Origin of the sequence: Streptomyces sp. SID12488, from assembly GCF_010548275.1 — a bacterium.
In the GTDB taxonomy this organism is placed as follows: domain Bacteria; phylum Actinomycetota; class Actinomycetes; order Streptomycetales; family Streptomycetaceae; genus Streptomyces.
Genome location: NZ_JAAGLT010000002.1, coordinates 57,672 through 114,302, shown reverse-complemented (window position 1 = coordinate 114,302; position 56,631 = coordinate 57,672). Strand labels below are relative to the sequence as shown.

Genomic DNA, 56,631 nt, shown 5'->3' with positions numbered 1-56,631 from the left:
CATCGCGGTGATCGAGATGGCGTGCTGGGACATCAAGGGCAAGGCCCTCGGCGTGCCGGTGTGGCAGCTGCTCGGCGGCAAGGTGACCGACAAGGTCAAGGCGTACGCCAACGGCTGGTACACCACCGAGCGCACCCCGGAGGCGTACCACAAGGCGGCGAAGGGGGTCGTCGAGCGCGGTTACAAGGCGCTCAAGATCGACCCCTTCGGGACCGGCCACTTCGAGCTGGACCACGAGCAGAGCCTGTACGCGGTCTCCCTGATCGAGGCCGTGCGGGACGCCATCGGGCCGGACACCGAGCTGATGCTCGAGATGCACGGCCGCTTCTCCCCTGCCACCGCCATCCGCCTCGCCAAGGACCTGGCGCCCTTCAAGCCCGCGTGGCTGGAGGAGCCCTGCCCGCCGGAGAACCTGAAGGCGCTGGAGAAGGTCGCCGCCAAGGTCGACATCCCGGTGGCCACGGGTGAGCGCATCCACGACCGGATCGAGTTCCGGGAGCTCTTCGAGAGCCAGGCCGTGGACATCATCCAGCCCGACGTCGGTCACATCGGCGGCATCTGGGAGACCCGCAAGCTGGCCGCGACCGCCGAGACGCACTACGTGCTGGTCGCGCCGCACAACGTGGGCGGACCGGTACTGACCGCCGCCTCCCTCCAGGTCGGGTTCACCTCCCCGAACTTCAAGATCCTCGAGCACTTCAACGACTTCGCGGACGCGGAGATCAAGAAGATCGTCTCGGGCGCCCCGGAGGTCGTGGACGGCTACTTCCACCTCTCCGACAAGCCCGGCCTCGGTGTCGAGCTGGACGTGGACGCGGCGGCGGAGTTCCCGCAGCAGCAGGCCCGCTTCGACCTGTGGGCCGAGGGCTGGGAGCAGCGCAAGCCCAAGGGGACCGAGTGAGCAGCGCGGTAGTGATCGAGGCTCCGGGTGAGCACCGTCTGGTGCCGCACGAGCCTCGTCAGCCGGACGCGGGCGAAGCCCTCGTCCGGGTCCACGCCGTCGGCATCTGCGGCAGCGACCGCGAGGTGTACCAGGGCAACAGGCCGGAGGGGTACGTCCGTTACCCCCTCACCCCGGGCCACGAGTGGTCCGGGACGGTGACCGCGGTCGGGGCCGGAGTGCCTTCGACTCTCGTAGGCAGCAAGGTGGTTGGCGAGGGTTTCCGCAACTGCCAGGTGTGCGACCGCTGTCACGCGGGCGAGACCACGCTGTGCTCGGCCGGGTACGAGGAGACCGGGTTCACCGAGCCCGGCGCGATGGCCACCACGCTGACGCTGCCCGCCCGCCTGCTGCACGTTCTGCCCGCGGACGCGGACCTGACCGCGGCGGCGCTGCTGGAGCCGGCCGCGTGCATCGCCGCCGCCGCGCTCAAGGCGAACGCCGTTCCGGGTGAGCGGGTCGCCGTGGTGGGCACGGGCACGCTCGGGATGTTCGCCGTTCAGTTCCTGAAGGCGGGCTCGCCGTCCGAGCTGCTCGTCGTGGGGACGCGTCCGGACCGGGCCGAGCTGTCGAAGAAGTTCGGTGCCACGGAGTTCCGTACCAAGGACCAGGAGCTGCCGGACGACTTCGACGTCGTCATCGAGACCGCCGGGTCCGCGGACGCGGCAGTCACCGCCGCCGCCCTGCTGCGGCGCGGCGGCCGGCTGGTTCTTACCGGGATCCCGGCGTCGGGTGCGGACGGGCTGGACCCGACGGATCTCGTCGTACGGCAGCTGGAGGTGCACACCGTGTTCGGTGCGGCGCCGGACGCCTGGGCGCACACGGTGCGGGTCTTCGGGGCCGGGCTCCTCGACCCGCTGCCGCTCGTCACGCACGAGCTGCCGCTGGATGAGTTTCCGCAGGCCATCGAGTTGGTGGGATCCGGCGATCCGAAGGTCGGGAAGGTCCTGCTGCGGCCATGACACACCCCTGAGCCGTACGCCGGTACGGGGTACCTGACGACTCCGTACCGGCGTACATCCAAAGTCTTGTGCACCCAGAGCCGCGAACCTTGTCCGAAATACCGAACCAGCCGGACCTCGCGAACCAGCCGGACCTGCCGATCCTGAAGGACAGATTGTGACCGACACCACCGCCTCCGCAGCCCGCCGCCCGGGAGAGCAGGCGCTCGCCGCGCTCGGCCTGGACGCGCCCGCCCTCGACCCCGCCGACGCCTCCCCGCACACCTTCCCCGGTGGCGGACGCTGGCGTACCGAGGTTCCCTCCGTCGAGGGGCCCGAGGCGCTCGGTGTGGTCCTCAAGGAGTCATCGCGGCTCGACGTGCCGATCCACCGGGTCAGCCAGGGCAGCGGTATCTGGATGCTGACCGACGCCGAGATCACCGAGATGGTGGAGGCGACGGCCGAGCGGGACATCGAGCTCTGCCTGTTCACCGGTCCGCGCGGCACCTGGGACATCGGCGGCTCCACCCGTACCGACTCCAAGGGCGGCGGTCTGCGCGCCCGCGGTCACGACGCGGTCGCCGGGTGTGTCGAAGACGCCGTCCGGGCAACCGAGTTGGGCGTGCAGTGCCTGCTCGTCGCCGACGAGGGCGTGCTGTGGGCCCTGCACCGGGCGCGGCTCGCCGGGATCATCCCGGCGGAGACGACGCTCAAGGTGTCGGCGCTGATCGGGCCGGTGAACCCGGCCGCGTACGCCGTGTACGAGAACCTCGGCGGCGACTCGATCAACGTGCCGAGTGATCTGACGCTCGATCACCTCACGGAGATCCGGCGGGTGTCGGCCGCTCCCATGGACATGTACATCGAGGCCCCCGACGATCTCGGCGGCTACATCCGGATGTACGAGGTCGCCGAGCTGATCCGGCGCGGCGCACCGCTCTACCTGAAGTTCGGCCTGTCGAAGGCTCCCGGGATCTACCCCTACGGGAACCACATGCGTGATCTCACCCTGAGCACGGCCAAGGAGAGGGTGCGGCGCGGCCGACTCGCGCTGGACCTGCTCGCGCGACACGGAGCGGACACCGACATGGCGCCGCTCGGCTCACGACTGCCGGGCGATCTCAAGCGGTTCGAAACGCCTGCATAACGTTACGGACAACTCCCCTTCACAAAACACGACGCAGTCGAACAGACTCCGACACGACTCTCTCTCGGGTTCCTCCCGCACCGCCGAACAGGACGCCCGAACCGCCAGACCGCTCCTGGCCTCACGACATCAAGGATGATGATCATGCGTACTCGCAGAGCCGCACTCTCCGCCATAGCCACCTCGGCTGCCCTCGCCCTCTCCCTCTCCGCCTGCGGGCAGAGCGGTGAGGGTGGCAGTGACGCAAGCGGGGACAGTGCCAAGGGCGGCACCATCGGCATCGCGATGCCGACCAAGTCCTCCGAGCGCTGGATCACCGACGGCGCCAACGTCGAGAAGGACCTCAAGGCCAAGGGCTACAAGACCAAGCTGGTCTTCGGCGAGGACGACCCCGACCAGCAGGTCTCGCAGATCGAGAACCTGATCACTCAGGGCGTCAAGGCGCTGGTGATCGCCGCCATCGACAACAAGTCCCTGAACAACGTGCTCCAGCAGGCCGCCGACGCCAAGATCCCGGTGATCTCCTACGACCGCCTGATCCTCGGCACGAAGAACGTCGACTACTACGCGTCCTTCGACAACGAGAAGGTCGGCAAGCTCCAGGCCGGCTACATCGTCGACAAGCTGGGTCTGGCGAGCGGCAAGGGCCCGTTCAACATCGAGCTGTTCGCCGGCTCCAACGACGACAACAACACCAAGTACTTCTTCAACGGCGCGATGAGCGTGCTCCAGCCGTACATCGACAGCAAGAAGCTGGTGGTCAAGTCCGGCCAGACCGCGATCACCCAGGTCACGACCCTGCGCTGGGACGGCGCCACCGCCCAGAAGCGCATGGAGGACAACCTCACCTCGTCCTACAAGACCGGCCGGGTCGACGCGGTGCTCTCGCCCTACGACGGCATCTCCATCGGCATCATCGCCGCGTTGAAGTCGGACGGTTACGGCACCGCCGCGAAGCCGCTGCCGATCGTCACCGGCCAGGACGCCGAGCTGGCGTCGGTGAAGTCGATCATCGCGGGCCAGCAGTCGCAGACCGTCTACAAGGACCTCCGCAAGCTCGCCGAGGTCGCCACGAACATGGTCGACGCCTCCCTCAACGGCAAGAAGCCCGAGATCAACGACACCAAGTCGTACGACAACGGCACGAAGGTCGTCCCCGCCTACCTGCTGCAGCCTGTGAGCGTCGACAAGAGCAACTACGAGAAGGAGCTCGTCGACGACGGTTACTACACGGCGGACCAGCTCAAGTAAGCGTCGAACCTTACGGATTGGAAGGCAAGACCATGGCGGGACCCGTCCTGGAAATGCGCTCGATCGTCAAGACCTTTCCCGGCGTAAAAGCGCTGTCGGACGTATCACTGACTGTCCGTCAGGGCGAGGTCCACGCCATCTGTGGTGAGAACGGCGCCGGGAAGTCCACCTTGATGAAGGTGCTCTCCGGCGTCCATCCGCACGGGACCTACGACGGCGACATCCTCTTCGAGGGAGACGTCGTCCAGTTCAAGGACATCCGGGCGAGCGAGCAGCACGGCATCGTTATCATCCACCAGGAGCTGGCGCTGTCGCCGTACCTCTCCCTGGCGGAGAACATCTTCCTCGGCAACGAACACGCCAGGGGCGGGTTCATCGACTGGCGGGAGACCCTGCGGCACGCCACGGAGCTGCTGCGCCGGGTCGGTCTCGACGACCACCCGGAGACCCGCGTCACCGACATCGGCGTGGGCAAGCAGCAGCTCGTGGAGATCGCGAAGGCGCTGTCGAAGAAGGTGAAGCTGCTCATCCTGGATGAGCCGACGGCGGCGCTGAACGACGAGGACAGCGGCAAACTCCTGGATCTCATCCTGGAGTTGAAGACGCAGGGCATCACCTCGATCATCATCTCCCACAAGCTCAACGAGATCCGCAAGGTCGCCGACTCGGTGACGATCATCCGCGACGGTCACACGATCGAGACGCTCGACGTGAAGTCGGCGGAGACGACCGAGGACCGGATCATCAGCGGCATGGTCGGCCGCGACCTCGACCACCGCTTCCCGGAGCGCACCCCGCACGAGGCGGCGGACAAGGACGCGGCCCCGGCGCTGGAGATCCGCGACTGGACGGTGCACCACCCGATCGACCAGCAGCGCAAGGTGGTCGACGATGTGTCGATCCAGGTGCGCCGCGGGGAGATCGTCGGCATTGCCGGTCTCATGGGCGCCGGCCGCACCGAGCTCGCCATGAGCGTCTTCGGACGCACCTACGGCCGGTACGCGGGCGGGACGGTCCTCAAGGACGGCAAGGAGATCCGCACGAAGTCGGTCGCCGAGGCGATCGGCCACGGGATCGCCTACGTCACCGAGGACCGCAAGCACTACGGCCTCAACCTCATCGACACGATCAACCGCAACATCTCGATGACCGCCCTGAACAAGGTCTCGAAGCGGGGCGTGGTCGACGAGCAGGCGGAGCGGCAGGTCTCCGAGGGCTACCGCAAGTCCATGAACATCAAGGCGCCGACCGTCTTCGAACCGGTGGGCAAGCTGTCCGGCGGCAACCAGCAGAAGGTCGTCCTCAGCAAGTGGATCTTCGCCGGTCCGGACGTGCTGATCCTGGACGAGCCGACGCGCGGTATCGACGTCGGTGCCAAGTTCGAGATCTACACGGTCATCGACCAGCTGGCCGCCCAGGGCAAGGCGGTCGTCTTCATCTCCTCCGAGCTGCCGGAACTGCTCGGTATGTGCGACCGCATCTACACGATGGCCGCCGGACGGCTCACGGGTGAGTTCCCGCGGGCCGAGGCCACGCAGGAAGTGCTGATGCGTCAGATGACGAAGGACAAAGAGGTAACGCGATGAGCACGGACGTGACCGACAAGAGCCCGGCGGCCGCGCCGCCCGGGAAGAGCGGAGGCTCCGCCTCCGGCGGCGGGCTGCTGCGGCTGGTGCTGGACGGCCTGCGGCGCAACATGCGCCAGTACGGCATGCTGATCGCGCTCGGCCTGCTCGTGGTCCTGTTCCAGGTGTGGACCGGCGGGGACCTGCTGCTGCCGCGCAACGTCTCCAACCTGGTCCTGCAGAACAGCTACATCCTGATCCTCGCGATCGGCATGATGCTGGTGATCATCGCGGGTCACATCGACCTCTCGGTCGGTTCCCTGACGGCGTTCACGGGCGCCTTCGCGGCCGTACTGACCGTGCAGCACGGTGTGGCGTGGCCGCTCGCGCTGGTGCTGTGCCTGGCGATCGGCGCCGCCGCCGGCGCGGCACAGGGCTTCCTGATCGCCTATCTCGGCATACCGTCCTTCATCGTCACCCTCGCGGGCATGCTGATCTTCCGCGGTCTGACGGAGATGTTCCTGAAGGGCCAGACGCTCGGTCCGTTCCCGGACGGTCTGCAGAAGATGGGCAACGGCTTCCTGCCGGAGGTCGGTCCCGACACCAACTACCACAACCTCACGCTGCTGCTGGGCTTCGTGGTGCTGGCCTTCGTGGTGCTGCAGGAGGTCCGCGACCGCCAGCGTCAGCAGGAGTTCTCCCTGGAAGTGGCGCCCAGGAACCTCTTCCTGCTCAAGCTCGTCGCCATCTCCGCGGCGGTTCTCACCGTCACGATGCTGCTCGCCAGCTACAAGGGCGCGCCGATCATCCTGATCGTCCTCGGCGCGCTGGTCGTCGGCTACGGCTATGTCATGCGCAATGCCGTGTTCGGCCGTCACATCTACGCGATCGGCGGCAACCTGCCGGCGGCGAAGCTGTCCGGCGTCAAGGACAAGAAGGTCACCTTCCTCGTCTTCCTCAACATGGGTGCGCTCGCGGCCCTGGCGGGTCTGGTGGTCGCCGCCCGTCTGAACGCGGCCTCTCCGAAGGCGGGTCTCAGCTTCGAACTCGAGGCGATCGCCTCGTCGTTCATCGGTGGCGCGTCCATGAGCGGCGGTGTCGGCACCGTCCTCGGCGCCATCATCGGCGGTCTCGTCCTCGGTGTGCTGAACAACGGCATGAACCTCCTGAGCGTGGGCACCGACTGGCAGCAGGTCATCAAGGGCGCCGCCCTGCTGATCGCGGTCGGCTTCGACGTGTGGAACAAGCGCAGGGTCGGTTCGTAGGCACGTAGTTCGTCTGCACGTCATGTCGTGGGTCCCGCGGGCAGCCGGCCAACCGGTCCGCGGGACCCTTCGGCTTTTGTACGTCGTCATGGGAGGCAGAGCTATGGGAGGCAGGAACCCCGTGAAGGAACTCTTCGGCAAACTCGCCGACGGTACGGAGATCCACCGCTGGTCGCTGGAGAACGGCGGCACCCGTCTGAAGGTCCTGTCGTACGGCGGGATCGTGCAGTCCCTGGAGATCCCGGACCGGCTCGGCACCTACCGGAACGTCTCGCTGGGCTTCGACACCATCGAGGACTACGTCGCCTCCAGCCCCTACTTCGGCGCCCTGGTCGGCCGGTACGGCAACCGCATCGGCAAGGGCCGGTTCACGCTGGACGGCACGTCGTACCAACTGTCGGTCAACGACGGGGAGAACAGCCTGCACGGCGGCAGCGCGGGCTTCGACAAGGCCGTCTGGGCGGTCGAGCCGTTCACGCGGGGTTCGGACGTGGGCCTGGTCCTCCAACACACCAGCGCCGACGGCGAGATGGGCTTCCCCGGCACGCTGCGGACGAAGGTCACCTACACCCTCACCGAGCACGGCGACTGGCGCGTCGACTACGAGGCGACCACCGACAAGATCACCGTCGTCAACCTCACCAGTCACGTCTACTGGAACCTGGCCGGCGAGAGCGGCGGCTCGATCAACGGCCACGAGCTGGAGATCGCCGCCGCCCGCTACACCCCCGTCGACTCCGGCCTCATCCCCGCCGGTGAGCCGGCCGAGGTCGCGGGCACCCCCTTCGACTTCCGTACGCCCAAGACGGTCGGCGCCGACCTCCGGGTCGCCGACCAACAGCTGCTGTACGCCAAGGGGTTCGACCACAACTGGGTGCTCGACAAGGGCGTCACGGCCGAGCCCGAGCACGTCGCCACCCTCAGGGAACCGGAGTCGGGCCGCATGCTGCGGATCGCGACCACCGAGCCCGGCCTCCAGTTCTACTCGGGCAACTTCCTCGACGGCACCCTCGTCGGCACCGGTGGTGCTGTCCACCGCCAGGGCGACGCGCTGTGCCTGGAGACCCAGCACCACCCGGACTCCCCGAACCGGCCGGACTTCCCGTCCACGGTGCTGCACCCGGGTCGGACCTACCGCACGACGACGATCCACTCGTTCACGACAGAGGGACAGTGACCGTCCTCAAGGGACAGTGACCGGCTTCACAGGAACTTCACAATTTTCTGTCGAAACCACAGCGGTTGAACAGCACCCCACAGCCATCCGTATTCAGGGACGGCCCGTACTCCCCCGCACGGGCCACCCTGAGCCGGAGGACCCGTCCTCCCCAACGGGTCCGCCACATACGGAGGTTCCATGGCCGACAACGTCACCTCGCTCTTTCGCAGCACGGCGGCGCACAGCCCCTCGATGGCTGCGCTCGCGCGAGAGAGCGACGGGACCGGCCCGGTCGACTTCTGCATCCCGTGCAACCCCTACTTCCCCACCCCGGCCATGATGGACACCATGTCGGCGCGACTGCGTGACATCATCACGTTCTACCCGAGCAGCGCCGACACGATCACCGCCGAGCTGTGCAATCTGCTCCAACTGCCGCCGCAGGCCGTGGCGATGGGCAACGGATCGACCGAACTGATCACGTGGATCGACCACTTGCTGGTCCGCGAATCCCTCGCCGTCCCCGTCCCCACCTTCGGCCGCTGGACCGACCAGCCCATGGAGACCGGCAAGCGGGTCGACATGTTCCCGCTCCAGGAGTCCAGCGGCTTCAACCTCGACCTCGGCCAGTACGCGGAGTTCATCCGCGCGCGTGGCACCCGCGTCGCCGTCATCTGCAACCCCAACAACCCCGACGGCGGCTTCCTGCACAAGCACGCGCTCGTGCAGTTCATGGACGCGATGGCCGACCTCGACCTGATCATCATCGACGAGTCGTTCCTGGAGTTCGCCGACGCGGAGGCCGAACCGAGCGTCGTGCAGGAGGCGATGATCCGCCCCAACGTGATCGTCCTGCGCAGCCTCGGCAAGAACTTCGGTCTGCACGGCATCCGCTTCGGCTACATGGTCGCCAACCCGTCGCTCGCGGGCCGCGTCCGCTCGATGCTCCCGAAGTGGAACCTCAACGCCTTCGCCGAGTACGTGGTGTTCATGCTCAAGGAGCACGGCCAGGAGTACATGCAGAGCCTCCACCAGGTGCGCCGTGACCGCCTCGACATGGCCAGCCAGCTCTCCTCGCTGCCCGGTCTGACGGTCTACCCGTCGCAGGGCAACTTCCTCTTCGTGCGCCTTCCCGTCGGCGCCGAGGGCACCGTGGTCCGGGACCGGATGCTCACCGAGCATCGCATCCTGATCCGTGAGTGCGGCAACAAGATCGGCTCGTCCAGTCGCTTCGTGCGTCTCGTGGTGCGCCCCCAGGTGGACGTACGTCGCCTGGTGTCCGGCCTGGAACAGGTGCTCTACGGGACCAGGAAGGGAGCCGCCGTACCGGAGCTGGCCGCATCGGCCAACTACAGCTCGGGCACGGCGGCGGTGGACCGGCTGGTCAGTGCCACCAACGGGGGCGGTATGCCGGGCCTAGCCGCTCAGGCCCTCGGTACCGGTATGCCGGGGCTCGCAGCAGCCGCGGCAGCCGGTACCGGCATGCCGACACCCATGCAGGTACCGATGCAGGCTCCCGTGCCGATGCAGATGCCCGCCGCCATGCAGATGCCGGCGGCGATGACCGCGCAGAGTTACGGCGGCGCGGGCCAGAGCTATGGCGGCGGGGCGCAGAGCTACGGCGGCGCGAACATGCAGATGCAGCAGATGCCCATGCAGCAGCAACCGCAGCAGGTCCCGCAGCCCCAGATGCAGCAGCCCCAGATGCAGATGCAGCAGCCGCCGATCCCCCAGCAGCCGCAGCCCCAGCAGATGGTTCCGCCGCAGCAGCCCACCCCCTCCGGCGTCCCGGCCCGCAACGGCCTCACGGCCGCCCAGGTCCGCGGCACCACCGGCCCGGGCCTGGCCCCGGCCCCGGCGACGGGCTGGCCCGCCGCGCAGAGCTGGCCGAACCCGGCGGGCATGGGCCAGGCGGGCTGACCACTCGCCCCGGGACCGGAGTCCCGGGGTCCTGGGTCCTGGGTCCTGGGTCCTGGGTCAGTGATCGTGCTCCAGGTGGAGTTTGAGCAGGTCGACGCCGTAGTCGCCCCCGTTGGGGGTCCTGATGATGGTGTGGATGTGCTGCTGCGTGGGCGTGCCCCCGGGCCCGCCCATGCCGCCACCGCCTCCGCCTCCACTTGAGGACGATGACTTGTTGCCGTACCCGAGCGGCGACTGGGCGTCGTACTCGATGAGTACGACGGGACTGTGCACGCGGTAGTAAAAGGCGGAGGAATCCTTGGTCTCGCCGATCCAGTAGAAGTACGTGTCGTCGAGGTGTTCCTCCACCTCGGACATCCGCACCTCGGCGTGCGCGTCGGCCATGTTGCCGACGTAGACGCGCACCAGGTCGAGCAGTTTGTCCCGCGCGGTGTCGCTGAACTCGGCGGCGGCCAGGCCCTGGTAGGCGAGCTTGAGGTTGTCCTGACCGGCGCCGGCCTTGAGGTTGTCACCGGCCTTGGTCTCCGAGGAGATGACCTTCTTGCGCTGGGCGTCGGTCAGGGCGCGCAGCGCGGTCAGCCCGGCGGTGGTCTCCTTCTTGAAGGTGGTGATCTTCTCGCCGTTGTAGGTGGCCGAGGTCGGTTCGGAGCCCATGAAGGTCGGGGTCATGACGACCTGGTCGCCGAGGACGAAGTAGTTGATGGCGACGTGATGCCCCTCGTACTGGAAGCCCCAGGGCTTGCTGGTCGAGGGCGTCCCCATGAAGGTGAAGAAGTAGGCGCCCTCGGTGAGGGTCTCCCGGCCGCCGCCGCTGTAGTCGCCGAGGAACGCGTTGAGCTTCATGATGTTGCGGGTCTGGGTGAGCCCGTCGGCGGACAGCGCGGTGCCGAGGAGCGCGTACCCGAGGTCGCGCTGCTTGTCGGTGATGTCGCCCATCCGGACGCCCTGACGTTCGTACCCGTCGACGTTGCTCCACTTCAGCCACTCGTCGTCGTCCACGTCGAACACGCAGGACTTGCGCTGGGTGCTGGAAAGCCCGTCGAGGAAGGCCTGCGCGGCCTTGACGACGGAGTCGGTGGAGACGTCGGTGGAGTGGACGGAGTAGAGCCCGTCGACGATCTTCCCGTCGGTGGTGACCCCGGTGAAGTCGGCGTACTTGACCTCACTGGCCCCGGGTCCCATCCCTCCGCCACCTCCGCCGGGCCCACCGGAGGGCATGCCGCTCGGGGGGCCACCATACGAGGAGGACGAGGACGATGACGTACTCGCCGAGTCGGAGGACCCGGAGGAGCAGCCGGTCATGGTCGCCAGGGCGGCGACTCCGCCGGTGAGCAGCGCCTTGTTCATGAACCAGCGGCGACTGAGCTCGGTTTCGGGGGTGCGGGGGCGGTGTTGTGACATGGGGCCACGGTGAGGGGCGAAGCTGAGTGAAACCTGAAGGCGACGGGGAAGCGACCGGGAGGCGGTTCGGGAGGGGACGTGGCGGCGGTCAGCGGCCCCGGACAACGACTCAGCCCGGCTCGGCTCAGTCAGCGCTCAGAACAGGGTTCCGGTTATTCTTGTCCGCGATCTTCCGAATCCCCCACAGCACCGTCGAAACGGCTGAGTGCACGCTGCCTGTCCTGCTCCGACGGTCGCCGGGTCGGGGCATGCCGGCACAACCGGGCCGCAGCGGCCCAGAATTCGAGGACCCTGATGGCGGAGGTCTCGACGGGCAATCCGTGCCCGTTTCTGCGTGCTCTGGTCGCACACGACTACCTGGACGATGGTGTGGTGCCGCTGCCCACGGCAGCCGGCACGATCGTGCGGGTCGCCGCCGCAGGCGAAGGCGACTCCGACCTGCCGGACAAGGCGGTGCGGCTGATCGCACTACTCGCCAACGGGCTCAGCCCCGCCCAACTGGTCCGTAACGCTCGGCAGGGCGTACAGCTGAACGCGCTGCGGGACGGCCCCCTGGACAAACACGGGGCGGGCTCGCGCATCCTCGATGTGAAGGCCCAGGTCAACGACAGCGAACTCGACCGGCTGGACACCTTCGCCAGCGACAAGCAACGACCCGATGGCGGCACCGAGCGCGGCCTCGACCTCGCCGAGATCACCCGCTACATGGAGGCGAACTACGAACGCGCCCGGGGCCACCGCCGACGCATCGACCGCAAACTCATGAACGGGGAGTTCCCGCAACTCCTGAGGGTGATCGGCCGCGACGGCCACCAAGGGCGTTATCTGTCCCTCGACGACGTCCGCCGCCTGTGCATCGAGCAGAAACTGCCCCAACGGATGCTGGACAGCCTCGAACAGCGCTGAGACAGCGAGCGCGGCCCGCCCGGGAACACTCTTGCCGGCGCCCTGGGCCACGGCTTCGACGCCCCGGATCAGGTGCGTGAGTGAGCAAGGCGGCGGCACGGGTGGCGCTTGACGGCGTCCTCCACCATCCGCCAGTCGGCGGTGAGGATGATCCGCCCCTACACCCGGCCGAGCCGCAGCCCCTGCCGCCTCACCAGCGACCACCACCCCGGTACGTCCACCTCGGCCCGTACCGTCTTCCCCGGTGGCTCCCGGTCCAGCACCTCCCACCGGTCCGCCACCGCGTCGACGAGAACCAGCCCGTGCCCGGACTCCGCCGGGAGCGACGGGGGCCGTACGTCCCTCGGTCCGGGCGGGCGCGAGCCGCTGCGGCTGTCGGTGACCTCGACGCGCACGCTGCCCGTGACGAGCGTGAGCCGCAGCTCGAAGTCCCGCCCCGGGACCCGCCCGTGGGTCACCGCGTTCGCGGCCAGCTCGGCGACGATCAACGCTACGGCCTCGGAGACGTCCGAGTCGTACGGGATGCCCCAGTGTGACCGTTCTCGCTAGTTGGCGAGTGAAGCGGGGTGGCTTCGCTGCTCGCACGGTTTCTGTTCATGCGGGTTGGCGGGTCTTGTTCGCGATAGCTGGCGGGAGAAGGGGCCGCTGGATCTCACGCCTGCTCTATGAATCTCCCCAACTGTTTTCGGCAGGATCAATGATGTTCTGTGCGTCAGCCCCAGTTGTGATCTCCGGTGAAGCCGTCGATGGATTCGCGCTGGATGTCCGCGTGACCCGCGTGCCGAGCGACTTCCTCGAGCATGTGAATCAGTGCCCAGCGCAGTGAAACGGTGGCGCCGTCGAAGAACGCGAATGCGGTGCCGGGGGCGTCGATGTCGAGGCTCTCGATCGCTTCGTCCGCGGCGGCCCGGGCGCGGGTGTAGAAGTCCAGGATGTCCTTGGTCCGCTCGTCAGCGGCCACGTGCCAGTCGGACGCCTCGTAGCCTTCGCAGGTGGTACTGACGGTGAATCTGGGCGATCAGCTCGCCTTCTACCTCGTGCCGGCCGACACCGCCGACGGGGTGGCCGACGCCCGACGGATCACCCTCCACGGCACCACGGACGCCGCCGACGGTCTGCGGCTGATCGGGCGGACCCTGTACGTGGCCAACCCCCAGGGCGTGGCCGAGATCAAGCTCTCATGGTCACTGACCGCCGGACAGGTCCTCGGCACGACCCAGCCGGGCGCCGCATTGCCGAGCGCGGCCAAGGCGTTCGTCTGCCGCCTCTGCGTGGTCGACGCCAACTTCGGCGAGAACTTCTCCTACGTCGGCGACCCGGCCGCCGAATTCAAGGTGACGGCCATCCCCCTTCCCTGAGTTCAAGCTAAGACAGCAGAACTCAACCCCGTACTGGACGCGGAAGAGACCGAGCCAGCCGCGCCGGCAACCCGGCACCACGCACTGCCCGGCGGCCGGGTATCCATGGGCTGCGGCAGTGTTCAGAACGGGTACCGCTCGATCTTGGCCTGCGCGGTGACCCACTGCACCTCGGTGAAGGTGTCGAGGTTGGCTCGGCCTCCGAAGCGGCCACCGGCCGCGGAGGCCTTGGCGCCGCCGAAGGGGGCCACGGCCTCGTCGTCGACGGTCTGGTCGTTGATGTGGACGGCGCCGGACTCGATGCGCTCGGCGAGTTCCAGAGCGCCGAACACATCCTGGGTGAGGATGGCGACCGACAGGCCGTACTCGGAGGAGTTGATGATCTCGATGGCCTCCTCGACGGTCTCGTAAGTGGTCACGGGGGCTACGGGGCCGAAGATCTCCTCGGTGAATGCGGGTGCGTCGTGAGGAATGCCGGCGAGGACGGTGGGCCGGTAGAACAGCCCGTCGTAGGTTCCGCCCGCGGCCAGGCGCGCGCCCTGGGACACACTGCGGGTGACGATGCCGTGGACCCTGTCACGCTGGCGTTCGTCGATGAGCGGGCCCAGGGCGTTGTCCGGGTCGGCCGGGTCGCCGACGGTGATCGCCGCGGCCTTCTCCGCGAGCTTGGCCACGTACTGCTCGGCGACGGAGGCGTGCACCAGGTGCCGTCCCGTGGTCATACAGATCTGGCCCTGGTGCAGGAACGACCCCCATGCCCCGGCCGACGCGGCCGCATCGAGGTCGGCGCCGGGCAGGACGAGGAGGGCGTTGTTCCCGCCGAGTTCCAGGTGCACCTTCTTCAGCAGGGGTCCGGCCGCCGCGCCGATCGCCCGGCCGGCGGCGGTGGAGCCGGTGAAGGAGATGCACGGCACGGCCGGGTGGGTCACCAGCGCCTCACCGACATCGGCCCCGCCGGGCAGGACGTGCAGCACTCCCTCCGGCAGGCCTGCCTCGGCCAGTAGTTCGGCGAGAGCCAGTCCGCCCGAGACCGGGGTGCGCGGGTCGGGTTTGAGGACGACGGCGTTGCCGAGGGCGAGCGCGGGCGCCACCGAGCGCATGGAGAGGATGGCGGGGAAGTTGAAGGGCGAGATGACCCCGACCACCCCGAGGGGGACCCGGCGGGCGAACGACATCCGCGGCCGGGTGCTGCGCAGCAGCTCGCCGTAGGGCTCCGCGGCGAGCGCGGCGGCCTGGAAGAGCTCGGAGACCACCAGACCGGTCTCGAAGGCGGCCTTGCCCATCCCGGACCCGGCCTCGGGAACGAGCCAGCGCACCAGCCGGGCCGGGTCGGCCTCCAGCAGAGCCCCCGCCTTGCGGAACACCTCCGCCCGCCGGTCGTAGGGCAGCCGGGCCCAGTCCCGCTGGGCCTTCGCCGCGAGCTCGGCGGCCCGGTCGACATCGGCCGGGGAGGCGGCGCCGACCGTGGCGAGCACCTTGCCGGTGGCCGGTGCGGTCACGTCGACGGTCCCGCCGTGGCCCTGAGCCCAGGTGCCGTCGAAGATCTTGCCGTCCCATGGCGGACGGGCGTGGGCGGATGGCGGTTCAACCGTCGTGGTCAAGGTGGTCTCCGGGGTTCGTGTGCGGCTCATGGGTGGTCGGGCAGTCAGTGCGCGTCGCGGAGGGCGGACACGCTCTTGTCGAGTACGGTCTGGTCGGCCCAGCTGCCGTGGAAGCCGAACGGCACGCGTACGGGCAGCCCGACCCGGGCCAAGGGCTGGGCGACGAGGTCGGACGCGTCGTGGATCAGCAGCTCGCTCAGACCCGTCTCGGGGTTCCACCACAGGGCCAGCAGATAGCCGTCGTCCTCGCCGCGCGGGTCGGTCCGGGGGACGAACACCGGCTCGCTGGGGCTGGTGAGCGGGTGCGGTCCCTCGACGACGACCGTGGAGTCCTTGAGGTAGTCGTGGCGGGCCAGGCCGTCGGTCATGGTGGCGGGGGCCAGGTCACGGGTGGTCACGAAGTAGCCGTACCGGTGCTGCCGGCCGGCGTAGCCGTCGTTGATCTTCGGGAACTCGCCGGCGATACCGGAGACGCGGCCGTCGGTGACCTTCCCGGTCTCCGTGTCGATCCGCCACTGCCAGGAATATCCCGGGGGAAACCACTCGTGGGAGCTGAGCGGAGTGAGACTGTCGGCGGGGCTGCCGATGCGGGAGATCCGGTGCATGTCGATGACGACCTCGCCACCGGTCTCGTAGGCGTTGTAGAAGTGCGTGGGCGCGAACATGCCACCGGCCTCGTACCACTTCACTTCGTGGGTGCGGCGGTCCATGAGCACGATCTGTGTGCCGTGCGGCAGCGCCGCCTCGTCCCAGACCACGCCGGGCCGGCCCTGGGCGGCCAGGTCGGGGCGGAGCAGGTTGGGCGCGACGAAGAAGATCGCGTAGTTCTCGCTCACGGCGAAGTCGTGCATGAGGACCGGGATGCCGATGTCGATGGTGTGGGAGTCGATGACCTGTCCGGTCCGGACATCGGCGCGGTACCACGTGATGACGGGGCCGGTGGCGGCGAAGAAGAGCAGGTCGCCGGTGGCCGGGTCGGTCTTGTAGTGGGCGGTGCACAGGATGTCGATGCCGCCATGGAAGTCGTAGGTGCCGTACGTCTCCAGGGTCTGCGGGTGCATCGCCGTCGGCAGACCGCCCTCGAAGTAGACGAGCAGGTGGTCGTCGAAGATGCCGACGTTGGTGTTGGCCACGTTCTTGGCGGGCGGGGCGCCCTTTGGCAGCCGCCCGGGCGTGCCGCCGTTGACGAAGCCGCTGTAGACGGCCTCGCCCTGCTCGACCTCGAACTTCATCGAGTCCGTCGCCACCCAGCCGGTACGGAAGGCTGCCTTGCCCTCCCGCAGGTAGAGCGCGGCCACCATGCCGTCGCCCTCCCACCAGTGGTAGCGGTCCATGTTGCGGGGCTGGAAACGGGGGTTGGAGGAGACCCGGAACAGGGCGCCGGCGAGATCGTCCGGGATCCGGCCCTGTACCGGGAGGTCGTAGCTGTGGCTCTCCTGCGTCCACGGGGCGAACGGGCCACGCAGCCACTTGTTGTCCGTCGGCCAGTTCTGGTCGGCACCGACGCGCTGGGCCTGCGGCGCGACGGACATCGGCGTGGTCGCGATGACGGGGACGGGCGGGGTGTTCATAAAGTCCCTTTCACGGGGAACAGGCTCTGCGAAGAGGCTCGAAGGCCACGCCGCTGCGGGTACGGCAGCTGCGTCGCGACCGGGGCGAAGGACCGGTACGCGCCGGGCCCACAGCCACCGCGCTCTGGAGTGACGAGGCAGGCCCCGGGAGTCTGCGGCTCATGCATCGCTCCGTAACCCGGTGGGCACTTCCTCGTGCCCGGCCCGGTCATCTTCCGGCGCCGCACACCGGCCGTCCTCGGTGCCGGACGACAGAATCGGGGCTCGGCTTTGTCGCCACAGCGCAGTCAGCGGCGGTACGGGGTGCGACAGCCGTGGCGAGGCCCGTGCGGTCTGCGATCAGGGAGTGATGATCCGGCTGATCTCCAGCGCCAGCCGCAGCGGCAGATGGTCCTGCGGCAGGGGCCGCCCCATCAGCTCTTCGGCACGCTTGACCCGGTAGGCGACGGTGTTGGGCGCCACGAACAGTTCCTCGGCGGCGAGGGTGCGGCTGCGGCCGTGCGCCAGATACCGACGGAGTGTCTCGCGGATCTCGGCAGCCTTGGGGCCGGGGCCGGCCAGCGGCCCCAGGACGTCGCGCATGTAGCGCTCGGCGTGCTCGGTGTCGGCGGTCAGCAGCGACAGCTCGGCGACGTCGGCGTAGGCGTATGTACCCGGGGCGCCGAGGGCCTGTGCCACCCGCTGGGTCTCCCGGGCGGCGACGTGGCTGCCTCGGAACCCCTCGTCGCCCCGGGCCGGTGGTCCCAGAGCGACGTAGACCCCGCCAGGGTAGTGGGCTGTCCTCGCCCTCGTCTCTTTACGGACCAGGGAGACGAGATCCGTCGGCGGTGGGTGTGGCCAGCTCAGCCATGCCCACAGTTCGGACGTTCCCGTCGGCAGGACGAGGGAGCGCACGGCCTGCGAGACGCCGACGAGATCAGCGGCGAGCCGGTGCAGCGGCACGGAAGCGCTCTGCCCGTCCCCCCCGGCGTCCGTCCACACAACGGCGGCCATGTGGTGGTGGCCGAGGTCGAGACCCAGGGTGTTCACCACTGTCGCCGGGTCGGCGTGGAGGCCGGCGAGAAGGTCGTCCACGAGTTTGCGGCGGGCGGCCATGAGACTGCCCGCCCAGTGCTCCCGCTCCGCCGCGTACTGCGTGGCGAACGCCGCGGTCAGTTCTTCGACGTAGGCGAAGGACAGCCGGGCGACGCGCTCGCTCTCGTCGGGCCACCGTTCCGCTTCGACGAGGAGCCTCAGAGCGGACAGCAGCCGTCCGTAGGTGTGGACGTGAGAGGTCCACACGGCCCGCAGGATACGGTCCAGCGGCACGCCCCGGTGCACCAGATCGCGATTGCCGTCGACTGCCTCGGGTGGGGCGTCGATGCGGTCGGCCGGCGTGTCGTGGAGCAGCCCCCGCAGGATCGCGATGCAGCACGCCTCCACCGATCGGCGTGTCGTCCGCAGACCCACCGGTCCATCGGCGACTTCGGGAGACTGCCGGGCGCACTTCTCGGCGGCCCCGGCAGCCGTCTCCACCGCCCAGGCCACGGGACCGGGGCCCAGGTCGGCTTCGGCCTCCGCGACCGTCGCGGGGGATGAGGCCGACGCCGGGTGGTCCGCGTCGCTGTCCGGTCGCAGTCGCAGCAGCCATTCGCCGGCGCCCGTCATGACTCTCACCTCGCTCATCTGCGGCCCATCATCCTCCCGGTCACGGCACACGGGTGCGATGTCCGTGCTCACTCATGCCGGACCGGGGCCGGGCGGGGTGCTGCCGGTTTGCTCGTAGATGTGTTCGCCGATCAGGCGGCAATCCGCGTCGTACGGCCAGAACGACGCCATGTAGTGAGTGAGCTGGTAGTACGCGTCCCGGAGATCGCCCCCGCCTTGATGCAGAAACTCGCCGAAGAGGTGCGGGAGACCGTTCTGCTCACCCGCCGCACAGGGGGCCTGGTTGTGTGCGCGGACCGCGCGGAGAGCGAGACCCGGGCGGGTGCTTCGGTGGGTTCGGGATCAGAGCCTTCTCCTACCTCGTCGAAGGGGAGGGCTGCTTGGCTCACCGCGGCCTCGGCCGCGGCCGCGGTGAGTGGCGCAGGACGTCCCCCGGTGTCAGACCGCACTGGGCAGGTACAGCCAGTCCGTATGGGTGTAGTCATCCACAGCCCGGCCGGTGAAGATGTGGTCGCGCAGGGTTTTGCCGATCCCGTCCGTGTGCCAGATCTCGCCCCAGCTGCGGGCGGTGCGCTGGACGCCGGTGGCGCGGGGCACGCGCTCCTGCTCGTAGGCGGCCAGCACCCTGCCGTAGTCGCCGCAGTGACGACCGAGCAGACGGCCCAGGGCTTCGGCGTCCTCCAGGGCCTGACAGGCACCCTGACCCAGGTACTGCAGCATGGGGTGCGCGGCATCGCCGAGCAGCGCCACCCGACCGGCGGTGAAGCGGTCGGCGGGGTCGCGGTCGTACGTCTTCCAGTGCCGGCTGCGGTCGACGAGCTGGACGCCGCGACGCACCTGGTCGCAGGTGCCGGCGAACCGTGCGTCGAGTTCGTCCGGACCGCCCCAGTCGTCCTCGCCACGGGCGAAGGCGTCGCTGCGGAACACGGCGACGGTGTTGCGGAGCTCGCCGCGACGGATGGGGTACTGGATCATGTGCAGGCCGGGACCGATCCACAGCACGACGCTGCTTCCGTCGATGTGCTCGGCGTCGTCCCCCACCGGGATGGTGCCGCGGTAGGCGGCGTAGCCGGAGCACACCAGCTCGTCCTGGACGACGAGCGGCCGGACGGCGGAGTTGAGGCCGTCGGCGCCGATCAGGAACTCTGTCTCGTACGCGCTGCCGTCGGCGCAGATGACGCGGACGGCTCCGGAGGCGGGGTCGCTGACCTCGGTGACCTCCTTGCCGTTCTCCAGCGTCACCAGGTCGCTGTCGCGGCACGCCTGGAGCAGGATGTCGAGCAGGTCGCTGCGGTGCATCACCACGTACGGCGCTCCGTAACGCTCCCGGAAGCCGGAGCCCAGGTCGAGGGCTGTCAGGTGTCTCCCGGTCACGGCGTCCATGAACACCCCGCGCTCAGGGAAGACCGCGACCTTCTCGATCTGCGGGTAGAGTCCGAGACCGGCCAGGACCCGGATGGCGTTGGGCCCGACCTGGAGGCCGGCGCCGATCTCGGAGAACGCGGGGGCGCGTTCCAGCAGCCGCACCTGCTGTCCTGCGCGGGCCGCGGCGAGGGCGGCTGCCATGCCGCCGATGCCGCCGCCGACGATGAGCAGCGGGACGCGTGTCGCGTTCGTCATGATGTCGTCCTCGTGGGCTCGTCGGTCACTTGTGGCTGGGGGCGGGCGGTGGAACGGGGCCGCGGGAGGCTCCCGAGGTGGGGCAGGGCACGGCCCCCTCGGCCGACACCGCCACCCGCAGGCGGCCGATGCGGGCGACGGTCAGTTCGACGACATCGCCGTCCTCGACGGGGGCGACGCCTGCGGGGGTGCCGGTGGTGACCACGTCACCGGGCTCCAGCACGGTGACCGTGGAGGCGTAGGACAGGAAGCGGGCGGCCGACCAGATGAGTTCGCTGGTGTTGGCCTTCTGCCTCGGTTCGCCGTTGACGGTCAGTTCCAGGTCGACGTCCTCGGGGGAGCCGAGCTCATCCGGGGTGACGAGCCACGGCCCGAGCGGGGTGAAGGTGTCGAAGGACTTGCGGGTGGAGCGGTCCTCGCCGCCCCGCATGGTGATGTCCATCAGGCCCGTGTAGCCGAAGACGTGGTCCAGTGCCTGCTCGGGCGTGACATGGCTGGCCCGGCGTCCGACGACGAGCGCGAACTCGGCTTCGTGGTCGAAGCGCCGGTCGGTGTAGGGCAGGCGCACGGTGCCCTCGGGGTCGAGGATCGAGGACGGCGACTTCAGGAAGAAGCCGAGCGAGCTGATGTGGTACGCCTCGTTCATCTCCGACTGGTGGTCGCGGTAGTTGACCGGTGCCGCGACGATCTTCGCCGGGTCGGGGACGGGGGCCAGCAGCCGTACCTGGCCGAGCGGAAGGCCGTCGCCGGGTCCGGCGGCGGACGCCGTCTGTTCCAGCAGCGGCCGGACGGCGGCGAATTCGGTGATCAGGCGGCGGGCCAGGCTGTACGGGGCCGGGGAGAGGCGCTCGGTGAGCTGGTCGGTGACGTCCAGGACGCGGTTGTCACGGACGATGCCGATGCGATCCTCGTTGAAGCGGGCGATGCGCATGGGGTCTCCCAAGGGTGAACGGTCAGCTGTCGGCGACGGTTTGGGCGTCTTCCGTGACCTCTTCGGTCCGGTACAGGGCGAGGGCTTCCAGGACGGGGGCGTCGTTGACGGTGAACAGGTCGAGGGCCTCGTGCGCGAGCACGCGCACCGCCGTCCAGGACGGGACGGCGATCAGGTCGCCGGGTTCGATGTCGTGGTGCGTGCCGTCGAGGGTGACCGTGCCCGAGCCCCGGAAGACGGCGACGAGGGACGAGCCCGTGCGCCTCACGGCGGGCGCGGTGTGGCCGGGCAGATAGCGGTCCATCTCGCAGCGCATGGTCGGCATCACGTCGCGGCCGCTGGCCGGGTCGGCGTAGCGGATGTGCGCGTGGCCGGAGCGGGCGGCCTGGGAGGCGGGTTCGGAGAGTTGGCCGGCCAGGGCGCGGTCGGTGTCGGCCCATCGGTAGCGCAGCAGCGGGGAGTGCGCGGGCGGCGGGGCGGTGGTGCCGCCGGGCAGCAGGCCAGGACCGCCTCCGAAGCGGCGCTCGGACGCGGAGTGCCCGGCCGGTGAGGTGGTGGCCGCCGCCCTGCCGTCGCCGCCTTCGAAGAACACCGCGCCCAGTCCTTCCACGAGCGGCAGGTCGAGGGCGTCGAACCAGGTCATCGACGTGTCGCCAGGGTTGTGGTGCTCGTGCCAGGTCCAGCTGGGGGTGAGGATCAGGTCTCCGGCGGACATGGCCAGCGGGTCACCGTTCACCGCGGTCCATACTCCCTCGCCCTCCAGGACGAAGCGCAGAGCGGCGGGGGTGTGGCGGTGGGCCGGCGCCGTCTCGCCCGGTCCCAGGTACTGCACCGCACCCCAGAGGGTCGAGGTGGCGTACGGCAGTCCGCCCAGGCCGGGGTTGCTCAGTGACAGCACCCGCCGGTCGCCGCCGCGGTCCACGGGCACCAGACGTCCGGCCCGCTCGCCGAGGTCGCGCAGGTCCCTGCCCCGCCAGAGGTGGGGGACGGCCGTGACGGCAGGGGTGGGGGTCAGCAGCCCGTGCAGTCGCCACAGCGGCTGGAGATCCTTTTCCGCGAGGTCGCCGTAGAGAGCGTGCAGCAGCGGATCGGCAGGTGCGTCAAAGCGTTGAGTCGTCATTTCGCGTCTCCATCTCATGTCTCCCCGGCTTGCCTCGTGGTGGTCTTCTCCCGCAGATCAGTTCGTACAGTTACTAAATGCGGAAGAAAAAGCCCGCGGCTACGGCCGGGTGATCCTCCTGAGCAGTGTGAGCAGTTCCCGGCGCTCGTCCGCGGTGAGTTCCGCGGTCAGCTCCTCCTGGACGCGCAGTACCGCGGGCGTGACGTCCCGCAGAACCTGACGTCCCTGCGGGCTGAGCGTGAGCAGCCTGCGGCGGGCGTCGCCCGGGTCGACGTCGCGCAGGACTTCACCCCGTGCGACGAGCCGCTTCACGATCTCGCCGGTGGGCGCCTTGGCCAGGGCGATACGGTCGGCCAGCGTGGTCTGGTCGATGCCCGGTTCCCGCGCCAGGCGGTAGAGCACGCCGTACTGGGGGGAGGTCGGCCTTTCGCCCACGGCGGCCGTCCAGAATTGGGTGTGTCGCTGCTGGGCCACTCGGACCAGGTGGCCGGGGATACGGGACGGATCCGCGGGCAGGCCGACGATTTCGGGCAGCTCCTGCCCAACCGGCTGACCGGTCGCCACCTCGGCGACCGTCCTCAGCAGCCGCAGAATCCGCCCGGTCCCGGCATCACCCAGCGGGGCGGTCAGTCGCAGTTGCACCTGGGCCACCCAGGGCGCACAGGCCCGCAGGGCGGTGTCGCCGGCCATGGTGAGCCGAAGGCTGTTGCGGCGCGCGTCCGCCGCGGCGCGCTCTCGTCTGATCAGCCCCGACCGTTCGAGCCGGGCCACGAGCTCGGCGCCGGTGGCCCTGTCGAGGCCGGCGGCCTCGCCCAGGGTGCGCTGGTCGATGCCCGGCCGCAGCGCCAGCCGGTGGAGCACCGCGAACTGCGGCGAGGTGCAGCCGCCGGGCACCAGCTCCTGCCACAGGCGATCGTGCACCTGCTGCGCTGTGCGCAGCAGGCTGCCCGGAGCGAAGGCCTCCTCATCGGGGACGAGCGGCCAGTCCGCCATCGCCGCACGTCCTTTCCGGTGGGACCACCGCGACCGTCGCGGCGCGGAGGATTTAGTTCGTGTCGTTACTAATATTGGCATGAAGGTTCCGCGCTCTGTCAACTCGCCGGAACGGGCCACTCGTGCGGTGGGCGGAATGCCGTACGTGGCCGGTGCCGGACGTGCACCTCGCTGCGTCGTGCGCTTACCAGGAGTTCCTGGGGCACCACAGATTCAGGATTCCCGTCCGATGTGACCAGCAGGATGCCCGCCATCGTGGGTTCGAGGTCGAACAGGCTGGTCATGCCCGCGCTCAACAGATCGGCCAGGGTCGTCCCGAGCGGCGCGATCATCACGCCGGGCAGCGCTGCACGTGGATCCTGGCCCCGGCTGATGAAGACAGGCAGGTCGCTGGATCGCAACACGCTGACCAGCCCGGCGGCTCCGTCCCGGACGACCAGGTAGCCGTGCGCCGAGTCCGGCGAAAGGGACGCGGTCAGGTCGATCAGGTCGATTACCCGCAGGTCGGTCGCGGCGAGGCGGCGCAGCAGGGTCGGCGCGTCGGGGGTGTCCGGGTGTGCGATGGCGGGGGAAGCGAAGAGCGGTTCGGCGCATCCCCGGTCACAATCCTCGCCAGGAAATTGCCGTCCGCTTCTTTCGGTCCGTCGCCATCGGCCATGCATCACCGGTCCAAGGCGACGTCCAGTCAATGGATAGCTGATCACACGATCACGATGTCGAGGCGCGGGCCGGTGCACTCCGCCCAGGGCCGTTGGGACCCGGGCGGCCGTTCAGGCGACCATGGCCGTCGTCCGGAAGCCGGAGGACCGAACATAAACCGCGTCCGCCGCGTCACAGTCCCGACAGCTTCAGCTTCGGGGAGACCTCATGCGTACGCACACCACCCGCACCACGACCCGGCGCACTCTCGTCCTCGCCCTCACCACCGCCCTGTTCGCGGTCGGTTGCGGCAGCGAGAAGGCCGGGGACATCGGAACCACAAAGCCCCGCGCCCGAGACACCTCCTCGCCGTCGGCGGGCCGCGCCCAGCAGGTCGCCGACGCCTGGGACGGTTCCAAGGCCGCCAAGGCATGGCTCAAGGGCTACTTCCCCATGGGCGACGCGGCTCAGCCGCCCGCCGGGGGCTTCCACAGCAAGGACGACAAGACGGCCTACGAGGAGCGGAGTTACGTACTGCGTGGCGAACTCCCCGCCACCGCGACCGAGGAGGGGAAGGTGCAGTGGGAGGGCGGAGGCTCCCTCACCCTCCCCCTGTTGGACGCGCGGCAGACGTACAGCGCCCTGAACCGCTACGGCAACTCCGGCGACCCTCATCTCACCGTCACCGGAGCCAAGTTGGGCGGGATGACGATAGCGACGAGCCGGGGCCCGGCGACCGTACCGGCCTGGCTGTTCACGCTGGAGGGGTACGACGAGCCGCTCAGGCGCGTCGCACTGCGCCCGTCGAAGCTCCCGAAGTCTCCGATCGGGGAGTTGGGGGAGTCACCCACCGAACTGATGCCGATCCCGCGGCTGGTAGACGTGTCCGGGGACGGGCAAACCGTGACCGTGCTGGCGAACCACGGCGCCTGCGACGACGGCCCTCGCGTGAAGGCACTGGAGACGGGCGGCAGTGTGGTGCTCACGGCGACCGTCGACGACGGGAAGCAGGATCCGGATCTGCCCTGCGCCGACATCATGCTCGAAAAGAAGGTGAGGGTCGAGCTGGACCGACCGCTGGGCGACCGGATCCTCCTGGACGCCTACATGGGACGTCCGGTGCCGTACGGCGAGGGGAACTGGGCCTCACCCAGCTGGAGTTGAGCCGCCGCCCCCGCTGTCCCAACCACCTTGTCTCACAAGCGACTTGACGCATGGTCACTTTGCCAAACACCTAGCCCGCCGACAGCGGACCGACAGCAATCTCCCCTATCTTGCTGTGTTCATGACAGAGATTTCGGAAACGCCCCCCACTGCGATCGGTCGCCGCACCGTACTGATCGCGACCGGTGCCACCGCCGCCGCCCTGGCCGTGGCCGCCGCCGTGCCCGAATCCCCGGCCCCCACCGAGGACACGACCGCTCCTGTCGCCGCCGCGGCCGTCTGCACCCTCACGAAGGAGATGACCGAAGGCCCCTACTACCTCGACGGCCAGTACGTCCGCGCCGACATCCACGAGACCAAGACCGGCATCCCCCTCAAACTCGCCCTCACCGTCGTCGACGACGACACCTGCGCGACCCTCAGCAACGCGCTCGTGGAGATCTGGCACTGCGACGCCCTCGGCGAGTATTCCGGCTTCGTCGGCAACAACGGCCACACCGAACCGGACAACGGCACCTTCCTGCGCGGCGGCGTGCTGACGAACTCCAGCGGCGTCGCCAACATCACCACCGTCTACCCCGGTTGGTACCGGGGCCGCTGTGTCCACATCCACCTCAAGGTGCACACGAACGTCACGCTCACGTCCGACGGCTCGTTCACCGGCGGCCAGGAACTCCACACCGGCCAGCTGTTCTTCAACGAGACGATCACAGCGAAGGTCGCGGCACTCTCGACGTACGCGGCCAACACGGTCACTCGTACCACCCTCGCCCAGGACTCGATCTACGACGAGGGCGGCGCCGCCTCCGGTCTCCTCACCCTTACCGCGCTGGGGAGTTCGACCTCGGCGGGGTACGCGGGGACGCTGACCGTGGGCGTGGAAAGCAGCTGACGCCGAACTCACCGGCCCAACTCGGCACAAAGGGATTGGGTGGTGCGGACACGGCCGGCCGTGTCCGCACCACCCGCACACCCACCGCCCCGCCGGGCGGCACCCGCTCGCGGGTCGCCGCCCGGCGGGGCGGGCCTACAACTCCCTTACAGCTCCCGCAGAGCTCACTTCGCGGGGCAGGGCTGCCACGCCAGGTGGTAGATCGTGTCGATCTCGCCGTCCGTCGAGTCCATCGCCATGAAGCTGGTGCCCGTCGACGTGCCCTTGTTCACCCGCAGCTCCGTGTTGATGTTGAAGTTGCGCTGAACTCCACAGGGCGCCCAGACCAGTTGGGCCCACTCGGTGGAGTCCGTGGCCTGCCAGTTGTCGTTGTACGGGCCGTTGTACGAGTGGGTGCGGGCCGCCGTGTTCGACGAGCCCTGGAAGTAGTACGAGGCCCGCTGCATGCCGCTCGCGCCCCGCTGAAGAGCCGCGAAGCCCCGGTAGTCGACGCTCGCGATGGCGTAGGTGAAGCCGGCCGGCACGTGCACCAGCAGGTTGAGCTGGCAGTTCTTGCGGAACGCCGTCGGGTCGGAGTTGCCGCCGACCTGGGCGAGGTAGTCGCTGTAGGTGACGGTGAAGGCGGTGTTGTCGCCGGAGACGGCCACCGCGGCCGTACCCGCGGGACAGCCGGAGCCGTTCACCGTGGCGACCTTGATGACGATCTTGTCCGGGGGCGGGTCCTCGAAGGACGACCCGGCACCCTGTGCGGGTATCGCGGCGGCGAACAGAGCGGCAATCGCCGCGGCGCTCACTAGCAGGCCACCAGCCATGGTTCTCCCTTTCAACGCAGTGGTGCAGTGGGGGGTGAGAATCACGCACACAGCAGTCATGCGCATGCCAATGGCATGCACACGTCTGCACTCAACCTGTGATTGAGCCATGAAGTTTCTGTGAAGGCCGAGCGGTCGCAGCATAGGTGGCCCGACAGACCCCAGCCACGTCGATCCCCGGCCAATCCGCGCCCCAACGCGGCCTGATTCACCCGTCGATGTAACGCGCAGCCATCGTCACGCCACGCGGAGTGTGCCCCGACTCCGCACCAAACCAATGGAGTTGAGCGGTAGGTCCCCAGGCCATTCATAGCCACGATTTAAGGAAATCCTCAGATACGCCCCTAAGTTTCCGGGACATGACAGAGAACACGAACCCCCAGATCAGCGCGCCCCCGACCTCCCCCGAGGCCCTCTCCGACACCGCCACCTCCGCAGGCAAACATCGGCTGAGCAAGGCCGTCCAACGGCGCCGCGTCCTGATCGGCGGCGGCACCGCGGCGGTGGTCGGCGGACTCGCGGTCGCCGGCTTCGCCTCCGCCAGTCCGACCACCACGGCCACGGAGTCCGAGACGGCCACCAGCACCTCGGAGGACAGCTCCTCGTCGACCACCAGCAGCGTCTGTGTCCTCAACGCCGAGGTCACAGAGGGCCCTTACTCCCTCGACGGCGCGCTCGTCCGCGAGGACATTCGCGAGGACAAGGAAGGCTTCGAGGTCCAGCACACCTTCACCGTCGTCGACCTCGCCGACGACTGCGCCCCGCTCGCCGACGCCCTCGTCGAGCTCTGGCACTGCGACCACCTCGGCGAGTACTCCGGCTTCGTCGGCGGCAACGGCCACCAGGAGGAGGACAACGGCACCTTCCTGCGCGGCGGGCAGCTGACCGACGCGAACGGCCAGGTCACCATCGTCTCGATCTGGCCCGGCCACTACATCTCCCGCGCCGTCCACATCCACATGCGGGTGCACACGGACGTCACGCTCACGGACACCTCGTACACCGGCGGCGAGGTCATCCACACCGGTCAGCTCTTCTTCGACCCGGACATCAACGCGAAGGTCCAGGCCACCTCCCCCTACTCGGCGAACACCACCAGCGAGACCCTCCTGTCCGCCGACAGCGTCTACGACGACGGTGGCGCCTCCTCCGGCCTGCTGACGCTCACCGCACTCGGCTCCAGCGTCTCCGACGGCTACAAGGCCACCCTCACCGTGGGTGTGGACACCTCCGGCTGAGCCCGGAAACGAGAACAGCCTGAGCGCCGTACGAGGACGGCACTCAGGCTGTTCAGGCTGTTCAGGCTGTTCAGGTCGTTCACGTTGCCCCGTTCCCCCGTTGCCCACGTTGTTCACGCGGGGACGGGGAGCCGGGCGTACTACTTCAGGTAGACCAGACCGTCCGCCGTGACCGCCGGGCGGCCGCTCGTGCCGACGACCACGATCTTGACCGTGTGCTTGGCGCTCGCGCTCCAGTTCTTCGTCCAGATCGCGTCGCGGTACTTGGTCGTCGCCGACTTCAGGTCCACCGTGGCGGCCTTGACCCCGTCCACGAAGACGTTGACCTGACCGGACGTCGAGGCCCGCGACACCGCGAGGGCGGCCGAGCGGCCGGTGAACGTCCAGGTCAGCGCGGCGTTCTTGGCGGAGCTGGAGTACGACTTGCCGCCCAGGTAACTGGTGGACGACTTCGTCGTCCAGGTGCCGGTGCGAGTCGCCGAGGTCTCCTGGAGGATCACCGGGGTACCGGCGACGGAGGCCGCCCTGGTGTTGCCCGCCTGGTCGTACGCCGTCATGGACCAGGTCGTGGCCGCGCCGGACTTGGCGGCCAGGTCGGCGCTGACGATCGTCGGGCCGTACGTCTTGGCGACCGGGGCCGTCAGGCGCACCTCCTTGAGGGCGGCCGAGTCGGTGGCCTTCCACTTCAGGGTGACCGGGACGGCCGCCGTCTCCACCGTGCCGGCGCGCAGGGAGAGGTTCGGCGCGGTGGTGAAGGTGGGCGGAGTCGTCTCGGCGACGACGGTCGCGACAGAGGTGGTCGTCGTCTTCCCGGAGATGTGGGTCGCCCGTACGGACACGGAGTGCGTGCCGAGTCCCAGGTTCGCCTTCGCCGAGGTCGCCGTACCGGCGGCGGTGGCGGCGACCTTGCCGTCGACCAGCACCTCGTACTTCGTGATCAGGGCGGCCGGGGTGGTCGCCGACCAACTGACCGTCGTGGCCGACTTGGTGTACGTCCGCGTGCCCGAAGTGTTCGCGCCGGTAACCGACTTGAGGGAGAGACCGCTGACCGGGCCCGCCGCGTAGGCGCGGATGGTGGCCAGTTGGGCGTGGAGCTTGCTGCCCGGGCACTCGGTGGCGTAGCCGTCGCCGTGGCCGTGGATGGTCGGGAAGGAGAGCTGGTCGCCCGTCTTCCACGTCCTCGTGTTGTACTCGCTGGTCCCGGCGGCGCCCGCGGTGAGCGTGGTCGTACCGGCCGGGTCGACGCCGTACTGGCCGAGCTTCCAGGCGGCGAGGCGGGCGACGGAGGTCAGGACCGCCGTCGGCGGTTCGACCAGGTTGTAGTTGCCGAGGACCGAGATGCCGGTGGTCTGGCTGTTGAAGCCGTAGGCGTGCGCCCCGAAGACCGGCTTGTCGACCCCGCCCTTACGGCCCTCGAAGATCGTGCCGCACTTGTCGACCAGGAAGTTGTAGCCGATGTCCTTCCAGCCGTTCGATTTGACGTGGTACGTGTAGATGGCGCGGATCATCGCCGGGGACTGGTCGCACGTGTAGTCGTTCGTCTCGGCGGTGTGGTGGACGACCACCGCCTTGATCCCGCCCGTGAGGTAGTCCGGCGCCTCGGGGCTCAGCAACTCGTCCGCGCCCCAGCCCGCCCGCGAGGTGATCGACGGCCTGGTAGCGGTGGACGGCGGGGCCGTGGGGCCGGTGCTCGCCGAGGCGTCCGGCGAGGCAGGAGCCGAGGTCGTCGCCGGCGCGGTCGTCACGGGCGCACTGCTCGGCGAGTCGGACGTGTCGGGGGAGGCCGAGGCGGACTCGCTCGGGGAGGCGGACGCGGGGGCGGACGCCGAGTCCGTCTCCGTCGGCGAGGCGGAGTCCGTCTCGTCCGGCGTGATCGTCGCGTCCGGCGACTCGGTGCTCGCGGCCACCGCGTAACCCGCCGGCTCCAGGTCGGAGACCGAACCGGTGCCGGGGTCGATCATGTCGACGCGCAGCCCCTTGGGCAGCTCGGCGGAAGCCTTGCCGTCGACCCTGACCTCGACGCCGTCGGACGCGCCGACCCACGCGGGCTCGGTGCCGGCACGGGCCGCGCCCTCCTCGCCGGGTCCACTGTCCGTGCCCAGCTCCAGCCAGGAAGACCAGTTGTCGGTACCGGCGCCGCGGGTACGGACCTCGACCTTGCCCGCCATCCGTGCCGACGGGTCGGACCAGGTCACGCCGAGCAGACTGAACGGCTCCGTGTCCCGCTTGGCCAGCGTCGCCGAGTCACCGTCGGCGGCGACCTTCAGCGCCGCCGCGTACTCCTCGCTCGCGATCGGCCCGGAGACCGGCTTGCTGTCGTCGGCCGCGCTGTTCGCGCCCCCACCGCTCACGCTCTGCACGATCAGAACCCCGGACACACCGGCAGCCACAACGGCCCCGATGCCCCACCCTCGACGCGATCTCAGCAGACTCATCCCCGTACGCACACCCTTCACCTGGACCCCACGCATTACATGCACATGCAGGGGTCAAGGTATCGGGAGAGTGAAGAGCGTCAACAACCAACCTGCAATTTCACTCCTGGAAGTGGTTTACAAGCGCTCCGATGGAGCAAAATTAAAGACCCTCAAAGACCGGAAACTTAGAACATTTACGGGTTTTCCCAGGCAGCCGGTTCCGCCGCCAGCCCCCGCACCAGCTCGGGCAGCTCTCCAGTCGCCAGATCGGCGAAGGTCACCCCCTCCAGCACTTTGCGGACGTTGGCACGCAGGGCGACCCACAGCTGCAGCAGCGGTTCGGCGGGGCCGGTGTAGGCGAGGCCGGTCGGACGTTCGCCACGCACCGACACGATGGGCCCGTCGACGGCCCGGACGACATCCGCGACGGTGATCTCGGCGGCGGGGCGCGCCAGCCGGTATCCGCCGTTGCCACCGCGCCGGGAGTCGACGATCCCACCGCGCCGCAGATCACCGAGGATGCCCTCCAGGAACTTGTGCGGAATGGCCTGGGCCGCGGCGACGGTCTCCGCCTTCACGGCACCCTCGTCCTGCCGTACGGCGAGCTCCAGCACCGCTCGTACCGCGTAGTCCGCCCGCGCCGAGATCCTCATGGGGTCATTGTCGGTCGTCACGGTGTGGACAATGACCGCACCCGCTCATCCGCGATCACACGCACGCGGGCCCCGTACCGCCGAGGAGACCACGATGGTGTTGAGCAGACGAACGTTTACCGCATTCGCCGGCACCGCCGCCCTCGGCCTCTCCCTGAGCGCGAGCGCGGGCATGGGATCCGGTGGCCCGGGCGGGTCGGCGTACGCGGCCCACACCGTGCCCACCGGCCCGGCCCCCGACCCGCCCTCGGCGGACGGCCGCCGGCACACCGTCGGCTTCGACCGCTACTCCCTCCTCGTCGACGGCCGCCGGCTCGTCCTGTGGTCGGGCGAGATGCACCCCTTCCGCCTGCCGAGCCCGTCCCTGTGGCGGGACGTCCTGCAGAAGATGCGCGCACACGGCTACAACGCCGTCAGCATCTACGTGGCCTGGAACTTCCACTCCCCCGCCCCCGGCCGGTACGACTTCACGGGCGTCCGCGATCTGGACCTCTTCCTGCGCCAGGCCGCCGAGACCGGCCTGTACGTCATCCTGCGCCCGGGCCCGTACATCAACGCCGAGGTCGACGCCGGCGGCTTCCCCGGCTGGCTGACCGCGACGAAGGGCCGCGCCCGCACCTCCGACCCCACCTATCTCTCCTACGTCGACGAGTGGCTGACGGCGGTCAACAGGATCGTGGCCCGTCATCTCCACACCCGGGGCGACGGCACGGTCCTGCTCTACCAGATCGAGAACGAGTACGGCTCGTACGTCACCGAGCCGGCCGGCGTCGACTACATGGCCCACCTGTACGCCAAGGCCCGCGCCGACGGCATCGACGTCCCCCTCTTCCACAACGACCTGGGCAGGAACGGCTACTGGGCCCCGGCACCTTCGACACCGGCGGCGAGCGCGGGCGTTGGCTGTACGGCTTCGACGGTTATCCGGACCCTGGGCAAATCCCTCCGGACTGGGGACACTTCGGTATCGGCGGCGAGAAGGGCGGGGCCACGGCGAGTCCCGACACCCCCGGATTCATCCCCGAGTTCGGGGGCGGCTGGTTCGATCCGTGGGGCGGGGCCGAGTTCGACGGTGCGGGGTACGCGGGGTCGGCGCGGACCCGGGACGCGGCCTACGAGCGGCGCTTCTACCTCACCAACCTCGCCAACGGCATCACCGTCCACAACGTCTACATGACCTTCGGCGGCACCAGTTGGGGCTGGCTGCCATCCCCGCAGGTGTACACGTCGTACGACTACGGCGCCGCCTTCGACGAGGGGCGCCGGGCGACCCCGAAGGTCGTCCCCATGCACCAGCTCGGCCATCTGGTGCGGTGTGTACCGGAGTTGGCCAAGCTGGACCGGGCCGAGGACATCTCGGCGGGGGACGCCAGGATCAAGGTCTACCACCTCACCGACCCGGACACCCACGCCCACGTGTACGTCCTGCGCAACGACTCCCCCGAGTCGGTCACCTCGACGCTCCCGGTCGCCGGGACCTCGCTGCCGGTCACCGTCCCCGCCTCGGACGCCCGTCTCCTGGCCGCCGGAATCGCCCTGGGGCGGCGGAAGCTGGCGTACTCCAACGCCCAGCCGATGCTGTGGCTGGCGGCGGGGCGCCAGGACATCGCCGTGCTGACGGGTCGGGCGGGTGAGTCGACGGTGACTGCGGTGGAGTGCGCGAGCGAGCCGACGGTGACCGTGCTCGCGGGGGACGCGGAGTCCTCGTACGCGGACGGGCGGATGCGCGTGACCGCCCGACTCGGCGGACTCACCCGGGTGTTGGTGGAAGGCGGCGGCGTCTCCGCTCCCCTCCTTCTCCTCCTCGCCGACGACGAGACCTCGGTGCGGCTGTGGCCGCGCGAGACCCCGTCGGGGTCGGTACTGGTCTACGGGCCGCCACTGCTGCGAACCGCCGAACTGCGGGACGGCGCAGCACGGTTGACCGGGGACACCTTCGAGGCCGCCGAGCTGGAGGTGTGGGCGCCGAGCGGGATTCGTGAAGTGGTCTGGAACCAGAGGACGTTGAGGGCATCGGCCACCGACTCCGGCAGTCTGCGGGCCGAGGAGCCGTTGGCGGGGGTCCCGGCGGTCACGCTTCCCGCGCTGGGCGGCTGGCGGCGGCAGGTGGAGAACCCCGAGTCCCAGCCCGGGTTCGACGACGCCGACTGGACAGTCGCCGACCGGACTTCGACGTTCAGTACCACCGCCGTGCCCGACGGGCAGCCCGTACTGTTCGCCGACGACTACGGCTTCCACTACGGGGACGTCTGGTATCGGGGCGCCTTCACCGACGCCAAGGGGGCGGAGTCCGTGGCCCTCGCCTACAGCACGGGGACGCAGGGGCTGCTGATGGCGTGGCTCGACGGTGAGCCACTCGGCACCCACCGGATGCCGGTGCCGGACAAGAAGACCGTACGGAAAGGGAGTTGGGCGGCCACGGCGACCTTCGACGTGCCGGAGAGGTCGCGGACATCCGGCGGGCATGTGCTGTCCGTGCTGGTGCGGCGGATGCAGCACGACATGGACGGAAAGGCGCGGGACACGCACAAGGTCGCGCGCGGACTGACGGCGGTGACCTTCACGGGTGCCTCCCCCGCGGTGGGCTGGCGGTTGCAGGGTGCGGCGGCTGCCACGGCCGACCCGGTGCGGGGGCCGCTCAACACCGGCGGTCTGTACGGGGAGCGGTCGGGCTGGCATCTGCCAGGGTACGGGGACGAGGGGTGGGATGCGGTCGGCCTGCCGCGTGCCGAGCGGCGGCGCCAGGGGGTGACCTGGTACCGGACCGGGTTCCGGCTCGCCGTCGATCCGGGCGTCGACGCGTCGGTCGGGCTGGAGCTGAACGACGATCCGGGACGTGCGTACCGCGTCCAGATCTTCCTGAACGGCTGGAACATGGGCCAGTACGTCAACGACGTCGGCCCCCAGCACACCTTCGCCCTCCCGAACGGCATCCTGCGCACCCGGGGCGCCAACACCCTTGCCCTGGCGGTGCTTTCGGACGGCACGACGGAGTCGGGGCCCGGGGAGGTACGGCTGAAGCTGCTGGGGAGTGCTGCCGGGGGAGTTCCGGTGACGGTCGTTCCCTCCCCCGGCCGGTAGCGGGGCCTGCAGTCGGAGACCTAAGCGAGCCGGATCACGTTCCACGACAGCGGCTCCAGGACGGCGGTCAGCCTGCCGTCCTGGAGGGTGGTGCCGGTGGCCTGGTGCGGGGTGACACGCTCCGGGTCGTCCAGGGTGTTGCGGGCGTCCGGGTCGGCGTCGGCGATCACACTGTGCTCGACGACCGACGTCAACTCCAGGCCGTTCAGGACGACTTCGAGAGGAAGCGACTGGGTGCGGTCGCGGTTCACGGCGAAGACGGTGACCGTGCCGTCGTCGGCGCGTACGGCGGTGGCGTGCAGGAGGTCCGTCTCGCCGTACTTCTTCGTCTCGTACGTCGGCGAGTCCACGCGTACGTCGAGGACCTCGCCGCGCCCGTACCTGCTGGCCTGCGCGAACGGGAAGAACGTCGTCTGACGCCAGGCCGGGCCGCCCGGCTCGGTCATGATCGGCGCGATGACGTTGACGAGCTGGGCGAGGCAGGCGACGGTGACGCGGTCCGCGTGCCGCAGCAGGGCGATCAGGAGCGAGCCGAAGACGACGGCGTCGGTGACGGAGTAGACGTCCTCCAGGAGACGCGGGGCCTCGGCCCAGTCCCGCGCGCCGGAGTTCTCGATCGCGTGCCATCCCGACATGTACCAGACGTTCCACTCGTCGAAGGAGAGGTTGATCTTCTTCTTCGACTTGAGGCGGGCGCCGACGTGGTCACAGGTCGCGACTACGTTGTCAATGAACGACTCCATGTCCACGGCGGAGGCCAGGAAGGAGTCGATGTCGCCGTCGTGGGGCTCGTAGTAGGCGTGCAGGGAGATGTAGTCGACCAGGTCGTACGTCTCTTGGAGGACCGTCGACTCCCACTCGGCGAACGTCTCCATGCCCTGGCTGGAGGAGCCGCAGGCGACCAGTTCGAGGTCCGGCTCGATCTGGCGCATCGCGCGGGCGGTCTCGGCGGCGAGGCGGCCGTACTCCTCGGCGGTCTTGTGGCCGGTCTGCCAGGGGCCGTCCATCTCGTTGCCGAGGCACCACATCTTGATGCCGAACGGGTCCTTGTCGCCGTGCGTGACGCGCAGGTCCGAACGGGCGGTGCCGGAGGGGTGGTTGGCGTACTCCTGGAGTTCGAGGGCCTCGGCGACCCCGCGCGTGCCGAGGTTGACGGCCATCACAGGCTCGGCCTGCGGACCGATCTTCCGGAGGAAGTCGATGTACTCGGAGAGGCCGAAGCGGTTGGACTCCGTCGAGCGCCAGGCGAGGTCGAGGCGGCGGGGGCGTTCGTCCGCGGGGCCGACCGAGTCCTCCCAGTTGAAGCCGGAGACGAAGTTGCCGCCGGGGTAGCGGATGGCGGTGACGCCGAGTTCGCGGACCAGCTCCAGTACGTCCGTGCGCAGGCCCGCTTCGTCGGCGGAGGGGTGGCCCGGTTCGAAGACGCCGGTGTAGACGCAGCGGCCGAGGTGCTCGACGAAGGATCCGAAGAGACGGGGACTGACCTCGCCGACGGTGAAGGCGGGGTCGATCGTGAAGCGGGCGGTGCGGGACATGGGTTCCTCTCGACATTCGGCGTGCGGTGTTCGGTGTTCGGTGTTCGGCAGATCCGCGTTCTTGTTTCGGCGTTCGGTATATCGGTGTCCGCTCGTAACTTCGAACAGGACCGTAATTTTGGAGTGTCCGCACGTCAATGGCACCTGTGCCCAACGATCGTTCCGCGACCTCCAACGATCGTTGGATTCTCCTGGTGCGCGGCGGTCCGGACGCGTAGGGTCGGCCCGTGAGTGAGCCCCTCTCGAGTACCCTCGCCCGCCTCGAAGAGCGCATCGCCGAGGCCCGTCTCGATCGCGCCGAAATCCTCGACGTGAGAGCCTTGTCGGCCCGAACCGCTCTCACGGAGGGCGAGATCCGGGCACTGCTGGGCGAGGAAGCGCGGCCTGTGGCCGACGACATCGAGGGCCGTATCCGACGCCGGGTGCGCACACTCCACGAGACGCGCCTCGCGGCGAGCGGCAGGAAGCGCGGCGAGGTCTGCAAGGAGATCGCGGACGCCCTGTCGATCAGCCCCGAGTGGGCCCGTCAGCTACTCCTCGGCAAGAAGATGCCGAACGTTCCCGATCTCACCGCGCTCGCCGCGTTCTTCGGGGTCGAGCAGGGCACCGGCTTCTTCACCGACCCCGCGCCCATCGCCTTGAACCGTGAACTCCGCCGACTGCTGGCGGACCTCGGCGGCGCCGAGGGGGGCGCCGAGGAGGGCCCGCTGGTCCGGTTCGCGACCCGGCACGGGGTCGTCACGCTGGCCCTGCGCGGCCGGCAGCTGACCCCGCGGAAGCAGGAGGCCCTCGCGGTGATGCTCGAAGGGCTGCTGAGCGGCGGCGAGGAGACGGATCGATGACGCCGAGGGGAGTGACGAGGGGTGTGACGACGGGCGTGACAAGAGGTGTCCTGGCGGCGCTGCTGCCGACCCGGGCCGCACACCGATTCCGAACCCGGGCCGCGATGCGCGAGCTGACCGGCGCGCTCGACGCGGCACTGCGGGAGCACGCCAACAGCGCTTCAGACGGCCGGGAGTTGTGCCGGGCGCTGTGCGAGGAGATGAGTGAGCGGCGCGGGCGGCGCGTCGAGCTGCGTTTCGAGCGCTTCCCCGACGAGATCGAAGTCACCGGTCTGTGGGTGGAGTTCCACGACTTCGACCTCGTCATCGTCGAGGAGCGGGCCGAGGCGGTCCAGCAACTCGTGATTCTGGGGCACGAGTTGTGGCATCTGCACGCCGGGCACTGTCACCACCACAGCGCCGGCGCGACCGCCGCCCGGGTACTGGCCGACGAGCAGTCCTGGCAGGGCGGCGCGCTGGCCGTCGCCGCCCGCAACGGCTCCCGGGCGGCCGACGAGGCCGACGCCGAGGAGTTCGGCCACCGTCTCGCCACCGTCTTCCGACCGTGGCTGGAGGGCCGTACGGCGAGCACGGGCAGCAGCGGTGTGCAGGCCTCCCTGGGGTATCGCGGCCGGGGAAGCGGAAACGCGCGGCGATGAACCCCTCCGGCCTCCCCGGTGAGCCGTACTCCGTCCTCGTGTTCGGGACACCGGTCGCGTTCCTGGCCGCCGCCCTGGTGTTCAAGCTGCCCAGCATCGTCAGGCTGTGGCGGGACCCGCTGCGGCGCGCGGTCGGCGGGCTGCTGCTGCTCGCCTGCGGCATCTTCGTCCTCGCGGCGCCGCCGGCCATCGCCTGGACCAACCGGATCACCGGCGTGCCCAACATCGCGGCACCCCTGGTGTACAGCTTCCTCGTCGCGTTCTGCGGCGCGAGTCTCCTGCTGATGATCGCGTGGCGCGGCGGCCTCACCGGCCGCTCCCCGGGATCGGCCAGGGCGCGTCGCGCGATGCGGTGGGTCGGCGTCGGGCACGCGGGGGTGATCGTCGCGCTGTGGGTGTTGTTCGCCCTCGCGGACGTACCCGTGGAGCGGCGGCGGGACCTGGACACGTACTACGCCGGTACGCCCTTCATGCGCGAGCTGATCGTGCTCTATCTGGTCGCGCACACCGCGTCCTGTGTCCTGACGTACCGGCTGATCCGGGACTGGATCCACACCGTCGCACTCGACGTGTGGCTGCGCCGGGGCCTGCGGGCGCTGGCCGTCGGCTACGCCGCCAACCTGGTGTTCGACGCGGCGAAGGGCACGGCCGTCGTCGCCCGCTGGACGGGCGGCCATCTGGACCCGCTCTCCACGGAACTCGCCCCCATCGCCGCGTGCGTCGGCGCCGTCCTGATCGCGACGGGGTTCGTGCTGCCGCACGCCGGCCAGTATCTGCGCGACCGCTGGCGGATCCGCCGCGGCCTCCTCCGGCTCGGTCCGCTGTACGACCTGCTGCGCAACGCCACCGGCCGGGGCGTCCCCTTCTCTCTACGGGCCACCCCGGAGCTGCGGCTGACCCGCCGCGAGACGTTCATCCGCGACGCCCTGCTGCAACTCGCCCGCCACTTCGACGAGGAGCTGCGGCGACGGGCGTACGAGGCAGCCGTGGACCTGGGACACGGCCCGGGGCGGGCGGGGGCGCTGGCGGCGGCGGTGACGATCCGCGAAGCGATCGAGGCGCGCACCCGGTCCCGTACCCCTTCCCTGCCCCCTTCCCAGACTTCTCCCCAAGTCACCGGCCACGACGCGGACTTACTCACGGACCTGCTCCGGGACATCGAAGCCGTGTCCCAGGTCCTGAGTCACCCCGATGAGATCGAGGCGGTGCGCACCCTGGCGACCGCCACAGTCGCAACAGTAGAGAGCCTGCACGTATATGAGTGATCAGTCGTCTCCCGTCAGGTCCGCCGTGGTCCTCGGCGGGTCGCTCGCCGGGTTGCTCGCGGCCCGTGCCCTGGTCGGATTCGCCGACCGGGTGACCGTCGTGGAGCGTGACGTCCTGCCGGACGGACCCGAGCCGCGCAGGAACCTGCCGCAGGCCCGGCACGCGCACCTGCTGTGGTCCGGCGGTGCCCGGGCCATCGAGGAACTGGTGCCGGGCGTGGGCGAGTTGCTGCTCGACGCCGGTGCGCACCGGCTGGCGGTCACGACGGACATGGTCGCGCTGGCGCCGCAGGGCTGGTTCCGGCGGTGGGACGAGTCGCACCACGTGTTCCTGTGCGGCAGGGATCTGCTGGACGCGACGATCCGGGCCCAGATCCTGGACGACGACCGGATCAAACTGGTCGAACACGCCGAGGTGCTGGGTCTGGAGGGCACGGACGAGGCCGTCACCGGCGTGCGGGTGCGCGGCGCCGACGGCAGTCGGCGCACACTCCACGCCGACCTGGTCGTCGACGCCACCGGCCGCGCCTCGCGAACCCCGCACTGGCTGCGCGAGTTGGGGCTGCCCGAGCCGCCCCGCCGCGTCGTCGACTCCGGGCTCGCGTACGCCAGCCGGATGTACCGGGCGCCCGAACCGGCCAGACAGAGCTATCCGGTGGTCAACGTGCAGGCGGACCCGAGGGCGGGCGGTCCGGGCCGGGCGGGCGTTCTCATGCCTGTCGAGGACGGCTGCTGGCTGGTCTCCCTGTCCGGCACCCGGGGCAGCGAACCCCCCACGGACGGCGCGGAGTTCACGCGTTTCGCCCGCGAGGAGCTGCGCCACCCGGTGATCGCCGACCTGCTCGCGGGAGCGGAGGCGCTGACGGACGTCTCCGTCACCCGGACGACGTCGAACCGCCGGCACTACTACGAGCGGATGCGCGACTGGCCGGAGAACTTCACGGTGATCGGCGATGCGCTGGCCGCGTACAACCCGGTCTACGGCCACGGGATGTCGGTGGCGGCCCAAAGCGCCTTGGCCCTGCGGGATGTGATCCGGCGTCAGGGCTGGGGCACACCCGGTCTGTCGCGCCGTATCCAGAAGGCGGTGGCCGGCCCGGTCTCGGCGGCCTGGGACCTGGCGACGGGCCAGGACATCTTCTACCCCGGCGCCACTGAGCAGGGCCCCACTCTGCGGGACCGTCTGCTGGCGGCCTACGTGGGCCGCCTCATGCGCACGGCGACGGGCAACGGCCGTATCGCGCGCCGGGTGACGGACGTGACGTCGCTGGAACGCGGCGCGGAGGTACTGCTGGCGCCAAGTGTCCTGCTGGCGGCGGCGATCGGCCCGCTGAAGCCACCGCTGAGCGAGCCGCCGCTGCGGCCGGAGGAGTGGAAGGCGGCGGAGTGAGAGTGGCGGAGTGACGGTGGCGGGTCCTGAGGTGACGGCGGCCGGGCAGGCGACGGAATTCCCGTTGCCTGCCCGGCCGTTGGCGTAACCGTCCTACGGTCGTCGTCCGGTCGTCCGGTCGTCCCGTCAGCCCGCGAACGCTGGCTGGGCGACGCCCTTGCCCGCTCCCGGTACGACCAGGAGCGAGCCCGACATCGGGTGGGGGGCGGACAGGCCGACGCGGGCCGTGGTGACGTACAGGTCGGTGAGGTCCGGGCCGCCGAAGGCGCAGGCCGTGGGGCGGACCGTGGGGAGGGTGATCGTGCGGTCCAGGGCGCCGGACGGGGTGTAGCGGCGGACCGCTCCGCCGTCCCACAGGGCCACCCAGACGCAGCCGTCCGCGTCGACCGTCAGGCCGTCGGGGAAGCCCGCGCCCTCCTCGATCAGCGCCAGTTGGCGGCGGTTGGTGATGCTCAGGCCGTCGGCCGACACGTCGAAGACGTCGACGCGGCGGGTCGGGGAGTCGATGTAGTACATCAGGCGGCCGTCCGGGCTCCAGCCCGTGCCGTTGCTCACCGCCACGTCGTCCAGGACGGTCGTGACCGCGCCGTCGCCCGTCAGCCGGGACAGTGAACCGCCGCCCGGCGCCTCGTCGTAGCGCATCGTGCCGGCCCACAGGGAGCCGTCGGAGGCCACCGCCGCGTCGTTGGCCCGGCGACCGGGTGTCGGATCATGGTGCAGCCAGCGGAAGCCGGTGGCGGTCCCGGCGCCCTCGCCGTCACCGTCGTCGCCGTCGTACAGGGCGACTCCGTCGCGCAGGTTCAGGACCAGGCCGCCGGTCGCGCGCGGCTTGGCGGCGCCCACGTGCTGTTCGGTCGCCATGACCGTGCGACGGCCGGTCGACGGGTCGTAGGTGTTGACCCGGGAGCCGAGGATGTCGATCCAGATCAGCCGCGACCTCGCCGCGTCCCAGGTCGGGCCCTCGCCGAGGGTCGCCTGCGCCCGGACCGCCACTTCGAGGTTGGGCTCGTACGTCGTCATGCCACACTCCGGTGACCGAGGCGCTCGGAGAGTTCGGCGGCGCCCTTGACGGCGAGCTGCTCCAGCTCCGAACGGCGGTCCTCGCTCCAGCGGATCATCGGGACGGAGATCGACAGCGCGGCGACCACCCGGCCCGTACGGTCGTGCACCGGCGCCGCCACACAGCTGACGTCCGGGTTCGACTCGCGGTTCTCCACGGCGACGCCCCGGCGGCGGATCTCCGCGAGGGCCTCGCGCAGGGCTGCCGGGTCGGTGATGCTGTTCGGCGTCATCGCGGCCAGCGGAACCTTGTCGGGGACCCGTGCGGAGAGCTCGTGGTCGGGCAGCGAGGCCAGCAGCATCTTGCCCACGGACGTGCAGTGGGCGGGCAGGCGGCGGCCGGCCGCCGACACCATCCGTACCGCGTGGGTGGAGTCCATCTTCGCGATGTAGATGACGTCCGTGCCCTCGAGGATCGCGACATGCACCGTCTCGTCGCACGTCTCGGCGACGGAACGGGCCACCTGGAGGCCCTCCGCGGCCAGGTCCAGCTGCTCGGCGTAACGGCTGCCGAGCTGGTACGGGCGCACGCCCAGGCGGTAGCGTCCCGGCTGGCCGGGGACCTGCACGATGTACGAACGGGCGGCGAGCGTCGTCACCAGTTCGTGCACGGTGGTGCGCGGCAGCTGGAGTCGGCGCACTATGTCCGGGGCGGAGAGCGTGCCGTCTCCGTCCAGGAAGAGCTCAAGAATGTCGAGAGCCCGGGTCACGGCAGGTACGAGGCGTCCCATGACGGCCCCCTCTCTTGTGTCCAAGGTGTCGGTGGTCTCGACGCTTTTCGACGACGTTCGAGATTTCAACAGACGATCGGAATGACGAACAGAGGACAGGCTAGCCACAAGGACTCGGGCGGGCAATGGGCGTGCGACGGCTTCGTTGCCGTCCGTGACTGTCCGCACCTGCCGGCCGGTACGAGACGATGGTTCGCATGTTCACGGTTATCGACTTCCAGCTGGTACTGCTGCGCCGCATGGCCGACCACAACCCGGACCTGGTGGAGGACGCCCGGCACGAGCTGGGCGTGTCGATCGCGGACATGCGCGAGGCCAACAAGCGCTGGCAGGCGATGCTCCGCTCCCCGCGCGCCCGCGCCGCCGCCTCCCGGTACCGCTCGGTCCTCGGCACCCCGGAGTCGGTGACGCCCCGCAGGATCGGCGACCTGGAGTGCGAGGCCTGGCTGTGGCCGGTCCCCCTCTGGCCCGACCTGCGCTTCGAGGTGCTCGTGGCCCCGAACGGCGTGGCCTGGAACGAGTGGCTGGTACGGGCCCCGGGCGCCCCCTCGCCCGAACTCCGCACGCCGGACGACCTGCGCCCCTGGTCCTGCACGGTCGACGAGGTCGCCCACGCCTTCGCGCCCGTGCGCCCCCTGGAGGGCACGGCCCCGACCCGCTGGGGCCTGGCGTTCACGGTGCCGGACGGGACGGCAACGGGTACGGGTACGGGTACGGGTACGGGGCCAAAGGTACGGCGGGAGTGCGTGGCCGAATTCACGTGGGGGCTGCTGCAGCGGGTGGCGGTCAAAGGCTGACCGGCCCGACCGGGCCGACCGACAACTCCCTAGCGGCCGACAGCGGCCCGCAGGATGGCCTGCACGACCACCGGCACCGAGTCCGGATGCAGGTCGAGGAACAGATTCGGCTCGATCAACTCCAGCTCCATGACCAGAGGTTCACCGGCGTCACCGATGACAAGGTCCACACGGGCGTACAGGAGACCGGAGTTGTCCGGCACAGCGGCCAACGCCCTTTCGGCGAGGGCGAGTTCCGCCGGGGTCGGGGACCAGACCTCCAGGTCGGGATGGGCGACCTTGTCGTCGTCGTACGCCGTACCCGGAGTCAGCACGGCCCCCTTGCGGCTGGCGTGCAGAAGACTCCCGCCGAAGAACTGCAGGGCGCGTTCCCCGGTGACGTCGATGCTCCCGACGTACGGCTGCACCATCGCGGTGAACCCCTCGGCGTGCATACGCGCGAGATGCCGTACGGCCGTCTCCCGGTCCTCGGGCAGGTAGCGGGCGGCGTAACGGGCGCCGGCGCCGGAGGTGGGCTTGACGACGTACTCGCGGTCGTCGGGGAGGTCGGCGGTGTCACCGGGGGCCAGATAGCGGGTGGGGACCGTGGGGACACCAGCTGCGGCCAGCTCACCGAGGTACCGCTTGTCCATGTTCCACCGCAGGACACCGACCGGATTCGCGACCCGCGTGACCTTCCCGCACCGCTCCAGCCAGCCCGCGAACTCCTCCGCGCGCCAGGTGTAGTCCCAGGGGGACCGGACCACGGCGAGATCGAAGGAGGACCAGTCGACATCGGGGTCGTCCCAGTAGACGGCGGTCGCGTCGGCACCGGCTGCCACCAACTCCCTTACCAGGAGCGGGAAATCGCGGTCCTTGCTGGCCTCCGGCCGGGGGTCGTAGGTGACGATCGCGATGCGGACCACGGGGACTCCCTCGGTAAGGCGTGTACTGCTGGTTCACCACTGATAGTGGTATCGACAGAAGGTTAACAAGCGCCTGACCTTGACCTTGCCCTTCGGGCAAGCCGCAGCATCGGTGGCGGAACGAGGAACCCGGCGGGAATCCGGGATCACGAAGCAGGAGATGGAGAGGGAGGGACAAGGAGATGGCGATGGCGATGGAGAGGGGAAGGGAGATGCTGACCATCGGGGCGTTCGCCAAGGCGTGCCGACTGTCACCGAAGGCGCTTCGGCTCTACGACGAACTGGACCTGCTCCGCCCCGCCCGCGTCGACCCCGACACCGGATACCGCTACTACGCGGTCGAGCAGCTGGAGCAGGCCCGGCTGGTGGCCTGGCTGCGTCGGCTGGGGATGCCGTTGGCCCATATCCGGCAGGTCAGGGCCCTGGAACCGTCGGCCGCCGCCCGGGAGATCCGCGCCTTCTGGGCACGGGTCGAGGCGGATACGGCGGCCCGGCGGGATCTCGCCACGTTCCTCGTCGATCACCTCTCGACACCGCCGAGGAAGGACACCCACCCCATGGCAAGCACCAACACTCTCGAACTCCGTTACGCCGCCCGCACCGACATCGGTCGGGTCCGCGCGGCCAACCAGGACACGGCGTACGCCGGTTCACGCGTCCTGGCCGTCGCCGACGGCTTCGGCCCCGGGGGCGCCCCGGCCAGCGCGGCCGCCGTCGAGGCCCTGAAGTTCCTCGACGCCGAACCGCTCACCGCCGGCAGCGTCCTGAACCTCCTGGAGGACGCTGTCCAGGGCGCGACCGAGGCCGTCCGGGACATCGCCGGGACCAGGCACGAGAAGACAGGGGACGAGGTGACGGACGACATCGGCACGACCCTCACCGCGATGGTGTGGACCGGCTCGCGCCTCGCCCTCGTACACATCGGAGACAGCCGCGCGTACCTCCTGCGCGACGGCGAACTCTTCCTGATCACCCACGACCACACGCTCGTCCAGTCGATGATCGACGAGGGCCGGCTGACCCCCGAGGAAGCCACCGCCCACCCTCAACGCACCCTGCTCCTCAAGGCGTTGACGAGCACCCCCTCCTCCCCCGACCTACGCCTGCACGACGCCGAGCCCGGCGACCGCTACCTCCTCTGCTCCGACGGCCTGACCAGGGCCGTACCGGAGCACACCATCCAGGATCTCCTCACCACCATCCCCGACCCGGACGCGACAACCGCCGCGCTCGTCGAGGCAGCGAACGCCAACGGGGGCCCGGACAACGTGAGTTGCGTGGTGGCGGATGTGGTGCGGACGGACGGTGGTCGGATGCGGGTGCAGTAAGACGGGGTGGGGCAACGACAGGCGATCGGCGACGGGCAAGCGTACGGCAGCATCAACACCATGTCTCTCACCGGCACCAACGCCTACGCCACCGTTGCCCCCGCCGCCCTTCCTCCGCTGGTACGACGCGCGGTCGCCGCCGCCCGCGAGCACGGCTTCCCGTACTCCTGCCGCCCCGAACAGGGCCGCCTGCTGCACACCCTGGCCGGCGGCGCGGATGCCCGTATCGGGGAGACCGGCACGGGGTGCGGGGTCGGGCTGGCCTGGCTCGCGTCGGGGGCGAGGGCGGGCACGCGGATCGTGAGCGTGGAGCGGGATCCCCAACTCGCCTGTCGTACAGCCGAGTTGTTCACCGACTGCCCCGGCGTCGAGGTCATCGAGGGCGACTGGCGGAGAATCGCGGAGCAGGGACCGTACGACCTGCTGGTGCTGGACGGCGGAGGCCAGGGGAAAACACCCGGCGACCCACCGGCCGACGTCCACAACCTGCTGGCCCCCGGCGGCACGGTCGTCATCGACGACTTCACCCCGGCGACCGGCTACCCGCCATCGCACGAGGGTGTCCCGGACCGGGCCCGGCTGCACTGGCTGGAGCATCCCGCTCTCCGGGCGGTGGAACTCCGGCTCGCCCCCGACCTGAGCACGGTCGTGGGGACGCGGCGGTTGTAGGCCGCGGGACGTTCGGACGCCGGGGGTACCGCCGGGCGCCACATCTTCCTCAAAACCAAGAGGGCGTTACATCCGTTTCTGGTAGCGGCCTCGTCCGGGTTGGGCGAGGAAGCCTTGGCGGGTGAGGCGTCCGAGGCGGCTGCGGGTGACGTTCATGGTCGGGTCGTCGGTGGGCATGCCGAGGAGTTCGTGCAGTTCTCGGACCCGGAATGCCTGGTCGGAGTGCTGGTTGAAGGCGTTCACGATGGCCTGGTAGGCGGTGGCCTGTTCGGGCGGATCGAGTTCGCCTCCGTCGCCGGTCGGCGCGAGTTCGGCGATGACCTTTCGGGTGGTGGCCAGGTCCGCGAGACGCGCTTCGGTCTCGGCGAGTGCGCCGGTCAAGTCCCTTATCCGGCTGCGGAGTTCATCGGCAGGGGCAACTCGACGCCGGGCTCACCTCCATCACGATCGCCGTCCTGCTCGCCGCCTGCCGGCCCGAGGACAGTCGCCAGGCCGTGGGCCAGATCGCCTGGACGACCGTCCTGGTGATCTGCGGAGTCCTCACCTACGTCGGCGTGTTGCAGGAGATGGGCACCATCACCTGGGCCGGCGAGAGTGTCGGCGACATCGGTGTGCCGCTGCCGGCCGCGGTCCTCCTCTGCTACCGGGGTTCATTCGCAGTGCATCGGGCTTCAGTCCGGTGGTGAAGCGAATCTGATGGCTGCGACGCGGAGCGTCGCAGGTTCTTGTCCGGCGGAGCCGGAAGGCGTGTTCCGCACCCATGACGCGGAGCGCCACGATGGCCGGTCCCGGCGGAGCCGGGGGATGCTCACACCGGCCGGTTCTGCTGTTCGATGTACTGCCTGACCACGGTGAGCGGGGCGCCGCCGACAGTGCCGGCGAAGTAGGACCCGGACCAGAGTTTGTTGGCGCGCCAGTAGTGGCGTGCCAGGTCGGGGAACTCCTGGCGCAGACGGCGGGAGGAGACGCCCTTGAGGGAGTTGACCAGCTTGGTGACGGCGACCTTGGGCGGGAAGTTCACCAGGAGGTGGAAGTGGTTGTCCTCGCCGTTGAACTCCATCAGCTCGCACTCGAAGTCCGTACACACCGACCGCATGATCTCCTCCATCCGCCTCAGATGATCACCCGTGAACACCTTGTGCCGGAACTTGGTCACGAAGACCAAGTGGACATGCATCACGAAAGCACAGTGCCGGCCAGTTCTGATCTTCCGCATATCGCCCATAACCCAAGTATGTAGCGTGGCAGTCATGCAGCTCCGGTACGCCTTCAGGTTGTATCCGGACCCCGGCCAACAGAGGGCGTTGGCGAAGGCGTTCGGGTGCGCCCGCGTCGTGTACAACGACGCGGTACGCGCCCGCGAGGACGCCAGAGCGGCCAAGCAGCCGTTTCCCAAGGCCGCAGAGCTGTCGAAGAGGCTGATTACCGAGGCGAAACAGACCGCCTCACGGGCCTGGCTGGGCGAGGTCTCCGCTGTCGTGCTCCAGCAGTCCCTGCGCGACGCGGAAGCCGCCTACAAGAACTTCTTCGCCTCCCTCAAAGGAGCCCGCAAGGGTCCGAAGATGGGTGCGCCCCGGTTCAAATCCCGCAAGGACAACCGGCAGTCGATCCGGTTCACGGCCAACGCCCGCTGGTCGGTCACCGGCAGCGGGCGGCTGAACCTGCCGAAGGTCGGGGCGGTGAAGGTGAAGTGGTCCCGCACACTGCCCACCACCCCGACCTCGGTCACCGTGATCAAGGACGCGGCCGGACGGTACTTCGCGTCCTTCGCCGTCGACACCGACCCGCACGCCGACACCGGCGAGACGGTCGGCATCGACCTGGGCCTGACCCACTTCGCGGTCCTGTCCGACGGTACGAAGATCGACTCCCCGCGGTTTTTGCGCCGCGCGGAGAAGAAGTTGAAGAAGGCCCAGCGGGAGCTGTCCCGTAAGGAGAAGGGGTCGAAGAACCGGGAGAAGGCCCGCCTGAAGGTCGCTCGCGCTCACGCACAGGTGGCCGACGCGCGCAGCGAGTTCCACCACCAGCTCTCCACGAAGCTGATCCGCGACAACCAAGCGATCGGCGTGGAGGACCTGGCGGTGAACGGACTGGCGCGCGGCAGGCTGGCCAAGAGTGTCCACGATGCCGGATGGTCGGCCTTCGTGCACATGCTGGAGTACAAGGCCGCCCGGTACGGGCGGACCCTGGTGAAGATCGGCCGGTTCGAGCCGACCACCCAGACCTGCTCCACCTGCGGCGTCAAGGACGGACCCAAACCCCTCAACGTCCGTGAATGGACCTGTACCGCCTGCGGCAGCGTCCACGACCGGGACCACAATGCCGCGATCAACGTGAAGACGGCCGCCGGACTGGCGGTATCAGCCTGCGCAGCGCCGGTAAGACCAGGAGCAATCCCGGCACAGCGCGAAGAAACAGGAAGCCACGGATTCCCGACCGAACCCCGTGCCGCGTAGCGGCACACAACGGAACGGAAGGCCAGAATCCCCGGGCTTCAGCCCGAGGAGCAAGTCAAATCGGCGCGCTGATCTCGGCGTTCGCGTCCTCCGTCGGCATCATGGGGGCACTGATTCCGCTGGCGGTACCGTTCCTGGCGCAGGGGGAGATCGGGGCGGTCGGGATGGTGGCGGCGCTCGCGGTGTCGGCGACGGTGGTGGACGTCAGTCCGTTCTCGACGAACGGGGCGCTGGTGCTGGCCTCGGCACCGGATGTCGACCGTGAACGTTTCTTCCGGCAGCTGATGGTGTACGGAGGAGTCGTGGTGGCCGTGGTTCCTGCGGTGGTGTGGCTGGTGCTGGTGGTACCCGGCTGGGTGTGACCGCCGGTGCCTGGCCGCCGGTGCCTGACCGCCGGTACCACCGCACATGTACGACGATGTGACGAGCTAAGGAGTACGACGCGTGTCCTCTCTCTTCCCCGGGCTGACCGACGACCCGACCGGCCCCCCGGACGAGCGGCCCGCCCTGCTCTTCGGTACCCGCTCGCTGACGTACCCCGAGCTCGCCGCTGCGGCCGGAGCCCTCGCCGACCGGGTCTCCGGCGCGGGCGGCCCCGTCGCCGTCTGGGCGACACCGACCCTGGAGACGGCCGTCGGTGTCGTGGCCGCGCTGCTGGCCGGCGTCCCGGCGGTGCCGCTCAACCCGAAGTCGGGCGAGAGCGAGTTGGGGCACATCCTGAAGGACAGCTCACCCGCGCTCGTACTCACCGCACCCGGCGACCAACTCCCTTCCGCGTTCGGGGCGTTGGAGCACATCGAAGTCGACGTCAATGTGCGTACGTCCGCCGGGGTCCGCAGGACGGCATACGAACCGGACCCCGAAACGCCCGCCCTCATCGTCTACACCTCGGGCACCACCGGGCCGCCCAAGGGTGCCGTCATCCCGCGCCGGGCCGTCGCCGCCACCCTGGACGCGCTCGCCGACGCCTGGCAGTGGACCTCCGAGGACGTGCTGGTGCACGGGCTTCCGCTCTTCCATGTGCACGGTCTGATTCTCGGCATCCTCGGGCCACTGCGGCGCGGCGGCTCGGTACGGCACCTCGGGCGGTTCGGGACGGAGGGCGTGACCCGCGAGCTGAACGACGGGGCGACGATGCTGTTCGGCGTGCCGACGATGTACCACCGGATCGCGGAAACCCTCCCCGGCGACCCGGAACTCGCCGAGGCGCTCGGCCGGGCCCGTCTGCTCGTCTCCGGTTCCGCCGCGCTGCCCGTCCACGACCACGAGCGGATCACGGCCGCGACCGGACGACGGGTCGTGGAGCGCTACGGCATGACGGAAACCCTGATGAACACGAGCGTCCGCGCGGACGGAGAGCCTCGCGCGGGCACGGTCGGCGTGCCGCTGCCGGGCGTCGGGCTGCGGCTCGTCGAGGAGGACGGGGCACCCATCACGGCGTACGACGGTGAAACCGTGGGCGAGATCCAGGTGCGCGGGCCGAACCTGTTCACGGAGTACCTGAACCGGCCCGACGCCACCGCCGCCGCCTTCACCACCGACGGCTGGTTCCGCACCGGTGACATGGCGGTGCGCGATCCCGACGGCTACGTCCGTATCGTCGGCCGGAAGGCCACCGACCTGATCAAGAGCGGCGGCTACAAGATCGGCGCGGGCGAGATCGAGAACGCGCTCCTGGAACACGCGGGCGTGCGCGAGGCGGCCGTGACCGGGGAGCCCGACGCCGACCTGGGCGAGCGCGTCGTCGCCTGGATCGTCCCCGCCGATCCCCAGTCCCCGCCGGACGCCGAAGCGCTGGCGAACCATGTCGCTGGTCGCCTCGCCCCGCACAAACGCCCCCGGGTCGTGCGCTACCTGGACGCCCTCCCGCGCAACGACATGGGCAAGATCATGAAGCGGGCCCTGCCCAGTGACTGATCCAGCGACTGACCGAGTGGCCGACCCGGCGATTGACCCAGCGGCCGAACCAGCGACCGGCCCAGTGGCTGCCCCAGTCACTGACCGAGACACCGCCCCCGCGCCTGGCCAAGTGGCTGACCCAGCAACCGGCCCAGTGGCCGATCCAGTCACTGACCGAGTGGCCGACCCCGCGACTGGCCAAGTGGCTGATCCAGTGACCGCCCGCGCCCCCGGACGCCACTCCGCCCGCGAGCTCATCGCCCTGCTCGCCGACGACTCCCACGACGACTCCCACGACGGCTCTCACGACGGCTCTCACGACGGCTCTCACGACGAATCAAACAAGAGCTTCCGTGAACTCCCTTATCCCATGCGGGAGTTCAAGACCAACGGCCCCCTCTCCTGGCAGGGTTACGACGCCTCGCGCGCCCGCGCCGCCTCCCGTACCGGCGAGGAGGAGTCCGTCGTCTGCGGCACCGCGTACATCGGCGGCACCCCGGCCGTGCTGATCGCCTTCGAGTTCGGCTTTCTCGGCGGCTCGCTCGGTGAACGCACCGGGGACCGGCTGGAGTCGGCGTACGAGTACGCGCGCGCCCACCGTCTGCCCGTCGTCCCGCTCGTCGCGACGGGCGGCAGCCGTATGCAGGAGGGCATGCTCGCGCTGACCCAACTTCAGCGCGTGGCACGCCAGTCGGTGCTCACGCGGGAGGCGGGCCTGCCGCAGATCGCGGTTCTCCGGGATCCGACGACCGGTGGCGGCTGGGCGACCCTGGGCGCGGGTGCCGACGTCGTACTGGCGCTTCCCGGCGCTCAGGTGGGCTTCGCTGGTTCCCGGGTCCGGCCGGCCGACGCGGACCCGGCGGCGTACACGGCCGAGGCGCAGGTGGCAGCGGGCGCGGCCGACGCGGTCGTACGCCCGGAGGAGCTCCGGGAGACGCTGGCCCTGTGGCTGCGCCTGCTGAGCGCCGATACGGTCGGCACGCAGACGCGGGGCGCGGGAACAGTCACTATCGGCGACGCCCGGTCGACGGAGGCTGCCCCGCCACCCTCACCATCCTCCCCCCTCTCGCCACCCCCCGCCCTTGGTGCCGCCCCCCTCCCCACCACCGGCTGGGACGCCGTCCAGCGCGCCCGGTCACCCCGACGCCCGCGCGCCGAGACCTACTTGGACGCGTACTTCACCCGGCGCGCCGCGATCAGCGGCGACCGCTGCGGGGGCACCGACGCGGGGATGGCCTGCGGGTTCGGCGAGTGCGCGGCGGACGGGCGGATCGCCGCATACGCCGCGCAGCTCGGTACGGCCACCCGCCCCGCCGGCTATCGCACGGCCGCCCGGCTGATCCGCCTCGCGGAGCGGCTCGGCATCCCGGTGCTGACCCTGGTGGACACCCCGGGTGCAGCCAACGACGCAGACGCCGAGCGCGAGGGCGCGGGCGCCGCGATCGCGGACCTGTTCGGCGCGGTCGCAGCCGCCCGTACGCCGATCACCACGCTGCTGATCGGCGAGGGCGGCTCGGGCGGCGCCCTGGCCCTCGCCGCCCCCGGCAACACCTGGGCCACGCCGGACAGCTACTTCTCCGTCATCGCGCCAGAACTCGCGGCGGCCATCCTCAAGCGTCCGGAGGGGGAGGTGGAGGCGACGGCGGACCAGCTCCGGATCCGGCCGCAGGATCTGGTGGAGCTCGGGGTGGTGCGGGGCATCGTGAGCCCCCCGCAGCCCTCCTGAGACCCCTCGCAGCCCTCCGTAGACCTCTCGCAGCCCTCCCGGGACCTCTGACCGCCCCCTTCGGGACCTTGGTCCCGAAGAGGGCATAAAGGACAAAATACCCATACGGCGGCACCCCGCCCGGCCCCCTACAACAGGCGCCCTCTCCCCCGCCCCCCGCACGATGCCAGTGGAGGCCCGCCGACCGGCGCGGCCTTTACGGTCTGCGCTCTCGGGAGGATCTGCCATGACCGTCAGTCTGGAACAGATGCGCCGCTGCCATTTCGCCGTCGACCTCGGGGCCGCGCGGACCCGTGTCTACGTCAAGGGTGCCGGGCTCGTCGTCGATCAGCCGTCAGTCGCCGCCGTGAACACCAAGACCGGCGCGCTGATCGCGGTCGGGGAGTTCGCCGAGAAGATGACAGGACGCACGCCCCACTACATCCGGGTCGTTCGGCCCGTGTCCGGTGGGACCGTCGTCGACATCGAGATGGCGCAGCGCATGCTGCGGCACCTGATCGGCGACAAGGTGCGGCGAACCCTGCGCCGGAAGCCCTTCCTGCGGGCAGCCGCCTGCACCCCCCACGACGCCGACCCGCTCGCGCAGCGCGCGACCATCGAGACGCTCGTCGGACTCGGCGCCCGGCGCGTCGAGCTCGTCGACACGCTCGTCGCTGCCGCCGTGGGGTGCGGGCTGCCCGTTGAACGCCCCGAGGCGACCATGGTCATGGTGTGCGGTGCCGCCGCCACCCAGCTCGCCGTCCTCTCCCTCGGCTCGATCGTCACCGCCCAGCGGATCCCGGTCGGCGGCGAGGCCGTCGACCACGCGATCGTGCAGCACCTGCGGCACCAGCACGAGCTGATGCTGCCCAGCCAGTCGGTACGTCCGCTGCAGCTCGCCCTCTCCGGCAACGGGCTGACCGCTCACGGGCCGGAGTCCACCGAGATCCACGGACGGGACGTCGCCACCGGCCTCGCCCGCTCCGTCCAGGTCGACACCGCCGCCGTGCGCGACGCCATCCAGACGCCGCTGACGGCCGTACTCGACGGAATCGGGAAGGTGCTGCGGGACTGCCCGCCCGACCTGGTGGCCGACCTCGCCGACCGCGGCATCATGATGGTCGGCGGCAGCGCACTGCTCCCCGGGTTCGACCAGATGCTGCGGCAGGCCACGGGCATGCCGGTGCACATCGCCGAACGGCCGGACGTGTGCGCGGTGCAGGGCCTCGGGTACATGCTGGAGGGCAAGATCGAGCCGATGGTGCTGGACCCGCTGGCCACCTGAGGCCGGCCTCCTGAACCGGTAGCCCACCAGCCGTATGACGGACGACGCGCCCCCACCTCCCGCCCCTCCCCCTACCCCTCCCTCCTCCGCTGCCCATACCCCCCTCTCTCCCTCTCCCTCTTCTCCTCTGCCGCCCCGTCTCGAAGCCGTGCTCGGCATCGGTACCGATCTCGAACTGCGCACCACGCTCCAGCACATCGTGGACGGCGCCGCCGAGTTGACCGGTGCCAGGTACGCGGGATTCGGGATGGCCGACCCCGGGCACGACGGCCTCGTGGAGATCCGCCGGGCCGATCTGGGGCGCGCCAAGCGGGAGGGCATCACCGTCATCGACGTACCGATCGACGTCGATGGCGAGGAGTTCGGGCGGCTGTATCTCGCCGAGAAACTCGACGGCACCCAATTCGGCGACGAGGAGAGGGAGTTGCTGCGGGTGCTGGCCGCACAGGCCGGCATCGCGATCGGCAACGCCCGGCTGTACGAGGCGGCACGGCAGCGCGAGCGCTGGATCGAGGGTGCCGCCGCCGTCACCACCGCGCTGCTCACCGGTGGGGCCGACGACGACGCGCTGCTGACCGTCGCGAACCGGGCCAGGCTCCTCGCCGACGCCGCCGCGGGAGTCATCCTGCAGCCGACGGACGCCGGCGGCATGGAGATCGTGACCGCCTCCACACTGGACGATCCCGGTGACATCGTCGGGACCACCATCGCCCCGGGCAGTCCCGTTCTCGTCCAACTCCTCGGCGGGGAACCGGTGTTCGTCGACGACTCGGCGACCGACCCGCGGATGACGACCCCGGTACGGCACCGGTTCGGGCCCAGCATGCTGCTGCCGTTGCAGGCCGAGGGGCGGCTGATCGGCACGCTCGCGCTGCCGCGCCGGCGCGGGGAGCGCCCGTACACCGACGTGGAACGGCTCCTCGCGACACAGTTCGCCTCGCAGGCCGCCCTCGCGCTCGTCCTCGCCGACGCCCGCCGCCGTCGTGCCCGCCTCGCGGTGTACGAGGACCGCGACCGGATCGCCCGTGATCTGCACGATCTCGTCGTCCAACGGCTGTTCGCCACCGGCATGATGCTGGAGTCCACGCAGCGCCGGGCCGCGGACGACGACAAGGTGTGCGAGATCCTCGGGCATGCCGTCGACGAGCTTCAGGCCACCGTCCAGGAGGTCCGTACGACCATTTTCGCCCTCCAGCAACCCCCGGCCGACGCACCGACCACCTTGCGCGGCAAGGTACTTCGGGAGGCCGCAGGTGCGGCGGCGGTACTCGGCCGCCGCCCTTCCGTCCAGTTCACCGGGCCGGTCGAGCACCTCGTCCCGTCCCCCGTCGCCGCCCAGCTCCTCACCGCCCTGCGCCGCGCTCTCGCCACCGCCGTACGCCGCCCCGCTGTCAGCCGCGTCGAGATCGCGGTCGACGCGACGGCGGCCCTGCAGGACGGCCGGGACGGCGTACGGCTGACGGTGTACGACGATGGCGGCAGCGGCGATGACGCAACTGGCCCCGGCGCGGGTACGACCGTCATCTGGCAGGCCCCGCTGGGAGGCGGCACCCTGGAGTGAGGTCACGGACCGTGGACGTCGGAGGGGCAGCCAGTGACTGACATCGACAGACGGAACGGCACTCGTTTCGGCACGGCCATGGACACCCACACGGACATCGGCTTGGGCACACGCGTCGGGGCGCGCGTCCGCACGCGCGTCGGCGTGACAGGGCACCGCTCGATCCCCGCCGCCGTTCTGCCGGCCGTCCGCACGGGCATCCGCCGGCAACTGCGGGGCGACGAGGGGATGGAGGCCCTGAGTTGCCTCGCGGCCGGGGCCGACCAGTTGTTCGCCGACATGGCCCTGGACCGCGGTATCCCGGTCACGGCCGTGATTCCGGGTATGGACTACGAGGCCCACCTCGGCGACGCCGACACCCGGGCCGCGTACCGCCGCCTCCTCAACTCCTGCCATGCGCAGGTGAATCTGCCCGAGGAGGCGACCCACGAGGAGGCCTACTTCGCGGCGGGCCGCTGGATCGTCGACCACGCCGACCGGTTGGTCGCGGTGTGGGACGGGCAACCCGCGCGAGGGCTCGGGGGCACCGGGGACGTGGTGGCGTACGCCCGGCGCACGGGCGTCCCGGTGACGGTGCTGTGGCGGCCGGGGGTACTGCGCGCCTGACTTCGGGGCTTCGAGGGCCTCGGGCTCTCGGGGCCCCGAGATCTTCGGTCCGGGCCGTCCCCGTGCCTCGATCCTGACCATGGCCCGCCACGACACACACAAGGTCAACTCTCCTGCCGGAAGCGGGACATCGACGACCCGTGCGGCGCGCTGGACCACTCCACGCGGTTCCGTCCCGATCCGCCGGAGCCGGTGGGCCGGAGTCTCGTCATCGACGGCTCGGTCGCCGAACCGGACTGACCTGACCTGGCCTGCCCCCGTCGGATCATCGGATCCGTCGATCAGCCACCGAACCGGACCAGCCAGTCGGTGTGCTGCGGCGACACGATGCGCTCGGCTTCGGCCACCGCCTCCGCCGCCCCCGCCTCCGTCACCGTCCTGGACATCGAGACGCGCAGTGTCTCCAGGCTCTGTTCGATGAGGGAGTGCGCGTACGTCAACGGCCTGTGCCGCCGCACCTCCTGCCAGGCCACTCCGGCCGCCGCGCCTGCGCTGAGGAGCCCGGTGAGATCCCAGCCACCGATCACACCGACCGCCCTGAGCACGGAAGCCAGCAGAGCGAGCAGCGTCAGCGTGGCCGTGACGGAGGACCAGCGCACGGAGGCGCGATGCGACTCGGCGGCACGGTTCTTGTACCAGACGAACTGTTCCAGTAACCGGTCTCGGAGATAGATGTCCCGGCGCGCGGCGAAGGGTTTGGCGCGCACGGCCCGCATGAACGGCGTGATCTGCCCGACTCCACGAGCGTGGACCCCGTCGCGGGAGTCCTCCCACCCCACCCGCCGGAGTTCCCGAAGTCGCCCCTCCAGCCGTTCCGCGAACAGTCCGTCGGCGTCGGCGACCCGGGAGTGGAACGGGCCGCCGTGCACCATGTACTGCCAGGCCAGCGATTTCAGCAGTTCGGCCACGTCGCGGTGCGCCCGCCACTGGGCACGGGCCCGGCGGCGGGTGGTGTAGAGGCCGATGGCAATAGTGAATGCGTAAAGCAGCGCCGCCAATGCCGCTGGAATATGACTGTCAAAACGTTCCGCCAGCATTGCCATCGCCGTCGCCGACAGCAGGAGCAGCAACTGCGTGCGCACCGCGTAGAAGGACTCACTCTGACGGCTCAGCGCCCGCCGATCGCTCACGACAAACAGCGGCGGAAGATCGTTCTCACTCAGCGTGACACTGGGACCCGGAGTGCTGGCGTGCAATTGACTCACCCCCGCGGCCATTGCCCACTCAATTGCCCACTCCTGGCGATCAGAGCCTGAAATCGAATGGGTAGGTTCCATCCTCGGGGTCGCTCTCAGGTATCGTCCGCATCAAAACCAGACTTTCTTGGCGTTCGCGGGTCCCAACCGGCGACAAGGGGGCTGGACAGCGCCAGCAGAAGGAGCTACGAGCCAGTCATGAGCCTCTATCAGCCACAGGAAGCGCCCTCGACCGGCGCTCGGCCGACGCGTCACCGGCAGACCCCGCTGGCGGACCTCTCCCCCCACTCGCCCGCGGTCAACGACACGATGTGGCGGTTGCCGGGCAGCCCCGACAGGCGTCCGGACCACCCCACCTTCAACTCGGCGGTTTGAGTCCGAGGTTCACACGGACAGGTGTATCCGGCGGCTCCACCGTCGGATGCTCCCCCACGTCACAGCTGTCACTCTCGTCAACTTCGGGGACATTTCGACGAGTTGGTCTCGGGTAGGGTGTTCGGTTTGCAATGATGCAGTGTGACGAGCCCTTCCC

At 69.9% G+C, this 56,631-nt stretch carries 48 protein-coding genes and 5 pseudogenes (2 of these 53 running past the window's edge); 32 read left to right on the top strand and 21 right to left on the bottom strand.

Translation table 11 applies throughout. The annotated features are described in order from the left end of the window. The 8 genes from G3I56_RS04690 to G3I56_RS04655 form a co-directional block, all read left to right on the top strand. On the top strand, positions 1-901 hold the 3' portion of the coding sequence (locus G3I56_RS04690; protein ID WP_164407392.1) for a mandelate racemase/muconate lactonizing enzyme family protein. 257 nt of this gene lie to the left of the window's left edge; the window shows 901 of its 1,158 coding nt (coding positions 258-1,158); its start codon lies beyond the left edge, outside the window; the stop codon is at positions 899-901. Then, the gene (locus G3I56_RS04685; RefSeq protein WP_164407380.1) at positions 898-1,902 is read left to right on the top strand and encodes an alcohol dehydrogenase catalytic domain-containing protein; all 1,005 of its coding nucleotides are present in this window, start codon (positions 898-900) and stop codon (positions 1,900-1,902) included. The genes G3I56_RS04690 and G3I56_RS04685 overlap by 4 nt, the downstream gene beginning before the upstream one ends. Before the next feature lie 157 nt (positions 1,903-2,059). After that, positions 2,060-3,028, top strand: a complete 969-nt coding sequence (locus G3I56_RS04680) for a hypothetical protein (protein ID WP_164407379.1) — start codon at positions 2,060-2,062, stop codon at positions 3,026-3,028. A 144-nt stretch (positions 3,029-3,172) separates the two neighbouring features. Beyond that, positions 3,173-4,279, top strand: coding sequence for a multiple monosaccharide ABC transporter substrate-binding protein (chvE, locus tag G3I56_RS04675; RefSeq protein ID WP_164407376.1), 1,107 nt, complete (start codon positions 3,173-3,175; stop codon positions 4,277-4,279). Positions 4,280-4,311: 32 nt separating this feature from the next. Continuing rightward, on the top strand, positions 4,312-5,865 hold the full coding sequence (gene mmsA / locus G3I56_RS04670) for a multiple monosaccharide ABC transporter ATP-binding protein (protein ID WP_164407374.1): 1,554 nt from the start codon (positions 4,312-4,314) through the stop codon (positions 5,863-5,865). After that, the gene (gene mmsB / locus G3I56_RS04665; protein WP_164407372.1) at positions 5,862-7,109 is read left to right on the top strand and encodes a multiple monosaccharide ABC transporter permease; all 1,248 of its coding nucleotides are present in this window, start codon (positions 5,862-5,864) and stop codon (positions 7,107-7,109) included. The genes mmsA and mmsB overlap by 4 nt, the downstream gene beginning before the upstream one ends. A gap of 88 nt (positions 7,110-7,197) precedes the next feature. Beyond that, the gene (locus G3I56_RS04660; protein WP_239134709.1) at positions 7,198-8,286 is read left to right on the top strand and encodes an aldose epimerase family protein; all 1,089 of its coding nucleotides are present in this window, start codon (positions 7,198-7,200) and stop codon (positions 8,284-8,286) included. 180 nt (positions 8,287-8,466) lie between these two features. Continuing rightward, entirely contained in the window at positions 8,467-10,188 is a 1,722-nt protein-coding gene (locus G3I56_RS04655) for a histidinol-phosphate transaminase (protein ID WP_164407368.1), read from the top strand. A gap of 57 nt (positions 10,189-10,245) precedes the next feature. Here G3I56_RS04655 and G3I56_RS04650 read toward each other — a convergent pair whose 3' ends face one another. Beyond that, positions 10,246-11,589, bottom strand: a complete 1,344-nt coding sequence (locus tag G3I56_RS04650) for a DUF3500 domain-containing protein (RefSeq protein ID WP_239134708.1) — start codon at positions 11,587-11,589, stop codon at positions 10,246-10,248. Between the two features lie 294 nt (positions 11,590-11,883). Here G3I56_RS04650 and G3I56_RS04645 point away from each other — a divergent pair, with 294 nt between their 5' ends. Next, positions 11,884-12,495: a hypothetical protein gene (locus G3I56_RS04645; protein WP_164407366.1), complete on the top strand. Its 612-nt coding sequence runs from the start codon at positions 11,884-11,886 to the stop codon at positions 12,493-12,495. 158 nt (positions 12,496-12,653) lie between these two features. Here the strand turns inward: G3I56_RS04645 and G3I56_RS04640 are convergent. After that, positions 12,654-13,025: pseudogene (locus G3I56_RS04640) on the bottom strand (ATP-binding protein); the annotation flags it as partial. A 182-nt stretch (positions 13,026-13,207) separates the two neighbouring features. Further along, positions 13,208-13,483 (bottom strand): annotated as a pseudogene (locus G3I56_RS04635) (DUF664 domain-containing protein); the annotation flags it as partial. 4 nt (positions 13,484-13,487) lie between these two features. Here G3I56_RS04635 and G3I56_RS04630 point away from each other — a divergent pair. After that, positions 13,488-13,853 (top strand): hypothetical protein, encoded by a 366-nt coding sequence (locus G3I56_RS04630; protein WP_164407364.1) that lies wholly within the window; start codon positions 13,488-13,490, stop codon positions 13,851-13,853. Between the two features lie 122 nt (positions 13,854-13,975). On the opposite strand, the gene G3I56_RS04625 is transcribed toward G3I56_RS04630, so the two are convergent. From G3I56_RS04625 to G3I56_RS04590, 8 genes are all read right to left on the bottom strand, one after another. Beyond that, on the bottom strand, positions 13,976-15,397 hold the full coding sequence (locus G3I56_RS04625) for an aldehyde dehydrogenase family protein (protein WP_343239876.1): 1,422 nt from the start codon (positions 15,395-15,397) through the stop codon (positions 13,976-13,978). A gap of 101 nt (positions 15,398-15,498) precedes the next feature. Then, positions 15,499-17,025, bottom strand: coding sequence for a carotenoid oxygenase family protein (locus G3I56_RS04620; protein WP_239134706.1), 1,527 nt, complete (start codon positions 17,023-17,025; stop codon positions 15,499-15,501). Between the two features lie 339 nt (positions 17,026-17,364). Further along, the gene (locus tag G3I56_RS04615) at positions 17,365-18,690 is read right to left on the bottom strand and encodes a helix-turn-helix domain-containing protein (RefSeq protein ID WP_164407360.1); all 1,326 of its coding nucleotides are present in this window, start codon (positions 18,688-18,690) and stop codon (positions 17,365-17,367) included. A gap of 420 nt (positions 18,691-19,110) precedes the next feature. Then, positions 19,111-20,292 (bottom strand): FAD-dependent monooxygenase, encoded by a 1,182-nt coding sequence (locus G3I56_RS04610; protein WP_164407358.1) that lies wholly within the window; start codon positions 20,290-20,292, stop codon positions 19,111-19,113. Positions 20,293-20,317: 25 nt separating this feature from the next. Then, positions 20,318-21,223: a fumarylacetoacetate hydrolase family protein gene (locus tag G3I56_RS04605; protein WP_164407356.1), complete on the bottom strand. Its 906-nt coding sequence runs from the start codon at positions 21,221-21,223 to the stop codon at positions 20,318-20,320. Positions 21,224-21,245: 22 nt separating this feature from the next. Next, on the bottom strand, positions 21,246-22,343 hold the full coding sequence (locus tag G3I56_RS04600) for a cupin domain-containing protein (RefSeq protein ID WP_164407354.1): 1,098 nt from the start codon (positions 22,341-22,343) through the stop codon (positions 21,246-21,248). A gap of 99 nt (positions 22,344-22,442) precedes the next feature. After that, complete coding sequence (locus tag G3I56_RS04595; protein WP_164407352.1) at positions 22,443-23,336, bottom strand: MarR family transcriptional regulator; 894 nt, start codon at positions 23,334-23,336, stop codon at positions 22,443-22,445. Between the two features lie 98 nt (positions 23,337-23,434). After that, positions 23,435-24,040, bottom strand: a complete 606-nt coding sequence (locus tag G3I56_RS04590; protein ID WP_164407350.1) for a hypothetical protein — start codon at positions 24,038-24,040, stop codon at positions 23,435-23,437. A gap of 163 nt (positions 24,041-24,203) precedes the next feature. Between G3I56_RS04590 and G3I56_RS04585 the strand changes: the two genes are divergently transcribed. Both G3I56_RS04585 and G3I56_RS04580 read left to right on the top strand, forming a co-directional pair. Further along, positions 24,204-25,139 (top strand): hypothetical protein, encoded by a 936-nt coding sequence (locus G3I56_RS04585; protein WP_164407348.1) that lies wholly within the window; start codon positions 24,204-24,206, stop codon positions 25,137-25,139. Between the two features lie 121 nt (positions 25,140-25,260). Further along, positions 25,261-26,031, top strand: a complete 771-nt coding sequence (locus tag G3I56_RS04580) for an intradiol ring-cleavage dioxygenase (RefSeq protein WP_164407346.1) — start codon at positions 25,261-25,263, stop codon at positions 26,029-26,031. Positions 26,032-26,195: 164 nt separating this feature from the next. On the opposite strand, the gene G3I56_RS04575 is transcribed toward G3I56_RS04580, so the two are convergent. Then, the gene (locus G3I56_RS04575; protein WP_164407344.1) at positions 26,196-26,843 is read right to left on the bottom strand and encodes a DUF4360 domain-containing protein; all 648 of its coding nucleotides are present in this window, start codon (positions 26,841-26,843) and stop codon (positions 26,196-26,198) included. 359 nt (positions 26,844-27,202) lie between these two features. Between G3I56_RS04575 and G3I56_RS04570 the strand changes: the two genes are divergently transcribed. Beyond that, complete coding sequence (locus G3I56_RS04570; protein ID WP_164407342.1) at positions 27,203-28,081, top strand: intradiol ring-cleavage dioxygenase; 879 nt, start codon at positions 27,203-27,205, stop codon at positions 28,079-28,081. Positions 28,082-28,221: 140 nt separating this feature from the next. Here G3I56_RS04570 and G3I56_RS04565 read toward each other — a convergent pair whose 3' ends face one another. Then, a complete protein-coding gene (locus G3I56_RS04565) occupies positions 28,222-30,516 on the bottom strand; it encodes a peptidoglycan recognition protein (RefSeq protein ID WP_203689199.1) in 2,295 nt (764 codons plus the stop codon). 176 nt (positions 30,517-30,692) lie between these two features. Next, on the bottom strand, positions 30,693-31,151 hold the full coding sequence (locus tag G3I56_RS04560) for an Rrf2 family transcriptional regulator (protein ID WP_164407822.1): 459 nt from the start codon (positions 31,149-31,151) through the stop codon (positions 30,693-30,695). Between the two features lie 94 nt (positions 31,152-31,245). Between G3I56_RS04560 and G3I56_RS44640 the strand changes: the two are divergent. Beyond that, positions 31,246-34,232, top strand: a pseudogene (locus tag G3I56_RS44640) (beta-galactosidase). Positions 34,233-34,252: 20 nt separating this feature from the next. Here G3I56_RS44640 and G3I56_RS04550 read toward each other — a convergent pair. Beyond that, a complete protein-coding gene (locus G3I56_RS04550; RefSeq protein ID WP_164407340.1) occupies positions 34,253-35,767 on the bottom strand; it encodes an alpha-N-arabinofuranosidase in 1,515 nt (504 codons plus the stop codon). Between the two features lie 227 nt (positions 35,768-35,994). On the opposite strand from G3I56_RS04550, the gene G3I56_RS04545 reads away from it, so the two are divergent. The 4 genes from G3I56_RS04545 to G3I56_RS04530 are packed head-to-tail and all read left to right on the top strand — an operon-like array spanning position 35,995 to position 39,902. After that, positions 35,995-36,609, top strand: a complete 615-nt coding sequence (locus tag G3I56_RS04545; protein ID WP_164407339.1) for a transcriptional regulator — start codon at positions 35,995-35,997, stop codon at positions 36,607-36,609. Beyond that, positions 36,606-37,247 carry a toxin-antitoxin system, toxin component family protein gene (locus tag G3I56_RS04540; protein ID WP_239134705.1) on the top strand — a complete coding sequence of 214 codons (642 nt, stop codon included), beginning with the start codon at positions 36,606-36,608 and terminating at the stop codon, positions 37,245-37,247. Before G3I56_RS04545 ends, G3I56_RS04540 begins: the two co-directional genes overlap by 4 nt. Further along, entirely contained in the window at positions 37,244-38,512 is a 1,269-nt protein-coding gene (locus G3I56_RS04535; RefSeq protein WP_164407337.1) for an MAB_1171c family putative transporter, read from the top strand. The genes G3I56_RS04540 and G3I56_RS04535 overlap by 4 nt, the downstream gene beginning before the upstream one ends. Continuing rightward, on the top strand, positions 38,505-39,902 hold the full coding sequence (locus G3I56_RS04530) for an FAD-dependent monooxygenase (RefSeq protein WP_164407335.1): 1,398 nt from the start codon (positions 38,505-38,507) through the stop codon (positions 39,900-39,902). Before G3I56_RS04535 ends, G3I56_RS04530 begins: the two co-directional genes overlap by 8 nt. A 126-nt stretch (positions 39,903-40,028) precedes the next feature. On the opposite strand, the gene G3I56_RS04525 is transcribed toward G3I56_RS04530, so the two are convergent. After that, positions 40,029-40,922, bottom strand: coding sequence for an SMP-30/gluconolactonase/LRE family protein (locus tag G3I56_RS04525; protein WP_164407334.1), 894 nt, complete (start codon positions 40,920-40,922; stop codon positions 40,029-40,031). After that, positions 40,919-41,692 carry an IclR family transcriptional regulator gene (locus G3I56_RS04520; RefSeq protein WP_164407332.1) on the bottom strand — a complete coding sequence of 258 codons (774 nt, stop codon included), beginning with the start codon at positions 41,690-41,692 and terminating at the stop codon, positions 40,919-40,921. The genes G3I56_RS04525 and G3I56_RS04520 overlap by 4 nt, the downstream gene beginning before the upstream one ends. Before the next feature lie 188 nt (positions 41,693-41,880). Here G3I56_RS04520 and G3I56_RS04515 point away from each other — a divergent pair, with 188 nt between their 5' ends. Further along, positions 41,881-42,489 (top strand): hypothetical protein, encoded by a 609-nt coding sequence (locus G3I56_RS04515; RefSeq protein WP_164407330.1) that lies wholly within the window; start codon positions 41,881-41,883, stop codon positions 42,487-42,489. Positions 42,490-42,518: 29 nt separating this feature from the next. Here the strand turns inward: G3I56_RS04515 and G3I56_RS04510 are convergent, their stop codons facing one another. Continuing rightward, a complete protein-coding gene (locus tag G3I56_RS04510; RefSeq protein ID WP_164407328.1) occupies positions 42,519-43,394 on the bottom strand; it encodes a hypothetical protein in 876 nt (291 codons plus the stop codon). Positions 43,395-43,582: 188 nt separating this feature from the next. On the opposite strand from G3I56_RS04510, the gene G3I56_RS04505 reads away from it, so the two are divergent. Continuing rightward, a complete protein-coding gene (locus tag G3I56_RS04505; protein WP_239134704.1) occupies positions 43,583-44,722 on the top strand; it encodes a MerR family transcriptional regulator in 1,140 nt (379 codons plus the stop codon). 60 nt (positions 44,723-44,782) lie between these two features. Then, positions 44,783-45,391: a class I SAM-dependent methyltransferase gene (locus G3I56_RS04500; RefSeq protein ID WP_164407326.1), complete on the top strand. Its 609-nt coding sequence runs from the start codon at positions 44,783-44,785 to the stop codon at positions 45,389-45,391. Between the two features lie 66 nt (positions 45,392-45,457). On the opposite strand, the gene G3I56_RS04495 is transcribed toward G3I56_RS04500, so the two are convergent. Further along, the gene (locus G3I56_RS04495) at positions 45,458-45,772 is read right to left on the bottom strand and encodes a hypothetical protein (RefSeq protein ID WP_203689197.1); all 315 of its coding nucleotides are present in this window, start codon (positions 45,770-45,772) and stop codon (positions 45,458-45,460) included. 38 nt (positions 45,773-45,810) lie between these two features. Here G3I56_RS04495 and G3I56_RS04490 point away from each other — a divergent pair. After that, a pseudogene (locus tag G3I56_RS04490) lies at positions 45,811-46,044 on the top strand (SLC13 family permease); the annotation flags it as partial. 155 nt (positions 46,045-46,199) lie between these two features. Here G3I56_RS04490 and tnpA read toward each other — a convergent pair. Continuing rightward, positions 46,200-46,616, bottom strand: coding sequence for an IS200/IS605 family transposase (tnpA, locus tag G3I56_RS04485; RefSeq protein ID WP_164407324.1), 417 nt, complete (start codon positions 46,614-46,616; stop codon positions 46,200-46,202). Positions 46,617-46,641: 25 nt separating this feature from the next. Here tnpA and G3I56_RS04480 point away from each other — a divergent pair, with 25 nt between their 5' ends. The 8 genes and pseudogenes from G3I56_RS04480 to G3I56_RS04445 all read left to right on the top strand — a co-directional run bounded on the left by G3I56_RS04480 (position 46,642) and on the right by G3I56_RS04445 (position 54,903). Further along, positions 46,642-47,847 (top strand): RNA-guided endonuclease TnpB family protein, encoded by a 1,206-nt coding sequence (locus G3I56_RS04480; RefSeq protein WP_164407322.1) that lies wholly within the window; start codon positions 46,642-46,644, stop codon positions 47,845-47,847. Positions 47,848-47,906: 59 nt separating this feature from the next. Continuing rightward, positions 47,907-48,209 (top strand): annotated as a pseudogene (locus tag G3I56_RS04475) (hypothetical protein); the annotation flags it as partial. Between the two features lie 82 nt (positions 48,210-48,291). Next, on the top strand, positions 48,292-49,764 hold the full coding sequence (locus tag G3I56_RS04470; protein ID WP_164407320.1) for an acyl-CoA synthetase: 1,473 nt from the start codon (positions 48,292-48,294) through the stop codon (positions 49,762-49,764). Positions 49,765-49,796: 32 nt separating this feature from the next. Next, positions 49,797-49,964 carry a hypothetical protein gene (locus tag G3I56_RS04465; protein ID WP_164407318.1) on the top strand — a complete coding sequence of 56 codons (168 nt, stop codon included), beginning with the start codon at positions 49,797-49,799 and terminating at the stop codon, positions 49,962-49,964. Beyond that, complete coding sequence (locus G3I56_RS04460) at positions 49,949-51,472, top strand: carboxyl transferase domain-containing protein (protein WP_343239861.1); 1,524 nt, start codon at positions 49,949-49,951, stop codon at positions 51,470-51,472. The genes G3I56_RS04465 and G3I56_RS04460 overlap by 16 nt, the downstream gene beginning before the upstream one ends. A 226-nt stretch (positions 51,473-51,698) precedes the next feature. Next, positions 51,699-52,736 (top strand): rod shape-determining protein, encoded by a 1,038-nt coding sequence (locus G3I56_RS04455; RefSeq protein WP_164318105.1) that lies wholly within the window; start codon positions 51,699-51,701, stop codon positions 52,734-52,736. Positions 52,737-52,983: 247 nt separating this feature from the next. Beyond that, a complete protein-coding gene (locus tag G3I56_RS04450) occupies positions 52,984-54,297 on the top strand; it encodes a GAF domain-containing protein (RefSeq protein ID WP_343239875.1) in 1,314 nt (437 codons plus the stop codon). A gap of 78 nt (positions 54,298-54,375) precedes the next feature. Beyond that, positions 54,376-54,903, top strand: a complete 528-nt coding sequence (locus G3I56_RS04445) for a hypothetical protein (RefSeq protein WP_164407816.1) — start codon at positions 54,376-54,378, stop codon at positions 54,901-54,903. 281 nt (positions 54,904-55,184) lie between these two features. Here G3I56_RS04445 and G3I56_RS04440 read toward each other — a convergent pair whose 3' ends face one another. Further along, positions 55,185-56,120, bottom strand: a complete 936-nt coding sequence (locus G3I56_RS04440) for a DUF4231 domain-containing protein (protein WP_275406638.1) — start codon at positions 56,118-56,120, stop codon at positions 55,185-55,187. Positions 56,121-56,297: 177 nt separating this feature from the next. Here G3I56_RS04440 and G3I56_RS04435 point away from each other — a divergent pair, with 177 nt between their 5' ends. Together G3I56_RS04435 and fxsB are read left to right on the top strand one after the other, a co-directional pair. Then, positions 56,298-56,474 (top strand): hypothetical protein, encoded by a 177-nt coding sequence (locus G3I56_RS04435; RefSeq protein WP_164407316.1) that lies wholly within the window; start codon positions 56,298-56,300, stop codon positions 56,472-56,474. A gap of 141 nt (positions 56,475-56,615) precedes the next feature. After that, positions 56,616-56,631, top strand: partial view of a radical SAM/SPASM protein FxsB, inactivated metallohydrolase extension form gene (gene fxsB, locus G3I56_RS04430; protein ID WP_164407314.1) — the 5' portion only. It continues 2,144 nt past the right edge of the window; 16 of the gene's 2,160 nt are visible here — the first part of the coding sequence; it begins with the start codon at positions 56,616-56,618; its stop codon lies beyond the right edge, outside the window.

What these genes read in the sequence shown, in the direction of transcription:
- chvE (WP_164407376.1), top strand. Translation starts at nt 3,173, where the DNA reads ATGCGTACTCGCAGAGCCGCACTCTCCGCCATAGCCACCTCGGCTGCC.
- mmsA (WP_164407374.1), top strand. Translation starts at nt 4,312, where the DNA reads ATGGCGGGACCCGTCCTGGAAATGCGCTCGATCGTCAAGACCTTTCCC.
- mmsB (WP_164407372.1), top strand. Translation starts at nt 5,862, where the DNA reads ATGAGCACGGACGTGACCGACAAGAGCCCGGCGGCCGCGCCGCCCGGG.
- G3I56_RS04660 (WP_239134709.1), top strand. Translation starts at nt 7,198, where the DNA reads ATGGGAGGCAGAGCTATGGGAGGCAGGAACCCCGTGAAGGAACTCTTC.
- G3I56_RS04655 (WP_164407368.1), top strand. Translation starts at nt 8,467, where the DNA reads ATGGCCGACAACGTCACCTCGCTCTTTCGCAGCACGGCGGCGCACAGC.
- G3I56_RS04650 (WP_239134708.1), bottom strand. Translation starts at nt 11,589, where the DNA reads ATGTCACAACACCGCCCCCGCACCCCCGAAACCGAGCTCAGTCGCCGC.
- G3I56_RS04645 (WP_164407366.1), top strand. Translation starts at nt 11,884, where the DNA reads ATGGCGGAGGTCTCGACGGGCAATCCGTGCCCGTTTCTGCGTGCTCTG.
- G3I56_RS04620 (WP_239134706.1), bottom strand. Translation starts at nt 17,025, where the DNA reads ATGAACACCCCGCCCGTCCCCGTCATCGCGACCACGCCGATGTCCGTC.
- G3I56_RS04615 (WP_164407360.1), bottom strand. Translation starts at nt 18,690, where the DNA reads ATGAGCGAGGTGAGAGTCATGACGGGCGCCGGCGAATGGCTGCTGCGA.
- G3I56_RS04610 (WP_164407358.1), bottom strand. Translation starts at nt 20,292, where the DNA reads ATGACGAACGCGACACGCGTCCCGCTGCTCATCGTCGGCGGCGGCATC.
- G3I56_RS04605 (WP_164407356.1), bottom strand. Translation starts at nt 21,223, where the DNA reads ATGCGCATCGCCCGCTTCAACGAGGATCGCATCGGCATCGTCCGTGAC.
- G3I56_RS04600 (WP_164407354.1), bottom strand. Translation starts at nt 22,343, where the DNA reads ATGACGACTCAACGCTTTGACGCACCTGCCGATCCGCTGCTGCACGCT.
- G3I56_RS04595 (WP_164407352.1), bottom strand. Translation starts at nt 23,336, where the DNA reads ATGGCGGACTGGCCGCTCGTCCCCGATGAGGAGGCCTTCGCTCCGGGC.
- G3I56_RS04585 (WP_164407348.1), top strand. Translation starts at nt 24,204, where the DNA reads ATGCGTACGCACACCACCCGCACCACGACCCGGCGCACTCTCGTCCTC.
- G3I56_RS04580 (WP_164407346.1), top strand. Translation starts at nt 25,261, where the DNA reads ATGACAGAGATTTCGGAAACGCCCCCCACTGCGATCGGTCGCCGCACC.
- G3I56_RS04575 (WP_164407344.1), bottom strand. Translation starts at nt 26,843, where the DNA reads ATGGCTGGTGGCCTGCTAGTGAGCGCCGCGGCGATTGCCGCTCTGTTC.
- G3I56_RS04570 (WP_164407342.1), top strand. Translation starts at nt 27,203, where the DNA reads ATGACAGAGAACACGAACCCCCAGATCAGCGCGCCCCCGACCTCCCCC.
- G3I56_RS04565 (WP_203689199.1), bottom strand. Translation starts at nt 30,516, where the DNA reads ATGAGTCTGCTGAGATCGCGTCGAGGGTGGGGCATCGGGGCCGTTGTG.
- G3I56_RS04560 (WP_164407822.1), bottom strand. Translation starts at nt 31,151, where the DNA reads ATGAGGATCTCGGCGCGGGCGGACTACGCGGTACGAGCGGTGCTGGAG.
- G3I56_RS04550 (WP_164407340.1), bottom strand. Translation starts at nt 35,767, where the DNA reads ATGTCCCGCACCGCCCGCTTCACGATCGACCCCGCCTTCACCGTCGGC.
- G3I56_RS04540 (WP_239134705.1), top strand. Translation starts at nt 36,606, where the DNA reads ATGACGCCGAGGGGAGTGACGAGGGGTGTGACGACGGGCGTGACAAGA.
- G3I56_RS04535 (WP_164407337.1), top strand. Translation starts at nt 37,244, where the DNA reads ATGAACCCCTCCGGCCTCCCCGGTGAGCCGTACTCCGTCCTCGTGTTC.
- G3I56_RS04530 (WP_164407335.1), top strand. Translation starts at nt 38,505, where the DNA reads ATGAGTGATCAGTCGTCTCCCGTCAGGTCCGCCGTGGTCCTCGGCGGG.
- G3I56_RS04525 (WP_164407334.1), bottom strand. Translation starts at nt 40,922, where the DNA reads ATGACGACGTACGAGCCCAACCTCGAAGTGGCGGTCCGGGCGCAGGCG.
- G3I56_RS04520 (WP_164407332.1), bottom strand. Translation starts at nt 41,692, where the DNA reads ATGGGACGCCTCGTACCTGCCGTGACCCGGGCTCTCGACATTCTTGAG.
- G3I56_RS04515 (WP_164407330.1), top strand. Translation starts at nt 41,881, where the DNA reads ATGGTTCGCATGTTCACGGTTATCGACTTCCAGCTGGTACTGCTGCGC.
- G3I56_RS04505 (WP_239134704.1), top strand. Translation starts at nt 43,583, where the DNA reads ATGGCGATGGAGAGGGGAAGGGAGATGCTGACCATCGGGGCGTTCGCC.
- G3I56_RS04500 (WP_164407326.1), top strand. Translation starts at nt 44,783, where the DNA reads ATGTCTCTCACCGGCACCAACGCCTACGCCACCGTTGCCCCCGCCGCC.
- tnpA (WP_164407324.1), bottom strand. Translation starts at nt 46,616, where the DNA reads ATGGGCGATATGCGGAAGATCAGAACTGGCCGGCACTGTGCTTTCGTG.
- G3I56_RS04480 (WP_164407322.1), top strand. Translation starts at nt 46,642, where the DNA reads ATGCAGCTCCGGTACGCCTTCAGGTTGTATCCGGACCCCGGCCAACAG.
- G3I56_RS04455 (WP_164318105.1), top strand. Translation starts at nt 51,699, where the DNA reads ATGACCGTCAGTCTGGAACAGATGCGCCGCTGCCATTTCGCCGTCGAC.
- G3I56_RS04450 (WP_343239875.1), top strand. Translation starts at nt 52,984, where the DNA reads ATGGCCGACCCCGGGCACGACGGCCTCGTGGAGATCCGCCGGGCCGAT.
- G3I56_RS04445 (WP_164407816.1), top strand. Translation starts at nt 54,376, where the DNA reads ATGGACACCCACACGGACATCGGCTTGGGCACACGCGTCGGGGCGCGC.
- G3I56_RS04440 (WP_275406638.1), bottom strand. Translation starts at nt 56,120, where the DNA reads ATGGCCGCGGGGGTGAGTCAATTGCACGCCAGCACTCCGGGTCCCAGT.
- G3I56_RS04435 (WP_164407316.1), top strand. Translation starts at nt 56,298, where the DNA reads ATGAGCCTCTATCAGCCACAGGAAGCGCCCTCGACCGGCGCTCGGCCG.